47 protein-coding genes (1 of these 47 running past the window's edge) are annotated in these 57,671 nt (G+C 65.7%); 36 read left to right on the top strand and 11 right to left on the bottom strand.

The window, feature by feature from the left end; translation table 11 throughout:
- Together nadC and ACK4S9_RS01595 are read left to right on the top strand one after the other, a co-directional pair.
- On the top strand, positions 1–570 hold the 3' portion of the coding sequence (gene nadC, locus ACK4S9_RS01600) for a carboxylating nicotinate-nucleotide diphosphorylase (RefSeq protein ID WP_409720616.1). The gene continues 330 nt to the left of window position 1, outside the view; the window shows 570 of its 900 coding nt (coding positions 331–900); its start codon lies beyond the left edge, outside the window; it ends in the stop codon at positions 568–570.
- Positions 571–580: 10 nt separating this feature from the next.
- Positions 581–1,720 (top strand): MFS transporter, encoded by a 1,140-nt coding sequence (locus ACK4S9_RS01595; protein WP_409720614.1) that lies wholly within the window; start codon positions 581–583, stop codon positions 1,718–1,720.
- Here ACK4S9_RS01595 and ACK4S9_RS01590 read toward each other — a convergent pair.
- Positions 1,717–1,917, bottom strand: coding sequence for a hypothetical protein (locus tag ACK4S9_RS01590; RefSeq protein ID WP_409720612.1), 201 nt, complete (start codon positions 1,915–1,917; stop codon positions 1,717–1,719). The genes ACK4S9_RS01595 and ACK4S9_RS01590 overlap by 4 nt on opposite strands.
- A gap of 28 nt (positions 1,918–1,945) precedes the next feature.
- Complete coding sequence (locus tag ACK4S9_RS01585; RefSeq protein ID WP_409720610.1) at positions 1,946–2,380, bottom strand: hypothetical protein; 435 nt, start codon at positions 2,378–2,380, stop codon at positions 1,946–1,948.
- Positions 2,381–2,779: 399 nt separating this feature from the next.
- On the opposite strand from ACK4S9_RS01585, the gene ACK4S9_RS01580 reads away from it, so the two are divergent.
- Positions 2,780–3,361: a hypothetical protein gene (locus tag ACK4S9_RS01580; RefSeq protein WP_409720608.1), complete on the top strand. Its 582-nt coding sequence runs from the start codon at positions 2,780–2,782 to the stop codon at positions 3,359–3,361.
- Between the two features lie 22 nt (positions 3,362–3,383).
- On the opposite strand, the gene ACK4S9_RS01575 is transcribed toward ACK4S9_RS01580, so the two are convergent.
- Positions 3,384–4,040 carry a VTT domain-containing protein gene (locus ACK4S9_RS01575; protein ID WP_409720606.1) on the bottom strand — a complete coding sequence of 219 codons (657 nt, stop codon included), beginning with the start codon at positions 4,038–4,040 and terminating at the stop codon, positions 3,384–3,386.
- An 11-nt stretch (positions 4,041–4,051) separates the two neighbouring features.
- The gene (locus ACK4S9_RS01570; protein WP_409720603.1) at positions 4,052–4,927 is read right to left on the bottom strand and encodes a hypothetical protein; all 876 of its coding nucleotides are present in this window, start codon (positions 4,925–4,927) and stop codon (positions 4,052–4,054) included.
- Positions 4,928–5,054: 127 nt separating this feature from the next.
- Between ACK4S9_RS01570 and ACK4S9_RS01565 the strand changes: the two genes are divergently transcribed.
- Both ACK4S9_RS01565 and ACK4S9_RS01560 read left to right on the top strand, forming a co-directional pair.
- Positions 5,055–6,173, top strand: a complete 1,119-nt coding sequence (locus tag ACK4S9_RS01565) for a 6-phosphofructokinase (RefSeq protein ID WP_409720601.1) — start codon at positions 5,055–5,057, stop codon at positions 6,171–6,173.
- Positions 6,174–6,276: 103 nt separating this feature from the next.
- Complete coding sequence (locus ACK4S9_RS01560) at positions 6,277–6,735, top strand: universal stress protein (RefSeq protein WP_409720599.1); 459 nt, start codon at positions 6,277–6,279, stop codon at positions 6,733–6,735.
- 48 nt (positions 6,736–6,783) lie between these two features.
- Here the strand turns inward: ACK4S9_RS01560 and ACK4S9_RS01555 are convergent, their stop codons facing one another.
- From ACK4S9_RS01555 to ACK4S9_RS01545, 3 genes are all read right to left on the bottom strand, one after another.
- Positions 6,784–7,278 (bottom strand): universal stress protein, encoded by a 495-nt coding sequence (locus ACK4S9_RS01555; protein ID WP_409720597.1) that lies wholly within the window; start codon positions 7,276–7,278, stop codon positions 6,784–6,786.
- Between the two features lie 107 nt (positions 7,279–7,385).
- A complete protein-coding gene (locus ACK4S9_RS01550) occupies positions 7,386–7,661 on the bottom strand; it encodes a DUF1971 domain-containing protein (RefSeq protein WP_409720595.1) in 276 nt (91 codons plus the stop codon).
- A gap of 10 nt (positions 7,662–7,671) precedes the next feature.
- Entirely contained in the window at positions 7,672–8,046 is a 375-nt protein-coding gene (locus ACK4S9_RS01545; RefSeq protein WP_409720593.1) for a group III truncated hemoglobin, read from the bottom strand.
- 101 nt (positions 8,047–8,147) lie between these two features.
- Here ACK4S9_RS01545 and ACK4S9_RS01540 point away from each other — a divergent pair, with 101 nt between their 5' ends.
- The 4 genes from ACK4S9_RS01540 (at position 8,148) to ACK4S9_RS01525 (ending at position 11,534) form a co-directional block, all read left to right on the top strand.
- Positions 8,148–9,074 carry a LysR family transcriptional regulator gene (locus ACK4S9_RS01540; protein ID WP_409720591.1) on the top strand — a complete coding sequence of 309 codons (927 nt, stop codon included), beginning with the start codon at positions 8,148–8,150 and terminating at the stop codon, positions 9,072–9,074.
- A gap of 75 nt (positions 9,075–9,149) precedes the next feature.
- A complete protein-coding gene (locus ACK4S9_RS01535) occupies positions 9,150–9,935 on the top strand; it encodes a dioxygenase (protein WP_409720589.1) in 786 nt (261 codons plus the stop codon).
- Positions 9,936–10,006: 71 nt separating this feature from the next.
- Positions 10,007–10,432, top strand: coding sequence for a DoxX family protein (locus ACK4S9_RS01530; protein WP_409720588.1), 426 nt, complete (start codon positions 10,007–10,009; stop codon positions 10,430–10,432).
- Between the two features lie 7 nt (positions 10,433–10,439).
- Positions 10,440–11,534, top strand: coding sequence for an FUSC family protein (locus tag ACK4S9_RS01525; protein WP_409720586.1), 1,095 nt, complete (start codon positions 10,440–10,442; stop codon positions 11,532–11,534).
- A 2-nt stretch (positions 11,535–11,536) separates the two neighbouring features.
- On the opposite strand, the gene ACK4S9_RS01520 is transcribed toward ACK4S9_RS01525, so the two are convergent.
- Together ACK4S9_RS01520 and ACK4S9_RS01515 are read right to left on the bottom strand one after the other, a co-directional pair.
- Positions 11,537–11,929, bottom strand: a complete 393-nt coding sequence (locus ACK4S9_RS01520; RefSeq protein ID WP_409720584.1) for a hypothetical protein — start codon at positions 11,927–11,929, stop codon at positions 11,537–11,539.
- 25 nt (positions 11,930–11,954) lie between these two features.
- Positions 11,955–12,842: a LysR family transcriptional regulator gene (locus ACK4S9_RS01515; protein WP_409720582.1), complete on the bottom strand. Its 888-nt coding sequence runs from the start codon at positions 12,840–12,842 to the stop codon at positions 11,955–11,957.
- Positions 12,843–12,963: 121 nt separating this feature from the next.
- Between ACK4S9_RS01515 and ACK4S9_RS01510 the strand changes: the two genes are divergently transcribed.
- The 15 genes from ACK4S9_RS01510 (at position 12,964) to ACK4S9_RS01440 (ending at position 35,453) form a co-directional block, all read left to right on the top strand.
- Entirely contained in the window at positions 12,964–13,605 is a 642-nt protein-coding gene (locus tag ACK4S9_RS01510) for a trimeric intracellular cation channel family protein (RefSeq protein ID WP_409720580.1), read from the top strand.
- Positions 13,606–15,393, top strand: a complete 1,788-nt coding sequence (locus tag ACK4S9_RS01505) for a peptidoglycan D,D-transpeptidase FtsI family protein (protein ID WP_409720578.1) — start codon at positions 13,606–13,608, stop codon at positions 15,391–15,393.
- Between the two features lie 133 nt (positions 15,394–15,526).
- Positions 15,527–18,424, top strand: coding sequence for a TonB-dependent receptor (locus ACK4S9_RS01500; protein ID WP_409720576.1), 2,898 nt, complete (start codon positions 15,527–15,529; stop codon positions 18,422–18,424).
- An 81-nt stretch (positions 18,425–18,505) separates the two neighbouring features.
- Entirely contained in the window at positions 18,506–19,858 is a 1,353-nt protein-coding gene (locus tag ACK4S9_RS01495; protein ID WP_409720574.1) for an MFS transporter, read from the top strand.
- Positions 19,859–19,996: 138 nt separating this feature from the next.
- A complete protein-coding gene (locus ACK4S9_RS01490) occupies positions 19,997–20,959 on the top strand; it encodes a family 43 glycosylhydrolase (RefSeq protein WP_409720572.1) in 963 nt (320 codons plus the stop codon).
- 11 nt (positions 20,960–20,970) lie between these two features.
- A complete protein-coding gene (locus ACK4S9_RS01485; RefSeq protein WP_409720570.1) occupies positions 20,971–22,041 on the top strand; it encodes an aldose epimerase family protein in 1,071 nt (356 codons plus the stop codon).
- A complete protein-coding gene (locus ACK4S9_RS01480; RefSeq protein WP_409720963.1) occupies positions 22,041–22,925 on the top strand; it encodes an SMP-30/gluconolactonase/LRE family protein in 885 nt (294 codons plus the stop codon). Before ACK4S9_RS01485 ends, ACK4S9_RS01480 begins: the two co-directional genes overlap by 1 nt.
- Before the next feature lie 135 nt (positions 22,926–23,060).
- A complete protein-coding gene (locus ACK4S9_RS01475) occupies positions 23,061–24,803 on the top strand; it encodes an IlvD/Edd family dehydratase (RefSeq protein WP_409720568.1) in 1,743 nt (580 codons plus the stop codon).
- Between the two features lie 143 nt (positions 24,804–24,946).
- Positions 24,947–25,939 (top strand): AraD1 family protein, encoded by a 993-nt coding sequence (gene araD1, locus ACK4S9_RS01470; RefSeq protein WP_409720566.1) that lies wholly within the window; start codon positions 24,947–24,949, stop codon positions 25,937–25,939.
- On the top strand, positions 25,936–27,507 hold the full coding sequence (locus ACK4S9_RS01465; protein ID WP_409720564.1) for an aldehyde dehydrogenase (NADP(+)): 1,572 nt from the start codon (positions 25,936–25,938) through the stop codon (positions 27,505–27,507). The genes araD1 and ACK4S9_RS01465 overlap by 4 nt, the downstream gene beginning before the upstream one ends.
- A 34-nt stretch (positions 27,508–27,541) precedes the next feature.
- Positions 27,542–28,309 carry an SDR family NAD(P)-dependent oxidoreductase gene (locus ACK4S9_RS01460; RefSeq protein ID WP_409720562.1) on the top strand — a complete coding sequence of 256 codons (768 nt, stop codon included), beginning with the start codon at positions 27,542–27,544 and terminating at the stop codon, positions 28,307–28,309.
- 147 nt (positions 28,310–28,456) lie between these two features.
- Positions 28,457–30,376 (top strand): glycoside hydrolase family 97 catalytic domain-containing protein, encoded by a 1,920-nt coding sequence (locus tag ACK4S9_RS01455; RefSeq protein ID WP_409720560.1) that lies wholly within the window; start codon positions 28,457–28,459, stop codon positions 30,374–30,376.
- 25 nt (positions 30,377–30,401) lie between these two features.
- Complete coding sequence (locus tag ACK4S9_RS01450; RefSeq protein WP_409720558.1) at positions 30,402–31,946, top strand: alpha-N-arabinofuranosidase; 1,545 nt, start codon at positions 30,402–30,404, stop codon at positions 31,944–31,946.
- 151 nt (positions 31,947–32,097) lie between these two features.
- A complete protein-coding gene (locus ACK4S9_RS01445; protein WP_409720556.1) occupies positions 32,098–33,114 on the top strand; it encodes an arabinan endo-1,5-alpha-L-arabinosidase in 1,017 nt (338 codons plus the stop codon).
- The gene (locus ACK4S9_RS01440; RefSeq protein ID WP_409720554.1) at positions 33,111–35,453 is read left to right on the top strand and encodes a beta-L-arabinofuranosidase domain-containing protein; all 2,343 of its coding nucleotides are present in this window, start codon (positions 33,111–33,113) and stop codon (positions 35,451–35,453) included. Before ACK4S9_RS01445 ends, ACK4S9_RS01440 begins: the two co-directional genes overlap by 4 nt.
- A 91-nt stretch (positions 35,454–35,544) precedes the next feature.
- On the opposite strand, the gene ACK4S9_RS01435 is transcribed toward ACK4S9_RS01440, so the two are convergent.
- A complete protein-coding gene (locus ACK4S9_RS01435; protein ID WP_409720552.1) occupies positions 35,545–38,703 on the bottom strand; it encodes an RNA-directed DNA polymerase in 3,159 nt (1,052 codons plus the stop codon).
- A gap of 195 nt (positions 38,704–38,898) precedes the next feature.
- Between ACK4S9_RS01435 and ACK4S9_RS01430 the strand changes: the two genes are divergently transcribed.
- The 11 genes from ACK4S9_RS01430 to ACK4S9_RS01380 all read left to right on the top strand — a co-directional run bounded on the left by ACK4S9_RS01430 (position 38,899) and on the right by ACK4S9_RS01380 (position 54,768).
- Positions 38,899–39,861: an ABC transporter substrate-binding protein gene (locus ACK4S9_RS01430; RefSeq protein WP_409720550.1), complete on the top strand. Its 963-nt coding sequence runs from the start codon at positions 38,899–38,901 to the stop codon at positions 39,859–39,861.
- A gap of 7 nt (positions 39,862–39,868) precedes the next feature.
- The gene (locus tag ACK4S9_RS01425) at positions 39,869–41,392 is read left to right on the top strand and encodes a sugar ABC transporter ATP-binding protein (protein ID WP_409720548.1); all 1,524 of its coding nucleotides are present in this window, start codon (positions 39,869–39,871) and stop codon (positions 41,390–41,392) included.
- A complete protein-coding gene (locus tag ACK4S9_RS01420) occupies positions 41,389–42,453 on the top strand; it encodes an ABC transporter permease (RefSeq protein WP_409720546.1) in 1,065 nt (354 codons plus the stop codon). Before ACK4S9_RS01425 ends, ACK4S9_RS01420 begins: the two co-directional genes overlap by 4 nt.
- A complete protein-coding gene (gene yjfF, locus ACK4S9_RS01415; protein WP_409720544.1) occupies positions 42,450–43,427 on the top strand; it encodes a galactofuranose ABC transporter, permease protein YjfF in 978 nt (325 codons plus the stop codon). Before ACK4S9_RS01420 ends, yjfF begins: the two co-directional genes overlap by 4 nt.
- A 29-nt stretch (positions 43,428–43,456) precedes the next feature.
- Positions 43,457–44,428: a glycoside hydrolase family 43 protein gene (locus ACK4S9_RS01410; RefSeq protein WP_409720542.1), complete on the top strand. Its 972-nt coding sequence runs from the start codon at positions 43,457–43,459 to the stop codon at positions 44,426–44,428.
- Between the two features lie 55 nt (positions 44,429–44,483).
- Positions 44,484–45,425, top strand: coding sequence for a LysR family transcriptional regulator (locus tag ACK4S9_RS01405; protein WP_409720540.1), 942 nt, complete (start codon positions 44,484–44,486; stop codon positions 45,423–45,425).
- A 15-nt stretch (positions 45,426–45,440) separates the two neighbouring features.
- On the top strand, positions 45,441–46,472 hold the full coding sequence (locus tag ACK4S9_RS01400; RefSeq protein ID WP_409720538.1) for a family 43 glycosylhydrolase: 1,032 nt from the start codon (positions 45,441–45,443) through the stop codon (positions 46,470–46,472).
- Positions 46,473–46,569: 97 nt separating this feature from the next.
- Positions 46,570–48,789, top strand: coding sequence for an NADP-dependent malic enzyme (locus tag ACK4S9_RS01395; protein WP_409720536.1), 2,220 nt, complete (start codon positions 46,570–46,572; stop codon positions 48,787–48,789).
- Between the two features lie 121 nt (positions 48,790–48,910).
- On the top strand, positions 48,911–50,500 hold the full coding sequence (locus tag ACK4S9_RS01390; protein WP_409720534.1) for a glycoside hydrolase family 43 protein: 1,590 nt from the start codon (positions 48,911–48,913) through the stop codon (positions 50,498–50,500).
- Between the two features lie 65 nt (positions 50,501–50,565).
- Entirely contained in the window at positions 50,566–52,830 is a 2,265-nt protein-coding gene (locus ACK4S9_RS01385; protein ID WP_409720532.1) for a glycoside hydrolase family 3 C-terminal domain-containing protein, read from the top strand.
- Positions 52,831–52,845: 15 nt separating this feature from the next.
- A complete protein-coding gene (locus ACK4S9_RS01380) occupies positions 52,846–54,768 on the top strand; it encodes a sialate O-acetylesterase (protein WP_409720530.1) in 1,923 nt (640 codons plus the stop codon).
- Between the two features lie 67 nt (positions 54,769–54,835).
- Here ACK4S9_RS01380 and ACK4S9_RS01375 read toward each other — a convergent pair whose 3' ends face one another.
- Positions 54,836–55,612, bottom strand: a complete 777-nt coding sequence (locus ACK4S9_RS01375) for a class I SAM-dependent methyltransferase (RefSeq protein ID WP_409720528.1) — start codon at positions 55,610–55,612, stop codon at positions 54,836–54,838.
- Between the two features lie 278 nt (positions 55,613–55,890).
- On the opposite strand from ACK4S9_RS01375, the gene ACK4S9_RS01370 reads away from it, so the two are divergent.
- Positions 55,891–56,298 (top strand): hypothetical protein, encoded by a 408-nt coding sequence (locus ACK4S9_RS01370; RefSeq protein WP_409720526.1) that lies wholly within the window; start codon positions 55,891–55,893, stop codon positions 56,296–56,298.
- The last annotated feature ends 1,373 nt before the right edge of the window (positions 56,299–57,671 follow it).

Here is a 57,671-nt window from a genome sequence, read left to right as displayed (position 1 = left end):
CAGACCCTGAGCGCGGTGGCGACCAGCACCGCCCTGCACGTGGGGGCCGTGGCCGGCACGGGGGCGGCGATCCTCGACACCCGCAAGACCATTCCGGGCCTGCGGGTGGCGCAGAAGTACGCGGTGCGCTGCGGCGGCGGGCGCAACCATCGCATGGGCCTGTACGACGCCATCCTGATCAAGGAAAACCATATCGCCGCCGCCGGCGGCCTGGGCGCGGCCTTCGCCGCCGCCCAGCACCTCGGGGCGCGAGCGAACTTCATCCAGGTCGAAGTCGAGACCCTGGACCAGCTCGAGGAAGCCCTGCAGGCCGGGGTGTCCATGGTCCTGCTCGACAATATGCCGACGGAGCAGATCCGCCGCGCGGTGGCGCTGGCGGCCGGGCGCTGCAGCCTGGAAGTGTCCGGCGGCGTCACGCTGGCGCGCTTGCGCGAGCTGGCCGAGACCGGGGTCGACCGCATTTCGGTCGGCGCCCTGATCAAGGACATCCGCGCGATCGACTTCTCGATGCGCTTCCAGGCCACGCCGGTCGAGCGTGCCGCCGCCAGGCAGGCTGCGCTGTCGGCCTGAGCTGGTCCGCATGAAGCTGCCCGCACTGGTCGCGCTCATGGTGCTGGCGCATACCGCCTTCGCGGGCGGGCGGGTCGCGCTGAGCCTGTCGGCGCTCCGGCTCGGCGCCTCGCCATTCGAGGTGGGTGTGGTGATCGGCCTGCTGGCGCTGGTGCCGATGCTGCTGTCGGTGCATGCGGGGCGCTGGACCGACCGGCGCGGCACGTTCAGGCCGACCCTGCTCGCGCTGCTGCTGCTGGAAGCGGGCCTGCTGCTGGCGCTGCTGCCCTCGCTGGGCGGCCTGGGCGCGAGCGCGGTGCTGCTCGGCAGCGGATTCATGCTGGTGCACGTGGCGCTGCACAATGCGATCCTGCACGGCGGCCCCCAGGAGCAGCACACGCGCGCCTATTCGATGCTGGCGCTCGGCAATTCCACTTCCAGCATCGCCGGCCCGGTATTGGCCGGCTTCCTGCTCGACCTGGCGGGCGGCGCCTGGACCTTCGTCGCGCTGGCCGCCTTGCCCCTGCTGGCCCTGTTCGCCCTGGCGCAGGCGGGCGCCGGCATGGACGGCGCGCCCGCGCCGGCGCGGCCGCAGGGCAGGGCGCGGGTGATCGACCTGCTGCGCCATGCGCCGCTGCGCGCGGTGCTGGTCGTCAGCGCGCTGCTGTCGATGGGCTGGGACATGTTCAGCTTCATGCTGCCGCTGCACGGCAGCGCGATCGGGCTGTCGGCCTCGCGCATCGGCCTGGTGATGGGGGCCTTCGGCGCCGGCACCTTCGTGGTGCGCATGTTTGTGCCGGCGCTTGCCCGCAGGTGGTCGGCGTGGCAGGTGCTGGGCGGCGCGCTGGCCCTGGCCGCGGCGGTCTACCTGGCCCTGCCGCTGGCGCACGGCCTGGCGGCGCTGCTGGCCTGCGCCTTCGTGCTGGGCCTGGCGCTGGGCTGCGCGCTGCCGATGATCATGAGCGCCATCGGCGAGGCCGCGCCGCCGGGACGTGGCGGCGAGGCGATCGGCATCCGCTCGATGCTGGCCAACGTCAGCCAGACCATCCTGCCCATTAGTGTCGGGGCGCTCGGGTCGGCCGCCGGCGCCCAGCTGGCGTTCTGGGTGCTGGGCGCCATGCTGGCGGCCGGCACGCTGTTCGCAAGAGCGCAGCGGCCGGCGCGCGGCTAGCGCGGCTTGCCCTCCGTGCGCCGGTCCTTGAGCATCACCAGCAGGGTCAGGATGCAGGCGAACACCGGCGGGCCCCAGTCGTAGATACGCAGCGGGCGCGAGCCCATGGTGGTGGAGAAGACCATGACGACGAGGGTCCAGATCGATGCCGTGGCGATCAACACGACGACGTCCTTGAGTCTTGCGGCTTGGTGCATGAGTGCTCCTTGAGGGGAAGAGGGTGGCTTAGTGCGACCAGGGGAAGGCCGGCTTCGCTTTCACGCGGAACAGTTCGGCATAGCTTTTACCGTAGGCCAGAATGAGCAGGCCGCACAGCAGGAGTTCCTGGGTGCCCGTGAACAGCTGTCGCGGATGCGGCGAGACGAACAGGTTCAGGTAGGCGATCTGGAAGGCGATGCCGGCCATGACCGCGAGCGCCAGCGGGGTCAGTACGTTAAACAGCAACATCGATCCCAGCACGATTTCCAGGTATTTGATGAAGGGGTAAAAGCCGATGTCGTTCATCGCGGCGAGGTAGGGGCCGACCGCGCCGGCCTTGCTGAAATCGGGGATGACGCCGAACACGGCGTAGTTGATTCCGGATTTCAGGAAATGGATCGCGTAATAGAAGCGCAGCCACATCACCAGGTATTTCCAGGGGCCTTTATCGGCATCGATCATCTTGTCTCCTATGGTTTGTTCGTTGTGAAACGGAAAGGCCAATGTAGAGTGCCGGTATGGACGGAGCAATCGCCATTCCTGCAATCCTGATATGCGGGAACTTGCTGGCCCGGATGCGGTGGGCGCACGCTGCGATCTCAAAAAATGTAACTAACCCACTGGTACATCCCGCGGACCACGCTTCCTCGACGCCTACGACTACGACCAAGCCGACCCTACGCCACCAAGCCACCAGGAAAGGGGGGGGAATTCGCACCCTGGCTGAAGGCAAGCCCGCCGGACGGAGAGCTGGTTCGCGGCCTGCCGCCTTGGGAATTTGTTAAGATGCCGCATCAACACATTGAAGAACGTCCCGGTGACGGCCGCGCTGTTTCGCACCGCATTGGACGCCATACCCGCATGATTCCATTCACCTTCAACGACATCGACGTGGGCGTTCGTCTGGCCGAGGCCCTGGCACGGCAGGCGACTTCGCTGCGCGGCATGCCGATCACCTACGCCGACCTGCTCACGCTGGCGCGCTCACTGCATCCGAAGGACGAGGTGCTCGGCCGCGCGGTGCCGGTCGGAATCGGCCCCAAGCTCTTGTTCGTGGAAGGTTTTTGCGCCGCGCACGGCTATCCCAACCTGGCATGCCTTGCGGTGAACAGGGAGAGCATGCGGCCGGGTGCCGCCTACCGGGGCGACTGGGAGGCCGACCGGCGCGCCGTCGCCGGCTTCGACTGGCGGGTCGCCGATGCGCCGCTGGCAGCCCATGCCGACGCGCTGCGCGCCAAGGTACCGGCACGCTTCAAGCCGCGCAAGGAGCGCCCGGCGGACGTGGCCTGGTATGCCTATTTCTGTTCGCACCGCGCGGCCTGCGAGACGCTCACGGCGCAAGACAAGCAGGAAATCATCAACCAGATGATGGCCGGACTGGACCCCGAGACCGCGCTCGGGCGCGTGCTGGCCGCGAAGCGCGACTTCGGCGGCCTGTCCTGAAAGTCAGGCGCGCGTCCGCCGCTCAGGCCCGCGGACCGGCCGTGCCCTTGCTGCGATAGCGTTCCTGGAGCCAGGCGGCGATACCCGGCACCAGCGACAGCACGATGATGCCGAGGATGACCGCGGTCAGGTTGTCGTTGACCCACTTGATGTTGCCGAAGGCGTAGCCGGCCACCGCCAGCGACACGACCCACAGGGTGCCGCCGGCCACGTTGTACGACAGGAAGGTGCGATAGCGCATGCTGCCCAGCGCGGCGACGAAGGGCGCCAGGGTGCGCACGATCGGCACGTAGCGCGCCAGCACGATCGTCTTGGGCCCGTGGCGCTCGAAGAAGCGTTCGGTATGGGCGATGTGCTCCGGCTTGATGAAGCGCAGCCGGTAGCCATTTTTCACGCGCTCGCGAAACGCGCTGCCGATCGCGAAATTGACGATGTCGCCGACCACCGCGGCGACGATCAGGAGCGGAATCAGGACCGGCAGCGACAGCAAGCCTTTCGCCGCCAGGGCGCCGGTGACGAACAGGAGCGAGTCGCCCGGCAGGAAGGGCATCACGACCACGCCGGTTTCGATGAAGATCACCGCGAACAGCATCACATAGACGAGGATCTGGTATTCGGCCGCGATGACGGCGAGGTGGCGGTCGAGGTGGAGGAACCAGTCGAGCAGGGTAGTGAGCATGGCGTTTGTTCTTAACGGTCGGCAAAATTCTGCGGGGCGCGTATTGTACCGCGAGGCATGCTTGCGCCTTGCAAGGACGGCCGCTCGCCCGGCGGCCTCGGTGGCGGCGTCCTGCGACCGCGCCTCTGGGCGGCCAGGCCGTTGACGAGGTAGATGCCGATCGCGCCGCGGTTAGCGCTCGGGCTCTGGCCTGGAGGGGGCGCGACCCGGTTCCCGCGCAGCACCAGGCCGGTGAGCGGGAACTCGTGGCGGTAGCTTTCGCAGCGGATGCCGTAGGAGACGGGCGAGCCGCCGCCGCGGTGGACGACGGTGTTGCCGAGGATGCGGATGGCGTCGATCGGGGTGTCGCCCGCCACCAGGATGCCGTGGTTCGCGTATGCCGCAGAGCAGCTGACCACGTCGAGCACGCAGCCGCTGAGCGTGACCTCGCGCTTTTCGTAGACGTAGACACCGGCGCAATTCGAGGTCAGCCGGATGTTCTCGAACACGCAGCCATTGCCCAGCCAGATGATCGCCACGTCGCTCGCTTCCGGCAAGGCCGGGTTGCGGATGTCGAGGTTGCGGTAGGTGATGAAATCGCGCTCCTGGCCGTGGACCGCGATCGCGCCGCCCTCCTGCGGCGTGACCGGGCCGCCCGGCAGCAGGATGACCGGCCGGGGCAGGGACGGGTCGTCCGAGCCGTCCGGCCTGGCGTAGGCGGCGACGAAGATGCCTTGCTCGCGGGTGCCGCTGGCCGCCGGCCTGAACACGCCGGCGTAAGTGGTGCCGCGCTTTTGCAGGTAGGTATTGCCCGGTAACCAGGTGACGCTGGTCCAGGCGCTGAAGGGATTCGACAGGGAGCCGTCGCCGGGGCCGGCGGCGCTGGGATCGACGTAGATGTTTGCCATGCTGTTCTCGCCTGTGAGGGTGGGTCCGGCACCCCTCAGCTTAGCCATGGCAGCGCTCTGGGCTGTTATGGGGGACCAATCCGGCGCGCCCGCATGTTATAGTCGGCCGCACCACTAGGAGGCGCCCATGGGAACCCGCATCCAGCGCATTGCCATCGTCACCGGAGGCGGCGACGCCCCCGGCCTGAACGCCGTGATCCGCGCGGTCGTGCTGGCGTCCAGCAGGCAGGGCTGGGAGTGCTGGGGCATCCGCGACGGCTTCAACGGCCTGCTCGCGCCCGATACCTGCCTGGGCGAACCGGTCATGCGCCTTTCTCCGGATGCCGTGCACGGCATCGCCCACCTCGGCGGCACCATCCTCGGCAGCACCAACCGCGGCAACCCGCTGCGCTACCCCGTCCAGGGCGCGGCCGGCCTGGTGGAACAGGACCGCAGCGCCGAGCTGGTCGGCCTGTGCCGGCAGCACGGCTTCGACGCCCTGGTGATGGTAGGCGGCGACAGTTCGATGGAGATCGCCGACTGCCTGCAGCGCCAGGGCTTGCCCGTGGTCGGCGTGCCCAAGACCATCGACAACGACCTGGACGCTACCAACCAGACCTTCGGCTTCGACACGGCGGCCGCCTTCGCCACCGAATGCATCGACCGCCTGCACACCACCGCCGACAGCCAGCACCGCGTGATGGTGGTCGAGGTGATGGGGCGCTACGCCGGCTGGATCGCCCTGCATGCCGGGATGGCCGGCGGCGCCCACGCGATCCTGCTGCCCGAGATTCCCTTCGACCTGGACGTGGTGGCCGAGGCCATCGGACGGCGCGACGCGGCCGGCCGGCGCCATGCGCTCGTCGTGGCCGCCGAAGGCGCGCAGCCGCTCGGCGGCGAACGCGCGCGGCTGGCGGCAGCGGGCGGCGGGCACGCCGAGCGCCTGGGCGGCATCGGCGCCTGGGTCGAGGCGCAACTGGCGAGCCTCACCGGCAAGGAATGCCGCAGCGTGGTGCTGGGCCACCTGCTGCGCGGCGGCAGCCCGTCCGCTGTCGACCGGGTGGTGGCCGCGCGCTTCGGCGCCTGCGCGGTGCGCGCGCTGCCGCGCGGCGAATCCGGCGTGATGGTGGCGCTGGGCGGCCAGGACATCGGCACCGTGCCTCTGGGCGAGGTGGCGGGCCGCAGCAAGCGAGTGCCGCTCGATGGCGACATGCTGCGCACGGCGCGCGAGCTCGGCATCTGCTTCGGCGACCGTGTGCGTCCCTGAGCGTCATGACACCGGTTCGATTTTGATCTAGGTCAAAGATTTTTAGCATCTGCAAGGACAGACTGGACCTCTACCGTTCCACCAACCCTATCAGGAGCTTGCCATGTACCGACGTATCCTGGTCCCCACCGACGGGTCGCCCGTTTCCGAAGCGGCGGTCGATGCCGCCATCGAGTTCGTCCACGGCCGCGAGGGCAGCGAAATCGTGGCGCTGTCCGTCGCCGTTCCCGAACCCACCTTCCAATCGCTCGAAGGCGCCATGGCCTACGATCCGGGCCTGCAGATGGACGTGCTGCTCGAACACGCCCAGCGCTACGTCGACGCCATCGCCGCGCGCTGCGCCAGGGCCGGCGTGGCCTGCACGGCGCTCACCTGCAGCGCGCTCGACCCCGCCGAGGCGATCGCCGATACCGTGCGCGAGCAGCAATGCGACCTGATCGTCATGGGTTCGCACGGCCGGCGCGGCCTGAGCCGGCTGCTGGCCGGCAGCGTGACCCAGGCCGTGCTGGCCGGCGCGCCGGTTCCGGTCATGGTGTTGCGGCCGGCCGCCGGCGCCGGCTGAGGACGGCCGCGCCAGCGAACGAACGCGATTTGGCCTTGCGCTCGGCGTTCAGGACGCGACGCCCTCGATGAAGTCCGGCTGCGAGGCTTCGCGCGGGTCGCGCAGCAGCAGCACGGGAATGGGGGAATTGGCCAGCACATACTGCGCCACGCTGCCGACGAACAGGTGGTTGGCGTCGTTCGGCCCATGCGTTCCCATCACGATGAGGTCGCAATCATGTTCTTCGGCCACCCGGATGATGTCGGGTCCGGGCGCCGACGCCAGGGGCGTCTCGGCATCGCAGCTGACGCCGCCCTGCCGGGCAATCGCCAGCACGGTGTCGACGTGGGCCCGGGCCGCATGGCGGGCGCGCGCGAATTCGGCTTGCGTGGCCTGGCTGTCGGGCGCGGCCATGCCGCCGTCCGGCAGATGAAAGCGCGGTTGCGCCACCGAGACCGCGACCATGCGCCCGGCGCCCGAGCGGGCCAGCAGGGCGCCCATCTGGGCGGCGCGCACGGCGAGATCGGACCCATCGGTGGCGATGCGGACGCGTTCGAGGAACATGATGTGCGGCCTTCGGTCTGGGAGCGGACAGGATCGACCATACCCGATGTTTGCGCCCCGGGGCAAATCCAACGTCGCCACGGGCGCCCGCGCCCGCGCCGCCCCGCCTAGCGGTGGAACTCGACGCAGAAGCGCACCGGAGCGTCGATCGCGACATGGTGCGGCACCCCGGGTTCGACGATGCCGGGCGTTCCGGGCGCGAGCAGGTATTCCTCCACGGCCGGCGCCTCGATGACATAGCGCAGGCTGCCTTCGAGGACGACGATGCGGCCCCAGACCCCGGCCGCGGTGCTGTGCGCGCGCCGCAGTCCGGCCGGGACCGAGTCCTGGTCGAACACGGGCGTGCTCTTGTAGTGGACGAGCGTGGCGGGCAGGTTTCTCACGAGGCTCCCTTCAGGCCACTTCGACGCGGCCGAAATAACCGTATTGCAGGCTGGCGGCGATGCGCCGGGCCGCCGCCAGGAAGGCCTCGGCGAGGTCCGGCGCGAACATCCGCCGCGCGTGCGCCTCGAACAGGCCCAGCCAGCGCCGGAAGTGTTCGGCCTGGATGCCCCGCAATTGCATGTGCTTGCCGTACACATTGCCCTTGAACTCGCCGCTGGACAGCATGACCGACGACCAGAAGTCGACCATGCGTTCGAGGTGGACCTCCCAGTCGGCGCCGATGGCGCCGTCGAACACCGGCTGCAGCACGCCGTCGCGCCGGACGTCGGCGTAGAAATCCCTGACCAGGGTGTCGATCGATTGGCGGTTCAGTTCGTGATGCATGGCGTGCGGCTCCTGGGTACGCCGACATTGTGGCAGAAGCCGCCGGCCCAGGCGAGCAGTGCGGGTAGAATCTGCGCATCGATGCCAGGCAGGATAGGGAGATGACGGACAGGTTCGAGGAAATGCGGGTGTTCGCGGCGGTGGTCGAGGCGGGCGGCTTCACGGCGGCGGCCGGGCGGCTCGGGATGTCGAAGGCGGCCGTGTCGCGCCACGTGGCCGAACTCGAGGCGCGCCTCGGGGTGCGCCTGCTGCACCGGACCACGCGCCGCTTGTCCAGCACCGCGGAAGGCGAGCTGTTTTACGCGCGCTGCCGCGAGTTGCTGGCCCGGCTCGACGAGGCCGAAGCAGAACTCGGCTCGGGCAGCACGGCCGCGCAGGGCGTGGCCAGGGTCAACGTGCCGCTCAGTTTCGGCCTGATGCACCTGGCGCCGCTCTGGCCGGGCCTGCTGGCGCGCCACCCCGGGCTCGAGCTCGACGTCACCCTTTCTGACCGGGTGGTCGACCTGGTGGACGAGGGCTACGACCTGGCGCTGCGGATCGGACAACTGCCCGCATCCTCGCTGGTGAGCCGGCGCCTGGCCGCGACCCGGCTGGTGGCCTGCGCGGCGCCCGCCTACCTGGCCGCGCATGGCGCACCGGCCCGGCCGGCCGAACTGGCGCGCCATGCCGTGATCGGCTACAGCCTGTTCGCGGCCGGCGACTACTGGAGCTTTACCGGCGCCCTTGGGGAGGAAACGGTCAAGGTGCAGCCGCGCATGCGCACCAACAACGGCGACACCTGCCGCGCCGCCGCCCTGGCGGCCCAGGGCATCATCCTCCAGCCCAGCTTCATGATCGGCGCCGACCTGGCCGAGGGCCGGCTGGTGGAACTGATGCCGGGCTGGCGCGCGATCACGCTGGGCATCTATGCGGTTTATCCTTCCCGCAAGTTCCTGGCGCCGAAGGTGCGGGCGATCATCGATTTCCTGGTCGAGGCCTTCGCGGACCCGCCCTGGAACGAGGAGTCAGGATTGTTCCATAAAACGTAACAGTCATCTCCGGTTCAGCGTCTTTATCGGTCCGGTTAAAAACAATACCATGGTGTCTTCCATGAGGAGAACACCATGACCCGACTTCCCGCACTATTCATTTCCCACGGCTCGCCCATGCTGGCCCTGCAGGACAGCCCGGCGCGCCGCTTCCTCGAACAACTGGGCGCGTCGCTGCCGCGCCCGCGCGCGGTGCTGGCCGTCTCGGCGCACTGGGAGACCATCGGGGCCCCGGCCGTGAGCCTGGCGCGGCAACCCGCCACCATCCACGACTTCGGCGGCTTTCCGCGCGCCCTGTTCGAGATCCAGTATCCGGCCCCGGGTGCGCCGGACCTGGCCGAACGCGCGGGCAGGCTGCTGGGCCGGGCCGGCATCGGGGCGGGGCACAGCGCCACGCGCGGTCTCGACCACGGCGCCTGGGTGCCGCTGCGCCTGATGTACCCGGATGCCGACGTTCCGGTCACCCAACTGTCGATCCTGCGCGGCGGCGATCCGGCCGCCCACCTGCGCATCGGCCAGGCCCTGGCCGCGCTGCGCGAAGAAGGCGTCCTGGTGCTGGCCTCGGGTTCGCTGACCCACAACCTGCACGAGTACCGCGGCCAGGACGTCGCCGCGCCAGCGCCCGCCTGGGTGGAAGACTTCGCCCGCTGGATGCAGGCCTCGCTGGAGAACGGCGACCAGGCCGAGCTGCTGGACTACCGCTTGCGCGCCCCGTCCGCGGTGCGCAACCACCCGACCGACGAGCACCTGCTGCCCCTGTTCGTCGCCATGGGCGCCGGTGGCCCGCAGGCGCGCGCCACCCGCCTGCACGCCAGCGTCGAGCACGGGGTGCTGGCGATGGACGCCTACGCCTTCGATTGAGGCCGAACGGTGCGCCCGTGAACCTGGGGACGCGCGATGATGTCAAGACAACTCATCCGAAAGGAGTGATCATGCAAACCGCAAATGTTGTACCCCGCGGCATGGACGACGAAGGCAAGCTGCTGCTGCGCGCGGCGCTGGCGATCATCCTGCTGTTCCACGGCGTGTCCAAGCTGGCCGGCGGCATCGGCCCGATCGTCGGGATGGTGCAGGGCGCCGGCCTGCCGGCGGTATTCGCCTATGGCGTGTACATCGGCGAAGTGGTGGCGCCGCTCCTGATCCTGGTGGGGCTGTTCACGCGGGCTAGCGCCCTGGTGGTGGTGGTCAACATGATCGTGGCGATCCTGCTGGCCCATAGCGCGCAGTTCTTCACCCTCAACGAGACCGGCGGCTGGGCGCTCGAGCTGCAGGGCATGTTCATCGCGGCGGCGCTGGCCGTGGCACTGCTGGGCGCCGGCCGCTACAGCCTGGGCGGCACGGCGGGACGCTTCAACTGAGCGGCCCATGGGCGATGCGCGCCGGCGCCGGGTGCGGGCCTTCCTGTCCGACGAGCTGCGCCAGCTGACCACCATCCAGGCCAGCGACCGCGCCTGGCAGATGCCCTTGGGCGCGGCGCTGTCCTCCGGGCTGCCGCTGGTGGCCGGGGCCGCGCTCGGCCGCATCGGCGACGGCCTGGTAGCCTCGCTCGGCGGCCTGGTATTCCTGTACCTGCCCGCCACCTCGCTGGCGCGGCGCATGGTGGCGCTGCTGGCCTGCGCCTTCGGCATGCTGGCCTGCCATACGCTGGGGATGCTTGGCGGCTTGTGGCCGCCCGCCATCGTGCCGGCCCTGGTCGCGATCACCATCCTGGTGACTATGACCTGCCGCATCTACGCGCTCGGGCCGCCCGGCAGCCTGTTCTTCGTGATGGCCGCCGCGATCGGCGCCTACAGCCCGGTCACGGCGGCCGAACTGCCGCGCATGGCCAGCCTGATCGGCTTCGGCAGCCTGCTGGCCTGCGCGGTCGGCTTCGTCCACAGCGTCTTCATGCTGCGGCGCCATGCCCCGCAGCCGCAGGCGCCGCTGCCGGCCGTTGCTTTCGACGACGTGGTGCTGGACGCGGTCGTGATCGGCGCCGCGGTCGGGGTCTCGCTCCTGGCCGCCCAGGCCATGGCGCTTCCCAAGCCCTACTGGGTGCCGGTCAGCTGCCTGGCGGTGATCCAGGGAGTCTCGCTGCGCGCGGTCTGGCACCGCCAGCTGCAGCGCGTGCTCGGCACCGCCGCCGGCGTGACCTTGTCCTGGGGCCTGCTGTCGCTGCCGCTGGGCGGCTGGTCGGTGGCGGCGCTGGTGATGCTGCTGACCTTCCTGATCGAAATGCTGGTGGTGCGCCACTACGCGCTGGCCGTGGTGCTGATCACGCCGCTGACCATCCTGCTGGCCGAGGCCGCGACGCTGGGCCAGGCGGCCCCAAGCGCGCTGGTCCAGGCGCGCTTCGTCGACACCCTGCTCGGCTGCGCGATCGGCCTGTCCGGCGGCTGGTGCCTGCACGATCCGCGCCTGCGCGCCACCGCCGGGGCCTGGCTACGCCGCCTGGCGCCGGGGCGGGCGCGGGAGCGCTGAACTCAGGCGGGAATGTCGGGCGGCTCGTCGAGCCAGCGCAGCGCGGCCGCCAGGTCGTTGTAGAACACCCGGTAGCTGCCTTCGCCCAGTTCGCCAAAGGCGATCCGGGCGCGGTAGGCGATGCGCGTATTGCTGACCAGGATCGCCCGGCGCAAGGGCAGGGGGCCGTAGCGCTCCCAGGCGCGCGACTCCAGGCCCTGCTGCACCAGGGCGATGTCGACCGAAGGCACGTCCATCTCGAGCGAGTCGTACAGGACCTTCACCTGGCGCGTGTCCTGCACCAGCGCGATGACGCGCCGCTGGCATTCCTCGAGCAAGTCCGCGGTGCAGGCGCCGCGGATGCGCGCGATGATGATGTCGCCGACCGGCTCGACCCACAGTTGTTGGGTATCCATTCGTTTTTCCTTGTTCTCGATTTTCTCAATCCTGCAGCAAGCCCGCCGCGAAGGCCCGGAAGGCCGGCAGCAGGGGCGCTTCGGTGCGGCCCGCCAGGGTGACGCAGGCAAAGCGCGCCCTGGCGTCCAGCCGCGGACGCAGCGGCAGCTCGAGCAGGCCGCCGGCGCGCGCCGCCGCGGCCAGGCCCAGGAACAGCGCATGCGAGCGGCCCACCGCATCGACCAGGCTGGCCACGTCCTCGCACTGCAAGGTAACCATCCGCTCCGGCAGGGCGGCCGGCCCGTACGCGGCCACCAGCAGGCGCGCCACTTCGTCCGACAGCGGCGTGGAGGCGACCGGATAGGCCAGCAGCTGCTCCAGGGTCAAGCTTTCGTGCGCCAGCAGCGGGTGGCCCGGGCGGCAGGCGAAACAGGTGCGCAGCTCGCCGAGCGCCGTGACCACCAGGTCCTCGGCGGGGGCGATGCTGCGCGCGTCCGCGACCAGGGCGTCGAGCTGGCCGGCGCGCAGCTGCACCAGCTGCAGCGGCAGCGCCCCGCGCGTGATGGCGAGCCGGACGCCCGGATGCTGCTCTGCAATGTGGCGGATCAGCGGCGCCATCAGCATGGCGGCCGGCCCCGATCCCATCCCGATGCGCAGCGCGCCGCTCCCGCCCTGGCGGAAGATCTCGGCGCTGCGCGCCAGCTCGCCCGCATCGCGCACCAGGCGGCCGGCGCGCGCCAGGACGTGGCTGCCCAGCGGGGTGAGCTCGATGCGCTTGCCGATGCGGTCGAACAGCGGCGCCCCCAGGTCTTCCTCGAGCGCCTGGATGCTGCGGCTCAGGGCCGGCTGGGTGATGAACAGGCGTTCGGCCGCGCGGCTGAAGGAGCGGGCTTCGGCGACGGCGATCAGGTGTTCGAGCTGCTTGATGTTCACGTTCTTCCTATGCGTAACATGCATCGATATGGCCAATATTATGCATTGGACACATCGACAACGCCAGCTTACCATGCCCCGCAACGATCCCGTCCGCCCTCCTGTCGCCCGTCCCACGAGAATGAGCCTGCTCCACACGATCTACCTGGTCGCCATCGCGGCCGAAGCCGCATCCGGCGCCCTGATGGGCATGCGGCGCCGCATGGACCTGTTCGGGCTGTGCGTGGTGGGCACCGTGACCGCGCTGGGCGGCGGCACCATTCGCGACCTGTTGATCGGCCACTATCCGCTCGGCTGGGTCGCGCACCCCGAATACCTGGCCTTCACCGTCGGCGCCGCGATCGCGGCGGCGCTGCTGGCGCGCCGCATGCACCGCCTCAAGACCGCCTTCCTGTGGCTCGATGCGCTCGGCCTGGTGGCCTTCACCGTGATCGGCTGCGACGTCGCCGCCGCCACCGGCGCGCATCCGGTGGTAGTGATCCTGATGGGCATGGCCACCGGCGTGTTCGGCGGCCTGCTGCGCGACGTCCTGTGCAACCAGGTGCCGCTGGTGCTGCAGCGCGACCTGTACGCCACCGTGTCCCTGGCCACCGGCGTGCTCTACCTGGGCCTGCTCGAGCTGGACGTGGCCGCCGGCATCGCCACCACCGCCGCGATCGCGACAGGCTTCGCCCTGCGCCTGCTGGCGCTGCGCTACGGCCTGGCCCTGCCGGTGCTGGAAGCCGACACCAGCAGCTTCGACGAGCCGCGGGAGCAGCACTAGATGGGCGATCCGGCGCGCGTCGCCACCGGCCGCGGCCACGCTTTCAGTCCCAATCCGGTGCTCGACAGCAGCCTGCCGGCCTGGCGTTCGCGCCTGGTGCTCCTGGTGATGTTCGCCGCCTTCGCGACCCTGGCCGGGCGCGCGGTCTGGCTGCAGCTGTGGTCGGACGAGTTCCTGCAGAAGCAGGGCGCGGCCCGCTATGCGCGCACGCTCGAGCTGCCGGCCACGCGCGGGCGCATCCTCGACCGCAACGGCGAGGTGCTGGCCCTGTCGCTGCCGGCGCGCGCGGTATGGGCGATTCCGGCGGAAGCGCGCGCGGCTCCCGCCGGGCGGCTCGATGCGCTGGCGCGCCTGCTCGGCTTGAGCCGCGCGGAACTCGACGCCCGGCTCGACTCGCGGCGCGGCTTCGTCTACCTGAAGCGCCAGGTCGACGTGGCGACCGCCGAGCGCGCGCTGGCGCTCGGCGTCGCGGGCGTGCACACCCGCAAGGAAAGCAAGCGCCATTACCCGCACGGCGCCCTCACCGCGCACGTGGTGGGCTTCAACGACGTCGAGGACCGCGGGCAGGAAGGCATCGAGCTGGCCCACCAGGCCAGCCTGGCCGGCACGCCGGGCAGCCGGCGCGTGATCCGCGACCGTCTCGGGCGCATCGCGGAAGACGCGGGCGGGCGCCTGCCGGCGCGCGACGGCAGCGACCTGGCGCTGTCGATCGACGGCCGCATCCAGCACGCGGCGCGCAGCCACCTGAAGGCGGCGGTGGAGCGCCACCGCGCCGCCGCCGGCGCCATCGTGGTGCTCGACGTGGACAGCGGCGAGGTGCTGGCGCTGGCCAACCTGCCGGACTACGACCCCAACGAGCGCAAGGGACTCACCGGCGCCCAGTTGCGCAACCGCGCCCTGACCGACATCTATGAGCCGGGCTCGGTGATCAAGCCCTTGACCATCGCGCTCGCCCTGGAGAAGGGACTGGTCACGCCCGACACCCTGATGGAGACGGCGCCGGGACGCATCAGGATCGGCCGCTCCACGATCCACGACGCCAAGGAACACGGCACCCTGACGGTGGCCGAGGTGCTGCAGAAATCCTCGAACGTCGGCACCGTCAAGCTGGCGCTGCAGATGCCGGCCGAGGAAATGTGGTCGATGCTGACCCGGGCCGGCTTCGGCCAGCCGCCGCAGCTGGGCTTTCCGGGCACGGCCGCCGGCAGCCTGCGCCCGCACCGTTCCTGGAAGCCGGTCGAGCAAGCCACCATCAGCTATGGCCACGGCATGGCGACCTCGCTGATGCAGATGGCGCAGTCCTACCTGGTGTTCGCGCGCGACGGCGACATGGTGCCGCTCAGCCTCCTCAAGCTGGACGAGGCGCCGGTGGCGCGTCCCGTGCTGTCGAGCGCCAGCGCGGCCGCGGTGCGCGCCATGATGGAACGCGCCACCTGGCCCGGCGGCACCGCGCCGCGCGCGCGCGTGCCCGGCTACCGGGTGGCGGGCAAGACCAGCACCGCCCACAAGCCGGTGGGGGGACGCTACACCAACCGCTACATCGCCGGCTTCGTCGGCTTCGCGCCGGTGTCGCGGCCGCGCATCATCGTCGCCGTGATGATCGACGAGCCCACCGAGGAAGGCTATTTCGGCGGACGCGTGGCGGCGCCGGTGTTCGCGGGCGTGGTGCAGGACGCGCTGCGCGCCCTCGACGTCGCGCCCGACGCGCCGGTGGCGGACATCCTGCCGCCCGCCGACGACCCCGCGGACGGGGACACGCTCACGCCTTCCCTTGATCAGGCACGCTGATACGTGTTTTGGTATCGGATTGGCCAAAAATTTGATTGGAACGTTCTCACTGTTACGCCTAACATTCCTTTCGGGAATGTAATAACGGCAAGCCGCGGCACAGCGGCCATCACGATAACGACACAGGAGACGTATGAAACGCACATCATTCGGCCGCGCCGCGGCCGGTACCGGTCACGCCTTCGCACTTCGCGCCACCGTCGCCGCACTGGCCGGAGCAGGCCTGATCAGCGCCGCCACGGTCGGCGCACAGGAAATCTCCCCCGCGGCAAGCGCCGAAACGACCGAGCCGAGTGACACGCAGACCGTGGTCGTCACGGGCGTCAAGGCATCGCTCATCAAGAGCCTGGCGATCAAGCGCATCAGCGACCAGGTCGTGGAATCGGTCGTTGCCGAAGACATCGGCAAGCTCCCCGATAACAACGTTGTCGAAGCGCTGCAGCGCGTGACCGGGATCCAGGTCACCAACCGCGCCGGCGGCGAAGTCGGCGCGCTGTCCATCCGTGGCCTGCCCGATGTCCAGACCACCTGGAACGGCCGCAATATCTTTACCGCCTCGGGCACCCAGGTCGCGCTCCAGGACATTCCCTCGACCCTGGTGCGCCAGATCGACGTGTACAAGACGCGCGACGCCAGCCAGCTGGAAACCGGCATCGCGGGCCAGATCGACGTCAAGTCGCTGCGGCCCTTCGATTTCAAGGGGTCGCAAGTGTCGATCTCGGCGCGCGAGACCTTTCTGGATCCCGCGAAAAAGTGGAACCCGCAGCTCAGCGCCATGTTCAGCAACCGCTGGGAAACCGGCATCGGCGAAGTCGGCGCCCTGGTCAACCTGGCGGCGACCCAGACGAGATACCGCAATGAAAGCGTGACCCCGGGCGCCATGGTGCCGTTCACCAGCCCGAATGCGGCCGAAGTGCCGCCGGGTTACACGCCCTTGCAGCGCATCTTCGACAACGATATCTGGGCGCCCGGTACCCGTACCGGCTTGCCGATGGCCGCGGGGTCGACGCTGAACTTCGACGGCAAGGCTTATCCGTATTACCTGGCGCGCGACGCCGTGTTCCAGAGCGACGTCCAGGGCGAACGCAAGCGTCCTGCCGCGAATATCGCCCTGCAGTGGAAACCGCACGGCGATGCGGTCTACACCTTCGAGTCGATGTACAACGGTTATCGCGACAAGGCCTTCAACCAGCTGCTGTTCAGCTTCGCCGACTGGTGGGGCGATTTGGGCAGCAACCCGGCGGGGACGATCACGACCTTCCCGGGAACGAACGTCATCAAGACCCGCAAGCTCAATAACGTCTATGGCTTCAACAGCGGCGACTACACCACGTCGAAAACCGATTCCTTCGTGTATGCCCTGAACGGCAAGTGGAATATCGGCGAGCGCCTGAAGCTGGACGGCGACCTGTCGTACCAGACCAGCGAGTTCGACACGCAATTCACCGCCACCCGGATCGATCGCGTCGCGCCGTCCATCGACGTCGACTTCAATGCCGGCGGCGATACGGCCTTCCGCTTCAATAACAATGCCGACCTGGCCGACCCGAGCAAGTGGAATGTCGCCGAGTTCTACGATAACGCCAACCGCAACAAGGGCAGCGCCGCCACGGCCACGCTGGCGGGCGTGTTCGATGCCGACTGGGGTGCGCTGCAGACGCTCCAGTTCGGCCTGCGCCACGACGTGCGCAAGGCCTCGGAGGCCAACCGGACACAATCGGCCGCCCTGGGCCGCAACCTCGCCTCGCTGGGGCCAGATTATTCCATTGCCAACTCGAACTTCGGCGCCGACATCTCGGACGTGCCGCGCTCGTGGGTGGTGCCCAATGCCTACACCATTCGCGACAACATCGACGAATGGCGCAAGCTCTATCACTCGGTCAACAGCAGTTTCCTGACCACGGACCAGCTGAGCCTGCAGAAGACCTTCGAGATCGAGGAGAAGACGAGCAATCTCTACCTGATGGGGAATTTCCAAAGCGAGCTGTTCGGCAATCGCCTGCGCGCCAACGTCGGCGTACGCTACACCAAGGTCGATACCGACATGAACTTCTACAAGGTCGACGCCACCACGAAGGCGGTTACGCCGTCCGGCGCCAGCAAGTCGACCAGCAGGTTCCTGCCCAGCCTGACCCTGACCTACGACCCGGCCAAGGATGTCGTAACGCGCTTCAACTTCGGTAAAACCCTGCGCCGCCCCAACTTTGGCGACCTGAATCCGGTCCTGCAACTCGCCGACGACATATCGCGGGTGGGGTATGGTTCGGGCACCGGCGGCAATCCGGACCTGAAACCGACGCTCTCGACCAACTTCGACCTGACCGGCGAGTGGTATTTCCAGAAAGACAGCGCAGTCTACGGCACCCTGTTCAAGCGCAAGATCGACGGCCTGGTCGTGCCCCTGCGCCGCAAGATCCACGTCGACCCGGCGGACGACCCGTTCCGCAACTCGACCTCGGGCGGCGACCATACGAACGGCTATGACTACGTCATCAACTCACCGGTCAACGCTTCCGACGGCACCATCAAGGGCATCGAACTCGGCTTGATCTACTTCCCGAAGTGGCTCCCCGGCCCGCTGGACGGCCTGGGCTTCCAGGGCAGCTTTACCAAGCTGAGCTCGTCGCAGAACGTCCCCGAGGCGAACAGCGCCGGCGAGATCATCGCCCAGCTCGAGACACCGTTCTTCGGGGTGTCCGACCGTTCCTACAACGCGACCCTGGCTTACGAAAAGGGCCCGGTCAGCGCGCGCTTGTCCTATGTCTGGCGCTCCGGCTTCCTGGCCGCCAACGAAGCGGCCCTGTTCGCCAATCCGATCGGTATCTGGCGCCATCCCGAAAAGAGCGTGGACATGCAAATTTCCTACAAGATCACCGACAGGATGTCGGTCGATATCGCCGCCATCAACCTCACCAACGAAATGCAGCGGCAGTACTACCACTTCGGCAATGCGGGCAACCAGACCCTGACCAATTTCGGTACGGTCCAGGTCGGACGTTCGGCCTCGCTCGCCTTGCGCTGGAAGCTGTAAGCGCCAGCCGATGCAGTAGAAGCAGGGGCACTGCAGGGTTGATCCCGGCAGTGCCCCCGGGTCGTTCGGAAGGGAATGCACATGCACACACAAAAACTCTCCACCCTCGAAAAAGCGGGTTTCGGCGCCGGCGACATGGCGCTCAACGTGGTGATCTCGTCGATGATGCTGATCATCACCTTCTTCTACACCGACATCTACGGCATCCACACCGCCGACCTGGCGGCGCTGTTCGTGGCCGTCAAGGTGGTCGGCGCCGTGGCCGACCTGGCGATGGGGCAGGTGACCGACTCGGTGCTCACCCGCTGGGGGCGCTACCGGCCCTGGCTGCTGCTGCTCGCCGTACCCTACGGCCTGAGCGTGTTCCTGGTCTTCACCACGCCCGACTGGAGCTATGACGCCAAGCTGGTCTGGGCCTATTCGACCTACATCCTGATGACCCTGATGACGGCGGGCGTCGGCATCCCCTACATCTCCCTGATCAGCGGACTGACGTCCGATCCGCAGGAACGCCTGTCGGCCAACGGCTACCGCCTGTTCTTCGCCAAGATCGGCGCCTTCATGGTGACCATCATCGTGCCGGTTCTGGCCAGTTGGTGGGACCCCGGCAACCAGGCTGCCGGCTACCAGGCGGCGATGGCGGTGATGGCCGCGATGGGCGTGCTGCTGTTCCTGCTGTGCTTCTTCACCACCACCGAGCGCGTCGTCCACAAGGTCGAGAAACAGCCCTTGATGGACCAGGTGCGCGTGCTGATGAAGAACGACCAGTGGCTGATCCTGTGCGCCGTGTGCGTGACCGGCACGATCGGCTACGTGATCCGCGGCTCGGTGGCGATCTACTATGCCAAGTACTACCTGGGCGGGGACACCGCCACCGTGTCGGCCTTCCTGTCCACCGGCGTGGCTGCGGCCATCCTGGCCATGGTGGTATCCACCTGGACCACCAAGTTCTACTGCAAGGTCAAGCTGTTTCGCAACACGCAGATCCTGGTCGCCGCCATCAGCCTCCTGATCTACTTCCTGGTGCAGCCGGGCGACATCGTGCTGGCCTTTGTCCTGTACTTCATCCTGTCGCTGGTGGTGGACCTGCACGCGCCGGTGTTCTGGTCGGCGATCGCCGAGACCATCGACTACGGCCAGGTCAAGACCGGCAAGCGGGTGTCGGGATTCGCCTTTGGCGGCATCTCGGTGTGCCAGAAGGCCGGCATGGCGATCGCGGGCGGCATGGTCGGCATCCTGCTGGATTATTTCCAGTACCAGCCCAACCAGGCGCAATCGACGCTGGCGCTGCAGGGCATCGCCCTGATGCTGTCGGTGATCCCGGGCTTCTTCCACTTCCTGATGGGCGTGCTGATGTTCAAGTACCGCATCAGCGACCAGTATTACGACACGGTCAAGGCCGACATGCGCACGGCCGGGTACGTCGCCGGCTGACGTGGGTTGACCGCGTGGCCTTCGTAATTGCGAGCACTGCCCGCAATTACCCCGCCCACGCTACAACGGCGCATACCCGTAGGGTGGGCAGGTTTCCTGCCCACGCGGTGATAGGCAAACTTTGAAACGAGATTAACGATGCAAGAAACCATTCTCAAACCCCTGATCGAACAGCGGGCAGACCCCTACATCTACAAGCACACCGACGGCTACTACTACTTCACCGCCTCGGTGCCGCAGTACGACCGCATCGAACTGCGCCGCGCCGCCACCATCGCCGGCCTGGCGCAGGCGCAAACGGTAGACGTATGGACCAAGCCCGACACCGGCCCGTACTGCGAACTGGTGTGGGCACCCGAAATCCATTTCAACGAAGGCGCCTGGTACATCTATTTCGCCGCGGCCCCCAGCCGCGAGATCAAGCACAAGCTGTTCCAGCACCGCATGTACGCGATCCGCAACCGCAATGCGAATCCGCTCGCGGGCGAATGGGAGTTCATGGGCCAGGTCGACACCGGCATCGACAGCTTCTGCCTGGACGCCACCACCTTCACCCACAAGGGCCGCTTGTACTACCTGTGGGCGCAGAAGGACCACGCGATCGAAGGCAATTCCAACCTCTACATCGCGCCCATGAAGACGCCGTGGCAGATCGAGGGCAAGCCGGTCATGCTGAGCAAACCCGAGTTCGACTGGGAGACGCGCGGCTTCCGGGTCAACGAGGGCCCGTCGGTCCTGCGCCGCAACGGCAGGATCTTCATCAGCTACTCGGCCAGCGCCACCGACGAGAACTACGCGATGGGCCTGCTGTGGGCACATGAGGACGCCGACCTGCTGGACCCGGGCTCCTGGACCAAGTCGCCCGAGCCCGTGCTGCGCACCTGCTACGAGCACGGCATCTACGGCCCGGGCCACAACAGCTTCACCTGTGCCGAGGACGGCGAGACCGTGGTGCTGGTCTACCACGCCCGCACCTACACCGAGATCGTCGGCGACCCGCTCTGGAACCCGGACCGCCACACCTTCGTGAAAACCCTGCACTGGGATGCGCAGGGCATGCCGGTGTTCGGCCGCGCATCGACCAACCGAGCCACCGATTGAGGAAGAACACGGTGTCAAACTCGAGAACGCCCAGTATCACGCAGGCGCCCTACGGGCGTCTGGCCAACGGCGAGGCCATCACCGAGTACACGCTGGCCAACGCGAACGGCCTGGTGGCGAAAATCATCGACTTCGGCGGCATCGTCACCGAGCTGCACACGCCCGACCGCGAGGGCCGCCTGGCCGACGTGGTGCTGGGCCTGGACTCGCTCGCCGCCTACGAAGGCGAGCATCCCTACTTCGGCGCCGTGATCGGCCGCTACGGCAACCGCATCGCCAAGGGCCGTTTCACGCTCGACGGCCGCGAGATCGTGCTGCCGGCGAACGACGGCGCGCACCACCTGCACGGCGGGCCAGGGGGCTTTCACAAGGTGAAGTGGCAGGCCAGCGTGGAGGGCGACAGCCTGCGCCTGGCCTACCGCAGCGTCGACGGCGAGCAAGGCTATCCCGGGAACCTGGACGCCGTCGTCTGTTACCAGCTGAACGACGACAACGAACTGGTGGTCCGCTTCGAGGCCGTCACCGACCAACCGACCCCGGTCAACCTGACCCAGCACAGCTACTTCAACCTGGCGGGCGAAGGTGACGTGCTGGACCACCTGCTCAGTATCGACGCCGATACGTTTGTCGGCATCGATGCGGCGGCGATCCCCCTGGGTACGCTCTCTCCGGTGACCGGGACGCCCTTCGACTTCCGCACGCCGCGCCCGATCGGCGAGCGCGTCGGCCAGCCGGACAAGCAGCTGCGCCACGGCCAGGGCTACGACCACAACTTCGTGCTCAACAAACCCAATGGCAGGGAGATGACGCGCGCGGCCCATGTGCTCGAACCGGTGTCGGGACGGGTGCTGGAGCTGTTCACCGAGGAACCGGGCGTGCAGTTCTACAGCGGGAACTTCCTCGACGGTTCTCTCGGCGGCAAGGGCCGCAGCTATGGGCAGCGCAGCGGCTTCTGCCTCGAGCCGCAGCATTTTCCGGATTCGCCGAACCGGCCGCGCTTCCCGAACGTGATCCTGCGTCCGGGCCAGGTGTACCGGAGCGCATCGCGCTTTCGCTTCTCGGTGCAGGCGGCGCAGGCGTGATGGAGCACTTCCTCGACGGGCGCCATGAGCTGGGCGAATGCGTGCTGTGGTGCGAGCGCACCGAACGCCTGCTGTGGACCGATATCCCGCAAGCGACCCTGTGGTCGTATTCGCCGGGGAGCGGGAAGAGCGCCAGCTGGCCGATGCCGGAGCGCTTGTGCTGCTTCGCGCTCACCGGCAGCGACGATTGCTTGTTGCTGGGGCTGGCGTCAAGCCTGGCCTGGTTCCGCTTCTCGACCGGCCGGGTGGAACGCATCTGCGAGGTGGAAGCCGAGATGCCCGCCACGCGCTTGAACGACGGGCGCTGCGACCGCCAGGGACGCTTCGTGTTCGGCATGTTCAACCAGGAAGACGGCGTGAAGCGCGCGCTGGGCGGTTTCTATCGCCTGAACCCGGACCTGCGCCTGGAGCGCTTGCCGCTCGGGAATGCCGCCATTGCCAACAGCATCTGCTTCAGCCCGGACGGACGGCGCATGTACTATGCCGACTCCGTCACGCGCGAGATCCGGTATTGCGATTACGATCCGCACAGCGGCGCGATCGGCGCCTCCCGGGTGTTCGTGGCGGCGGACACGGCGCCGGGCGAGCCGGACGGCTCCTGCATCGACGCCGAAGGCTTCCTCTGGACCACGCGCTGGGGAGCAGGGCAGGTGATGCGCTTCGCGCCGGACGGCCGGCTCGACCGGGTCTTGCCGCTTGCCGCACCCCAGCCCAGCTGCCCGGCCTTTGGCGGGCCGGGCCTGTCCACCCTGTACCTCACCAGCGCCTGGCTCGGCATGAGCGGCGGCGACCGTGCTGCCGCGCCGCTGTCGGGCGCCATGTTCCGCCACGCGCTCGACGTGCGCGGACTGCCGGAATCGCGCTTTCTTGGCCCGCTCCGATAACAAATTCAGTATCGATATTGCGAAATATTTGATTGGAAAGTTATCTGGCCAGCTTTTAGACTTGCCTCATTGCTGAACAACACGACATGAGAGGAGGTCCTTAGCCTCCCGTGGCGGAAACAAGGAGGAGAAGGCATGTCCGAGACTAAGAAGAAAACCACGTTGCGCTCGGCGGCGTGGTTCGGGACCCAGGACAAGAACGGCTTCATGTACCGGAGCTGGATGAAGAACCAGGGCATTCCCGACCATGAATTCCAGGGCAAGCCGATCATCGGCATTTGCAACACCTGGTCCGAACTCACCCCCTGCAACGCCCACTTCCGCAAGCTGGCCGAACACGTCAAGCGCGGCATCCTGGAGGCCGGCGGCTTCCCGGTCGAGTTCCCGGTGTTCTCGAACGGCGAATCGAACCTGCGCCCGACCGCCATGCTGACCCGGAACCTGGCCAGCATGGACGTCGAAGAATCGATCCGCGGCAACCCGATGGACGCGGTGGTGCTGCTGGTGGGCTGCGACAAGACCACCCCGGCCCTCTTGATGGGCGCGGCCAGCGTCGACCTGCCGACCATCGTCGTCACCGGCGGTCCCATGCTCAACGGTAAGCTGAACGGCAAGGACATCGGTTCCGGCACCGCCGTCTGGCAGCTGCACGAGGAGGCCAAGGCCGGGAGAATCACGATGCACGATTTCCTGTCCGCCGAAGCCGGCCACTCGCGCTCGGCCGGCACTTGCAACACCATGGGCACCGCGTCGACCATGGCCTGCATTGCCGAGTCGCTCGGCACCTCGTTGCCGCACAATGCCGCCATTCCCGCGGTCGATGCGCGCCGCTACGTGCTGGCCCACATGTCGGGCATCCGCATCGTCGAGATGGTGCACGAAGACCTGCGCCTGTCGAAAATCCTCAAGCGCGAAAATTTCGAGAACGCGATCCGCGTCAACGCGGCCATCGGCGGCTCGACCAATGCCGTGATCCACCTGAAGGCGATCGCCGGCCGCGTCGGCGTGCCGCTCGAACTGGAGGACTGGTCGACGATCGGCAAGGGCACCCCGACCATCGTCGACTTGCTCCCCTCGGGTAAATACTTGATGGAGGAGTTCTACTATGCCGGCGGCCTGCCGGGCGTGATCCGTCGCCTGGGCGAGGGCGGCCTGCTCAAGCACAAGGACGCGCTCACCGTCAACGGCAAGACCCTGTGGGAGAACTGCCAGGACGCGCCGATCTACAACGACGAGGTGATCCGCAAGCTGGAGACCCCGCTGATCGCGGACGGCGGCATCCGCATCCTGCGTGGCAACCTGGCGCCACGTGGCGCCGTGCTGAAACCCTCCGCGGCTTCGCCGCATTTGATGCAGCACCGCGGCCGCGCCGTCGTGTTCGAGGATTTTGATCATTACAAGCAGCGCATTGTCGATCCCGACCTGGACGTGGACGCGAATTCGATCCTGGTGATGAAGAATTGCGGCCCGAAAGGCTACCCGGGCATGGCGGAAGTGGGCAACATGGGCCTGCCGCCCAAGCTGCTGGCCCAGGGCGTCACCGACATGGTGCGCATCTCGGACGCGCGCATGAGCGGCACCGCCTACGGCACCGTGGTGCTGCACGTGGCGCCGGAAGCGATGGCCGGCGGGCCGCTGGGCATCGTGCGGGACGGCGACTGGATCCAGCTGGATTGCGCCGGCGGTGGCTTGAACATCGAGCTGTCGGACGAAGAGATTCGTAACCGCCTGGCCGACCGCGCCGAGCAGAACAAGCCGGTACAGCACAGCGGCTACCAGCGGCTCTACCTGGACCACGTGATGCAGGCGGACGAGGGGTGCGATTTCGACTTCCTGGTGGGGTGCCGGGGCTCCGCAGTGCCCAAGCATTCTCACTGATCTGGCGTGCGTTGGCCGCGTGGGCAGGGGACCTGCCCACCCTACAAGAGCGGTTCTCGTAGGGTGGGCGGCTTGGCCGCCCACGCGGTCAACCGCCACATGAACACTGCATCGCTATTAATAACTAAACGGGAGACCGGGCCATGCTGCTCGTACAATTCATCACCGAATCCCAGGAACGCCGCATCGGCATCCTGCATGACAACACCGTCCGCGTCGTGGGCGGCTACGCGACGACCCGCGAACTGGCGCGCGCCGCCATCGCCGCCGGCACGGGCCTGGCGCAACTGGCCGACAGCGCCGCCTCCAGCGAGCATCTCCATTACGACGACCTCGCCCGCGCGGGCCGCATCCTGCCCCCGCTCGACCATCCGGACCCCGCCCATTGCTACGTCACCGGCACGGGCCTCACCCACCTGGGCAGCGCCGACACCCGCGACGCCATGCACAAGAAGATCGGCGGCGACGTCGCCGCATTGAGCGACTCGATGAAGATGTTCCGCATGGGCGTCGAAGGCGGCAAGCCGGCGCCAGGCACCCCCGGCGTGCAGCCGGAATGGTTCTACAAGGGCGATGGCTCGACCGTGCGCGCAACGGGTCAGGACATCGACATGCCGGACTTCGCGCTCGACGGCGGCGAGGAGCCGGAGATCGCGGGCCTGTACCTGATCGGGGACGACGGCCAGCCTTGCCGCCTTGGTTTCGCCATCGGCAACGAGTTCTCCGACCACGTCACCGAGCGCCAGAACTACCTCTACCTGGCCCACTCGAAGCTGCGTAACTGCGGCCTGGGCCCGGCCCTGCTGGTGGGCGAGCTGCCGGGCCACGTGTCGGGCACCTCGCGCATCCTCGACAAGGACGGGCGGGTACGCTGGGAAAAGGCCTTCGTCAGCGGCGAGCAGAACATGTCGCACAGCATCGAGAACCTCGAGTACCACCACTTCAAGTACGGCCTGTTCAAGCGCCCGGGCGACGTGCACATCCATTTCTTCGGCACCGCCACGCTGAGCTTCGCCGACGGCATTTCCGTACAAGCCGGCGACACTTTCGAAGTCGAGTCGCCCCAGTTCGGCCCGGCCTTGCGCAACCGCCTCGCGGTGCGCGAGACCGGCTTTGCGAAAGTGAAGGCCTTATGAGCATCAGCGGCGAAGCCATCATCGGCGGCGTCCACGAACGCGGCACCGAGGGGTCGTTCAAGGCCTGGGACCCAAGCAGGCGCGAGCACCTGGAACCGGACTTCCACATGGTGAGCGCCGAGCAGATCGACCGGGCCTGCCGCCTGGCGGGCGAGGCCTTCGACCCCTTCCGCGCCACCACCGACGAAGAGCGCGCACGCTTCCTCGACACCGTGGCGCAGCAGATCATGCTGCTGGGCGACGCGCTGATCGAACGCGCGATGCTCGAGACCGGCCTGCCGCGCGTGCGCCTCGAAGGTGAGCGCGGACGCACCTGCAACCAGCTGCGCATGTTCGCCGACCTGCTGCGCGAAGGCTCCTGGCGCGATGCGCGCCTGGACACGGCGCTGCCGGAGCGCAGCCCGCCGCGTCCGGACCTGCGTTACCACCTGATCGGCGTCGGTCCGGTCGCGGTGTTCGCCGCATCGAACTTCCCGCTGGCCTTTTCGGTCGCCGGCGGCGACACCGCATCCGCGTTTGCTGCCGGCTGCCCGGTGGTCCTGAAAGCGCATTCCTCGCATCCGGGCACCTCGGAGCTGGTGGCGCGCGCCGTCGCCAGGGCCGTGCAGCAGTGCGAACTGCCGGCCGGCGTATTCTCGCTGTTGACCGGCACCGGCAGCCGCATCGGCCAGGCCCTGGTCGGTCATCCAGCCATCCAGGCCGTCGGCTTCACCGGTTCGCGTGGGGGCGGCACGGCGCTGATGGCGGTCGCCGCGGCGCGCAAGCAGCCGATTCCCGTCTATGCCGAGATGAGCAGCATTAACCCGGTCTTGCTGATGCCGCATGCGCTGGAGCACCGCGCCGAAGAAATCGGCAAGGGCTTCGCCGCCTCGCTGGTGCTGGGCGTGGGCCAGTTCTGCACCAATCCCGGGCTGGTGCTGGCGATCGACGGCCCCGGCCTGGCGACCTTCTGCAAGACGGCGCAGGAAGCCCTGGGCGCCACTGAAGCGGCCGTGATGCTGAACCAGAACATCGCGCAGAGCTACCGCAAGGGTGTCGACGCCCTGGCCGGCCACGCGGCCGTGAGCACGCTGGCGCGTCTCGAACACGGCGAAGGCAAGGGCGCGGCCGCCTTGTTCCGGGTCGGCGCGGACGCATTCCTGACGCGCCACGAGCTGCACGAGGAAGTCTTCGGCCCGGCATCGCTCGTGGTGGTGTGCAGGGATGCGGATCAAATGCGCGCGGTCGTCGATGTGCTGGAAGGGCAACTCACCGCGACCCTGCAGATGGACCCGCACGACCATGCCGATGCCGCGGCCTTGCTGCCGCTGCTGGAGCGCAAGGTCGGCCGCATCCTCGCCAACGGCTTTCCGACCGGCGTCGAGGTCTCGAGCGCCATGGTCCACGGCGGCCCGTTCCCGGCCACGGCGGACGGGCGCAGCACCTCGGTGGGCACCGGTGCGATTGCCCGCTTCCTGCGTCCGGTGTGCTACCAGAACCTGCCCCAGGAATTGCTGCCGGAGCCGCTGCGTGACGGGAACCCGGGCGGGATCTGGCGCCGCAGGGACGGTGCGTTGACCAAAGAGTAAAGCAGAAGGACAATAAGAACGGATGGAGACTAGCATGAACAAGTTGGCGAAGTATCCCAGCCTGCAGGGCAGGCGGGTATTCGTGACGGGCGGCGGCACCGGCATCGGCGAAGCGATCGTGAAGGCTTTCGTGGAGCAGGGCGCGGTGGTCGCCTTCGTCGACATTGCGAAGGAAGCGAGCGAAACGCTGTGTGCGAACCTGGCGAATGCCGGCCACCGCGCGCCGGTATTCCGCTGCTGCGACATCACCGACATCCCCGCGCTGCAGCGCACGATGGCCGAGCTGGCCGAACAGCTGGGCGACTTCGAGGTGCTGGTGAACAATGCCGCCAACGACCAGCGCCACGACATCGAGCAGGTCTCCCTCGACTACTGGAACGAACGCATCGCCATCAACCAGCGCCCGATGTTCTTCACCGCGCAGGCGGTCCTGCCGGGCATGAAGAAGATGGGCGGCGGCTCCATCATCAATTTTTCCTCGATGTCCTGGCATGCCAAGGGCGCCGGCTACCCGGTCTACGCGACCACCAAGGCGGCCGTGATCGGCCTGACGCGCAGCCTGGCGCGCGACCTGGGCCCCTTCGGCGTGCGCGTGAATACCGTCACGCCGGGCTGGGTCATGACCCAGCGCCAGATCGACCTGTGGGTGGACGAGGCGGCCGAACGCGAGATCAAGAAGGCCCAGTGCCTGCCGGGCAAGCTGATGCCGGACGATATCGCCGCGATGGTGCTGTTCCTCGGCGCCGACGACAGCAAGATGTGCACGGCGCAGGATTTCGTCGTCGACGCGGGCTGGACGTGATGCGTCGCGGCTGAGTGCCGCTTCGTCGCCGTTCGCCACTATCCCATGATCCGTCACCCCGGCGAAGGCCGGGATCCAATGTCGTGTGCATGCACGCACACTTGGGTTCCGGCCTGCGCCGGAACGACGTGCCAACGGAGCTTGCCCATGCATGTTATGTCCCGCACGACCCTGGCGCTCGTCGCCATGTTCACCACCCAGGCCCACGCCGCCGCCCTGACCAGCCCGGACGGCCACATCGCCGTGACCGTCACGGCCGCACCTGGCGGCACGCTCAGCTATGCCATCGCCCGCGACGGCAAACCCGTCATCCTCGCGTCGCCGCTCGGCCTGCAACTGGAGGGCGCGGACCTGGCGACCAGGCTGAGGATCGTTTCGACCTCCGCGATCAAGCCGGTCCGCGACAGCTACGAGCTCGCCACCGGCAAGAAGCGGCGCATCAGCTACGCCGCCAACGAACAGGTCTACACCGTCCGCAACGCGCAAGGGCAGGCCATGGACCTCGCCTTGCGCGTCTCGAACGACGGTGTCGCCTTCCGCTATCGGGTAGCCGAGCCTTCGCTGCCGCACAAGAAGTTCGTCTCCGAAGCGACGGGTTTTAACTTCGACAGGTCCGCCAAGGCCTGGCTGCAGCCGATGGCGGTGGCGCAAACCGGTTGGTCGAACACCAACCCATCCTACGAGGAGCACTACCAGCGCGAGATCGCCGTCGGGACCCGCTCGCCGATGCCGGCCGGCTGGGTGTTCCCGGCCCTGTTCCGCACCGGCGACACCTGGGTGGCGCTGACCGAGGCGAACATGGACGGCAGCTTCCACGCCTCGCGCCTGGACGCCGAATCGCCCGAGGGCCGCTACAGGCTCGCTTTTCCAATGGCCGCCGAAGTGTTCACCGAGGGCGCGCTGCTGGCACAAAGCCAGGGTGAGCTGGTGACGCCCTGGCGGATTATCGCGCTCGGTTCCCTGAAAACCCTGGTCGAATCGACGCTCGGCACCGACCTCGCGGCGCCCGCCATCGCCTTTGACAAGGCGCGCGTCCAGCCAGGCCATGCCTCGTGGAGCTGGGCGCTGCTGAAGGACGATGCCACCGTCTTCGACGTCCAGAAGAAGTTCGTCGACTACGCCGCCGAGATGCGCTGGGACTACACCCTGGTGGACGCCGAATGGGACCGCAGGATCGGTGACGCGAAGATGCGCGAGCTGGTCGCGTACGCGGCGAAGAAGAACATCGGCATCCTGGTCTGGTACAACTCCGCCGGCGCCTGGAACAAGGCGCCGCAGACGCCGAGGAACGCGCTCCTGACCCGTGAGGCCCGCACGCGCGAGTTCGCGAAGCTGCGCGACATGGGCGTCAAGGGCGTCAAGATCGACTTCTTCGGCGGCGACGGCCAGTCGATGATCGCCTATTACGTCGACATCCTGGACGATGCCGCCAAGGCCGGCCTCCTGGTGAACTTCCATGGCGCCACGCTGCCGCGCGGCTGGTCGCGTACCTACCCCAACCTGATGACCGTCGAGGCGGTGCGCGGCTTCGAGTTCACCACCTTCGATCAGCGTGACCAGGACCTGGTCGCGCCCCATGCCGCCATGCTGCCGTTCACGCGCAACCTATTCGACCCGATGGACTTCACGCCCACGGTCTTCGGCGACATCCCGAACATCCAGCGCAAGACCCGCAATGGCTTCGAGCTGGCCGAATCGGTGCTGTTCCTGTCCGGCATCCAGCACTTCGCCGAGACGCCGGAAGGCATGGCCAGCGCGCCGGCCTACGTGAAGGGCTTCCTGCGGGAGCTGCCGCGCAGCTGGGACGAGACCCGCTTCGTCGACGGCTACCCCGGCCGCCACGTCGTGATCGCCCGCCGGGCGGGCAAGGCCTGGTACGTCGCCGGCCTCAATGCCATGGATGCGGACAAATCGCTCGAGCTGGACCTTTCCTTCATCGGCAAAGCGCGCGGCATCCTCATCACCGACGGCGAGGGCGAGCGTACGTTCAGCCAGTCGCGCCTGGAGGGCGGCAAGCAAAAGATCAGTATCAAAGCGCACGGCGGCTTCGTCGCCGTATTCCAATAAGAGTTCGATAAACCAGGAGACAGTAGTGAACGTATTCAAACCGACCATCCTCGCGCTCGGCGTCCTCGCATCGGCTTCGGCCTTCGCCCAGGTGAGCGTCAGCATCGACGCCACCAAGCCGGGGCCGGTCATCAACAAGAACGTCTATGGCCAGTTCGCCGAACACCTCGGCACCGGCATCTACGAAGGCCTGTGGGTCGGTCCGGAATCGAAGATCCCGAACACCCGCGGCTGGCGCAACGACGTGGTCGGCGCCCTGAAGGAACTGAAGGTGCCGCTGGTGCGCTGGCCGGGCGGCTGCTTCGCCGACGAATACCACTGGCGCGACGGCATCGGCCCGCGCAACAAGCGTCCGGTGAAGGTCAACACCCACTGGGGCGGCGTGGCGGAAAGCAATGCGGTCGGCACCCACGAGTTCTTCGACCTGGTCGACATCCTGGGAACGGAAGCCTACGTCAACGGCAACCTCGGTTCCGGCACGCCGCAGGAGATGGCCGAGTGGCTCGAGTACATGACCTCGGACACCAAGTCGACCCTGGCCGAGGAGCGCCGCAAGAACGGCCGCAAGGAGCCCTACAAGGTCGCCTTCTTCGGCATCGGCAACGAAGCCTGGGGCTGCGGCGGCAACATGAAGCCGGAATACTACGCCAACCTCTACAACCACTACGCCACCTTCCTGAAAACCCCGCCCAACGCGCGCCCGAAGATGGTCGCCAGCGGCGGCCACGGCGACGACACCAGCTGGACCGACGTGTTGAGCCGCGAGAACGGCAAGTTCACCGACGGCATCAGCTTCCACTTCTACACCCTGCCGACCGGCGACTGGGACAAGAAGGGGGCCGCGACCGGCTTCAACGAATCGGAGTGGTTCAAGACCCTGCAGCAGACCATGCGCATGGATGGCTTCATCCGCCGCAACGTCGCCGTCCTCGACAAGAACGATCCGCAAAAGAAACTCGGCTTCTACGTCGACGAATGGGGCACCTGGTACGACGTCGAGCCGGGCACCAATCCGGGCTTCCTGTTCCAGCGCAACACCCTGCGCGACGCGGTCGTGGCGGCCCTGAACTTCAACATCTTCCATGAGCACGCCGAGCGTGTGCGCATGACGATGATCGCGCAGATGGTCAACGTGCTGCAGGCGATGATCATCACCGACAAGGACAAGATGCTGCTCACCCCGACCTACCACGCTTACAAGATGTACATCCCGTTCCAGGACGCGACCTCGCTGCCGACGGCCGTCAACAACGACGTGGCCTATTCGATCGACAACCAGAGCATTCCGGGCATCAGCGCATCGAGCGCGCGCGGCAAGGACGGCAAGGTCTGGGTGGCCCTGGTGAACACCAATCCGCGCCAGGCCAGCGACGTGAACATCGACCTGAAGGGCCAGGCCGCGCTCGGCGCCACCGGGCAGGTGCTGACCGCCGAAGCGATGGACGCGCACAATACCTTCGACAAGCCGCAAGCCATCAAGCCGGCGCCGTACAGCGCCAAGGCGGTGAACGGCAAGCTGACGCTGAAGGTGCCGGCCAAGTCGGTGGTGGTGGTGTCGGTCGACGTTTAAGGCTGTGTCTTTTGTAGGGTGGGCGGGTCTCCCGCCCACGCGGTGATCGTTAGTGGCTCCGATGTCGTGCCCGTAGATCTCGCAGCAAACTATCACCGCGTGGGCAGGAGACCTGCCCACCCTACGGATCGCGACTATTCAGGAGTCCGCAATGTCTCTACTCTCCCGTCTCTTCGCCGGCGCGCTGCTGCATGCCGCCGCGCTGCCCGCCTTCGCCGCCCAGCTCGAGGTCCACGACCCCGTGATGGCCAAAGAGGGCAGCAAGTATTACCTCTTCAGCACCGGCCCCGGCGTCAGCTTCTACAGTTCGAGCGACATGCGCTCGTGGAAGCCCGAGGGCCGCGTCTTCGCCGGCGAGCCGTCCTGGGCCAGGAAGGCCGCCCCGACTTTCAACGACCACATCTGGGCGCCGGACATCTATCACCACAATGGGAAGTACTACCTGTACTACTCGGTCTCCGGCTTCGGCAAGAACACCTCCGGCATCGGCGTGACCACCAACGCCACGCTCGACCCGCGCTCGCCGAACTACAAGTGGGAAGACCAGGGTATGGTGCTGCAGTCGGTGCCCGGGCGCGACCTGTGGAACGCCATCGACTCGCACGTGATCGACGACGACAACGGCACGCCCTGGATGTCCTTCGGCTCCTTCTGGACGGGCCTCAAGCTCGTGAAACTCGACGCCAGCCGCACCAAGCTGGCCGAACCCCAGGAGTGGCATACCATCGCCCGCCGCGACCGCCCGGCCTACGTACCGGATGAGGAAGCCGGCCCGGCCCAGATCGAGGCGCCCTTCATCTTCAGGAAGAACGGCTGGTACTACCTGTTCGCCTCCTGGGACCTGTGCTGCAAGGGCAAGGACAGCACCTACAAGGTGGTGGTGGGCCGCGCCAAAGCCATCACCGGCCCCTACCTCGACCGCCAGGGCGTGGACATGGCCAAGGGCGGCGGCTCGCTCGTCATCCAGGGCGACCGCTCCTGGCGCGGCCTGGGCCACAACAGCGCGTATACCTTCGATGGCAAGGACTATATGGTGCTGCATGCTTATGAAAGCGCCGACGGCTACAAGCAGAAGCTGAAGGTGCTCGAGATGAAGTGGGACAGGGAGGGTTGGCCGCTCGTCGACCAGGCTGATCTCGACCGCTACCAGAGCGTGCGCCTGCCATGAAGTACAAGCTCGCTGCGCTCACGCTGGCGCTGCTCAGTGCCTGGACCCAGGCGGCCGAGCTCTTCCCCCTGGCCGACGTGCGCCTCAAGCCCGGACCCTTCCTCGACGCCCAGACCACCGACCTGAACTACATGATGGCGATGGAGCCGGATCGCCTGCTGGCGCCCTTCCTGCGCGAGGCCGGCTTGAACCCGCGCCAGCCGAGCTACGGCAACTGGGAATCGACGGGGCTGGATGGCCACATGGGCGGCCACTACCTGTCGGCGCTGGCGTTGATGTACGCCGCGACCGGCGACGCCGAGGTGCTGCGCCGCCTGAATTACTTCGTGGCGGAGCTGGGGCGTGCCCAGGAAGCCAACGGCGACGGCTACCTGGGCGGCATTCCCGGCGGGCGCCAGGCCTGGCGCGACATCGCGGCCGGCAAGCTGGCGGCCGACAACTTCTCGGTCAACGGCAAATGGGTCCCCTGGTACAACCTGCACAAGGTCTACGCGGGCCTGCGCGACGCCTACCGCTACGCCGGCAACCAGCAAGCCCGTGCGATGCTGGTCGCGCTGTCCGACTGGGCGCTGCGCCTGAGCGCGCAGTTGAGCGAAGCGCAGATGCAGCAGATGCTGCGCGCCGAGCATGGCGGCATGAACGAGATTTTCGCCGATGTGGCGCAACTGACGGGCGACGACCGATACCTGGATCTGGCGCTGCGCTTTTCGCACCAGGCGGTCCTGCAGCCGCTGGCGCAAGGGCAGGACAAGCTCACCGGCCTGCATGCCAACACCCAGATCCCGAAGGTGATCGGCTTCAAGCGCATCGCCGACATGACCGGGCGCCAGGACCTGGACCGGGCCGCGCAGTTCTTCTGGAAGACGGTGGTCGAGCGGCGCTCGGTGGCCATCGGCGGCAACAGCGTCAAGGAGCACTTCCACGACGACCGGGACTTCGCTTCCATGATCGGCGAAGTCGAAGGACCGGAGACCTGCAACACCTACAACATGCTCAAGCTGACGGGCATGCTGTTCCAGTCGGAGCAGAAGGGCAGCTACGGCGACTATTACGAGCGCGCGCTGTACAACCACATCCTGTCCTCGCAGCGTCCGGGCGGCGGCTTCGTCTACTTCACGCCGATGCGGCCGAACCACTACCGCGTGTATTCGCAGGTGGACAAGGGCATGTGGTGCTGCGTCGGCTCGGGGATCGAGAGCCACGCGAAGTACGGCGAGTTCATCTATGCGCACGGAGGCGATGCGCTGTTCGTGAACCTGTTCATTCCCTCGACGCTGCACTGGCGCGAGAAGGGCGTGCGCATCACCCAGTCGACGCGCTTCCCGGACGAGGGCAGCACGCGCCTGACGGTGGATGAGCCGGGCAGCTTTACCATGAAGATCCGCTATCCGGGCTGGGTCGCTAGCGGCAAGCTGGCGGTGAAGGTGAACGGCAGGGCGGTGAAGTTTGACGCGGCGCCGGGCGGCTACGTGAGCATCGCGCGCGCGTGGAAGAAAGGCGACCGGGTGGACGTGCGGCTGCCGATGCGCACGCGCCTGGAGCAGATGCCGGACAAGTCGAACTACTACGCCGTGCTGCACGGCCCGATCGTGCTGGCCGCGAAAACCCGGATGTTCGGTGACGAAGAGCTGAATTTCCTGGCGGACGAGTCACGCATGGGCCATATCGCGGGCGGGCCGGTGTGCCCGCTGGAGGCGGCGCCGATGCTGGTGAGCGACTCGCTTGCATTCCTGCGCCGTTTCAAGCCCGTGAAAGGCAAGCCGCTGACCTTCACGGCGCCGGGGCTGGTGCGGGGCGCCGCGGGCAGCGCGACCGAGTTCGTTCCCTTCTTCCGCCTGCACGAATCGCGCTACACGATGTATTGGCAGCATGCGACGCCGGCCAATTTCGAGCGCATGCGCGCCGAGAACGCCGCGCGGGAAGCGGAGCGGCTGGCGCTGGACGCCCGCACCATCGACCAGGTGGCGCCGGGCGAGCAGCAGCCGGAGTCGGACCATTTCTTCAAGGGCGAGGGCATCGAGGCGGGCGTGAACGGCGGGCGCCACTGGCGCCATGCGAGCAAGTGGTTCAGCTATGAGCTCAGTTCTCCGAAGGGCGACGCAAAGGTGCTAAGGCTAACTTTCGCCAGGGCGGACGCGGGAAGACAATTTGACATTGAAATTAACGGTATCCTGCTCGCTAACGTCCTACTTGAGGGTACCGCACCGCAAGATTTCTATTCCGTCGACTACGTTCTACCACAGCAGTTAACACAGGATAAACCAAAAAAGCTGGTTATACGCTTTATAGCCAGAGGCTCTGTAGCCGGAGGACTTTACGGACTTCGCCTCCTTCGATAACGCTCACGAACAGCCGGCCCAAGCAACGAGCACGATAACTGTAGGCTCCATTGCTTGGGAATTGCTATTCGTAGTTTCTGCTTAGAAGAAACTACCTCGGAATAGCCTTTCGACTCGAAAGAATCTGGAAGCCTTCTGGTACAGGCTTGTAGGGATCTTTTTCTCCCGGCCAGCGCGTCGCTCGACTTTGAAAAGCTCGAAGCTGATCAATGTCTATTTCTACCACCACTACATGTTCATTCTCCCCACCGCGGATGCGACAAAGATCTCGTCCGTGATTTGCTTTCGCAGGCGCGCGCACGCGACTATCGCCATAGATTCGGTTATTGACCAACGCAATATGCGCATGCACGTCTAAACTTGAAGACTCAACTAACGCAGAGAAAGTTTCCAAATCCCTGTTCCAAGAAAGAACCATCATACAGTCAACTCGTCCCTGAAAGTTGAGTCGATGATTCACATTTTGAAGCTCGGAGCAAATCAGCAACCCAAAGTGAAATCCATTATGAATATAGATTGGCTTCTCTGCTTCTCTTAATTTCGGTGGCCATTGTTTTCCAAACGTTTTCAGTAAATCGTACTCCTCGCCGGCGGCAGGAAGTGATTTTTGCTGCCGAATCTGTACGCTAGCAGGAAAGCCCAGACGGTCATCAGTTAAAATAAGGACTGCTTCACTGTGTATGAAATCTGGGTAGGTATGGTGATAATCGAGCCCGGCAATCAAGCTAATTCCCGCATCACGCAATAAGCTCGACACAGTCTCGACCCAGCGATCTGGCAGCGAAAGTTCTGGTAAAAGCAAGTGAGTCGGTTTGGGATAGGCTTTTAGAGCTTGGTTGATTAGCCTTTCAATTCTCTCGTATCGTTCCCGAGATACGTCTTGCCGTCCTAATGCGGCGGCACTGTAGCTTCCCTGAACGGTCTTTAAACTGCTTATCCCTAATCGCGGGCTCTCCCGCTTCGTCGTTCCGATGTAAGCACGTTTAAATGATTTTTCCTCATTCTTGATCTTCTTTGCACTAATCTCTTTAGAGACCAACGTCGGCTTCACCCAAACACCACGGATAGCCCTAACATACCTCGCCCAAGCCCGTGCCGGGTTTGTGTCGGCGTTCTCGAAAATGCACTCCGAGGGCAAAAATAAGGAAATCTCCTGAGTTGAATACGGTCGTGTCGGCGCTAAGTATGGGATCAGTGAAGGAGGTAGGGCTTCAGAATTCGTCTTAGCACATCGGTAGTTAACTCGGGTGGCGCCGGAACCCTCACCGGTACTTCTCGACTTGTCCAAGAATGCCTTCAAATCTTCGCTATGGATGTATAGACTATGAAGCGATTCTTCATTGCTGCTTTGTTGACGTTCTCGTTGTGCGTCACGACGAAGGTGATCCTTGTATGAGGTTTTTGCCCAGTCGCACTCCCTAAGTAAGAGCGAGATGGCACTTAGTCCATCATAATCGGATGTCAGGCCAACTGATTCGCAAAGTTCCTTCCCAATGTCATTTATAGGGCTCATACAGCCGTCGCGCTGAGACCACCGTAGTGACCGAGAAATCGCATCTGCTGCTAATTCGATTACGGTCTGCCTTAAAGTCTCCCAAACCTTCGAATGGTTACCTTTTAGCGGAACTCCATTCAATACAAGCGCCGAGATATCGGCGCCGCTCAACGTCTTCAACGAAGAGAATGTCGTCGTTAGCATGCGTTTCGCATTTGCCCAGTCACCAAGCGATACTGCGATAGAAAGGAGTCGAGGCAAATAATCCATATGATCGAGTATCTTGTCAGGCCTCAAGATATGCGCCTTCGCGAACTCATAGAACTTTTCCCGTTCAGGTTCCCAGTCGCCTTTTCGCAAATCTCGTGCAAGTATTTCGACTGCCCGCAACTGAATCGCCCAGCCGAGCCTTCGCACTACTAGTCCATCGGCTTTTCGAAGAGTGTCTGCCTCATCTGCAGGGTGACCTGCCGCTGTCAGGATTTTTGCAGATGCCATCGATGCAAGCCGCTTCGGTGAGGGCATTAATCGCCGCTCGCTCGATACGCTTCGAATCTGATTTTCGATGTTATCGAGTAAGTCCAAGCCACCATTCCCTTTCAAGAAAAATATTTTTTGCTTATCCTGTTTAAGGATAAGTCTAGTTTTTCCTTGGATGCCACCCGGTAAGGTCAGCTCTATTGAGCTGCTTTGACTCGATTCAATCTTTTCGGGAAAGCATGAACTCCGTTTCGCAATGTAGCTCAGAAGCTCCGGGGCATCATGGACGTTTCCTGGGTCACGCAAAACCAAAAAAATATCGTCAACATATCGCCCATAATAAATTGGAGCTAAGTTGCTTTCGATGCTTTTATCGAGGCTCGCGAGTAGGGCGTTTGCTGCAACGCGCGCCATGGCCAGACCAATTGGAACTCCGCCTTTGACTGATGATTTCGGCGCACCTTCTTGCTCAAGCCAGGTCGAAGCCTTCTTTGCCCAAGCTTTCAATGCGAGAACAAAAGACGATGTAAAGCTAAGTTCCCAGTCGTTTAGCTGAATGTCATTTAGCTTTAGAAACTCATCCTTGTTGAGAAAAGATGGGTCAATATTGTGATAATAGCTCGTTAAATCCATGGAAACAGCAATTACCGAGCCGTCCGCTTCTAACTCGCGTCGTATTGCACGTAACCCGTTCTCGCGCCATCGTTTGTAAGGATTGAAGTAGGGTTGAAATGAGCCCATTGCTTCGATATGGTAGTCCCCGCTTCCAACCTTCGCTACTTGATCCGTATGTCTATAGCGCCGTAAGCGTGATCCATATGCGGAACCAGATAAGATGGCATCGTACTTGTGTCCGACCGTATTAATCCACAGTGCGGAGAGCACGTGCATTACAATTGGGAAGTCTCCGACAAGCCTGAACTCCGGAATCAAATTGTTGCGTGATCGTAGGTTAGAGAAAGCACGATTTGGGTCGGAGAAATATCCGTGAGGGCCTACTTCCACTCCCTTTTTCTTCGGTTCCACACTGAGTTTCTTCGCAACCAGACGGCATTTGCCGAGATTATCTAGCAATAGCTGATCAATTTCGCCTTGGCGAACTTTTCCTAAAATTTCGCTCAGATTAGCAGGAAGGTTACCCTCGAATGCTGCAAAACTCTTAGCCACGCACTTTACGTCGGTGAATTTGAAGCAATCGACTTTTGCCTTTCTGTAAGCATAGAAAAGATCACCGATTTTAATGTCTTGCCATGAGGAGATAGAGTTTGTTTTCATAGTGCGTATAGGAAAGAGATCCTAGGAGAGTAGCATACTGTTGCCGCCCCGGCACTTATTGTATTTCTGATAACTACATCTGATGCTGGACATCCGTTGATACAAGAATTGGCATCTCAACGATCGAAAAAGTGATTGGAACGTTATCAGAAGATTGTTTAGTATTGCGAAACAACAATACCGGAGACTAAGGTAATGACCCTCACCCGCAGAACCCTCCTGGGTAGCGCCGCCGCCTGCGCCATCGCCGTCGCGATGCCGGCCCGCGCCGCCAAACCGCTCACCATCGGCTTCTCCCAGGTCGGCGCCGAATCCGAATGGCGCACCGCCAACACCGCCTCGATCAAAAGCGCCGCCAAGGCGGCCGGCGTCAACCTGAAGTTCGCCGACGCCCAGCAGCGCCAGGAAAACCAGGTCAAGGCGATCCGCTCCTTCATCGCCCAGCGCGTCGACGTGATCGCTTTTTCGCCGGTCGTGGAATCGGGCTGGGACACCGTGCTGCGCGAAGCCAAGGCCGCCAAGATCCCCGTCATCCTCACCGACCGCGCCGTCAAAGTCAGCGACCCCTCGCTGTACATCAGCTTCATCGGTTCCGACTTCGTGGAAGAGGGCCGCCGCGCCGCGCGCTGGCTGGTCGAGCACCAGAAGAAGAACCCGAACCGCAGCTACAACATCGTCGAGCTGCAGGGCACCGTCGGCTCGGCGCCGGCGATCGACCGCAAGGCGGGTTTTGCGGAAGTCATCAAGGACCATCCGAAGCTGAAGATCATCCGCTCGCAGACCGGCGACTTCACCCGCGCCAAGGGCAAGGAAGTGATGGAAGCCTTCCTCAAGTCCGACCGCAAGAACATCAACGTGCTGTACGCCCACAACGACGACATGGCGATCGGTGCGATCCAGGCCATCGAGGAAGCGGGCCTGAAGCCGGGCAAGGACATCCTGGTGGTGTCGATCGACGGCGTGCGCGGCGCGTTCGAGGCCATGTTGCAGGGTAAGCTCAACGTCACCGTCGAGTGCAATCCGCTGCTCGGGCCGCAGCTGATCCAGACCGCCCAGATGGTCAAGGCGGGCAAGCCGGTGCCGAAGCGTATTACCGTGAACGAGGGTGTGTTCCCAGCTGAAGTCGCGGCCAAGGAATTCCCGAACCGTAAATACTGAGGCGGCCATGCTCGCCTCGACCACCGTGGCGCCGGTCCTGGAAGTGACCGGCATCCACAAGCAATTCCCGGGCGTGAAGGCGCGGTCGGACGCAGGCCTGCGCCGGTTCCCCGGCGAAGTCCACACGCTGATGGGCCAGAACGGCGCCGGCAAGTCGACCCTCATCAAGGTCCTCACCGGCGTCTACCAGCCCGAGCGCGGCAGCATCCAACTGGATGGCCGGGAGATCGCACCAAGCTCCACGCAGGACGCCCAGCAGCTGGGCATCAGCACGGTCTACCAGGAAGTGAACCTGTGCCCGAACCTGTCGGTCGCGGAAAACATCTTCATTGGACGCTATCCGCGCCGCTTCGGCATGATAGCTTGGGCCGGCATGCGCCGCCAGGCTGCCGAACTATTAAAGCGCCTGCAGATCGATGTCGACGTCTCCCAACCCTTGTCGAGCTATCCGCTGGCCATCCAGCAGATGGTGGCGATCGCGCGCGCCCTGAATATATCGAGCAAGGTCCTGATCCTCGATGAACCCACCTCCAGCCTGGACGAGAACGAAGTCCAGCTGCTGTTCTCGGTGCTGCGCGGCTTGCGCGAGCAGGGCATGGCGATCCTGTTCGTCACCCACTTCCTCGACCAGACCTACGCGATCTCCGACCGCATCACCGTGATGCGCAACGGCGAGCGCGAAGGCGAGTACCTGTGCAGCGAGCTGTCGCGCCTGGCCCTGGTCAACAAGATGATCGGCGCACCGGCCGAGGCGCAAGAAGAAACCGGCAGTGCCTGCGCCGCAGCTGGCCAAGCCACCGAGACCTTCCTGCGCACCAAAGCGCTGGCGCGCAAGGGGGTGCTGAATCCGATCGACCTCGAGATCCGCAAGGGCGAGCTGCTCGGCCTGGCCGGCCTGCTCGGCTCCGGCCGCACCGAGACCGCGCGCCTGCTGTTCGGCGCGGACAAGGCGGACGGCGGCGCGATCGAGATCGATGGCCGCAGCCAGGTGTTCTCGACGCCGCGCGACGCCATTCAACAGGGCATCGGCTTCTGCTCCGAAGACCGCAAGCACGAAGGCGCGATCCTGGCCCTGTCGGTGCGCGAGAACCTGATCCTGGCATTGCAGGCGCGCCAGGGACTGCTGCGCGCCATTCCGATGCGGCGCCAGCAGGAACTGGCCGCCCACTATGTGAAACAACTGGGGATCAAGACGGCCGGCATCGAGACGCCGATCGGCCTTCTGTCTGGCGGCAACCAGCAGAAGGTCCTGCTGGCCCGCTGGCTGGCCACCGAGCCGAAGCTGATGATCCTCGACGAACCGACGCGCGGCATCGACGTGCGCGCCAAGCAGGAAATCATGGATTACGTTACCACCCTGTGCCGCAAGGGCATGTCGATTCTGTTCATCTCGTCCGAGCTGCCCGAGGTGCTGCGCGTGAGCGACCGCATCGTGGTCATGCGCGACCGCAAGGCCTGCGGCGAGTACGGCCGCGGCGAGCTGGACGACAGTTCGGTGCTGCACGTGATCGCCGGGGAGGGCAGCGCATGAACGTCGCCGTCAAGGAAACCGCGCTGGCGCCCGCGCAGGCAGCAAAATCCTCGGTGTTCCAGCATTCGCTGTTCCGCCCCCTGGCGGCACTCGGCCTGCTGCTCCTGATCGACTTCCTCTTGATTCCGGGCTTCTTCCACCTCGAGATCAAGGACGGCCACCTGTACGGCAGCCTGGTCGACATCGTCAACCGCGCAGCGCCCCTGATGCTGGCCGCGATCGGCATGACCCTGGTCATCGCCACGCGGGGCATCGATATCTCGGTGGGCGCCGTGGTGGCCCTGTCCGGCACCGTGGCCTCGATGCTGATCGGCGGCACCATGGTGATCAACAACGGCGTGCCCGAGTACGTGGCGCAGACGCCGATGGCGCTGGCGCTGCTGGCCGCCATGGGCGCGGCCGTGCTGTGTGGCTTGTGGAACGGCGCCCTGGTCGCGGGCCTGGGGTTGCAGCCGATCGTCGCGACCCTGATCCTGATGGTGGCCGGGCGCGGCCTGGCCCAGCTGCTGACCGACGGCCAGATCGTCACGGTGTACTACCAGCCCTTCTTCTTCCTGGGTAGCGGCTACTTGCTCGGGCTGCCGTTCGCGCTGTTCGTGGTGATCGCGGTGTTTGCCGCTACCAGCCTGCTGCTGCGGCACACGGCGCTGGGCCTGTTCATCCAGGCGGTCGGCATCAATCCGGTGGCGGCGCGCCTGGCCGGCATCCGCACCGCGGCCCTGGTCGTCTTCGTGTACGTGTTCAGCGCCGCCTGCGCCGGCATGGCCGGGCTCATGATCAGCTCGAATGTGAAGAGCGCCGATGCCAACAACGCCGGCCTGATGCTGGAACTGGACGCGATCCTGGCGGTGACCCTGGGCGGCACCTCGCTCGCGGGCGGCAAGTTCTCGCTGATGGGCAGCATCATCGGCGCGCTGATCATCCAGACGCTCACCTACACCATCTATTCGCTGGGCGTCCCGCCCGAGGTCAACATGGTCGTGAAAGCAAGCGTGGTGTTCCTGGTCTGCATCTCGCAGTCCGACCAGTTCAAGAATCTGTGGAAGAGGAGGGCGGCATGAACGCATTGACCACGCGCGTGTCGAGCGCGCCCTGGTTCACCTCGGCCGCCACCGTGGTCCTGCTGGTCGCCATGCTGCTGGCGGGGGGGCAGGCCTACGATGGCTTCCTGTCGCTGCAGGTGATGCTCAATCTCCTGATCGACAACGCTTTCCTGCTGGTGCTGGCGATCGGCATGGGCGTCGTCATCCTTTCCGGCGGCATCGACCTGTCGGTGGGCGCGGTGCTGGCCCTTGGCACCATGGTGGCGGCGTGGCTGCTGCAGGTGGCAGGCTGGCCGCCGCTGGCGGTGATCGCGGTCGTGCTGCTGGGCGGCGCGGCCTTTGGCGGCGCCATGGGCGCGATCATCCACGTCTTCCGCCTGCAGCCCTTCATCGTCACCCTGGCCGGCATGTTCCTGGCGCGCGGCCTGTGCTACCTGATCAGCATCGAGTCGATCACCATCGAGGATCCGCTGTTCGTGGCCATGTCGCAGACCCAGCTGCCCTTCCTGGGCGGCTTCCTGTCCCCTGGGGCGCTGATCGCCATCGCCATGCTGCTGTTCGCGGTGTGGATGGCGCATTACTCCTCCTTCGGGCGCGCGGTGTACGCCATCGGCGGCAACGAGCAATCCGCCGCGATGATGGGGCTGGCCGTGGGGCGCACCAAGGTCGCGGTGTATGCCTTCAGCGGCTTCTGCGCGGCGCTGGGCGGCCTGCTGTTCTCGTTCTACATGTTGTCGGGCTACGGCCTGCATGCGCAGGGGACGGAACTGGATGCCATCGCGGCCGTGGTCATCGGCGGTACCCTGCTCACCGGCGGCTACGGCTACATCCTCGGTGCGCTGTCGGGCGTGCTGGTGCTCGGCACCATCCAGACCCTGATCGCCTTCGACGGCACCCTCAGTTCCTGGTGGACCAAGATCGTGATCGGCGCGCTCTTGTTCGTGTTCTGCGTGGTGCAACGCCTGATGGGCTTCGGTCAGAAGCAAAGCTAATAAATACAAGCTATATATAAGGAGACGTGATGAATAAGATGTCCGTACGCGCGGCCGGACTGGCCGCCGCATTGGCCGCCGCCTTTGCCGCACCGACCGTCCTGGCTTCCAACCCCATCGTGAAGGACATCTTCACGGCCGATCCGGCCGCGCTGGTCGACAACGGCCGCGTCTACGTCTACGTCGGCCGGGACGAGGCACCGGAGGGCGGCAAGGAATACGTGATGAACGAGTGGCGGGTCTACTCCAGTTGCGACATGAAGCGCTGGACCGATCACGGCTCGCCCCTGCGCTACAGCACCTTCAAGTGGGCTGGGCGCGACGCCTGGGCCTCGGACATCGTCAAGCGCGGCGGCAAGTACTACTTCTATTCGACCGTGGACCACGCCACCCTCAAGAGCAAGGCGATCGGCGTCGCCGTTTCCGATAGCCCGACCGGGCCTTTCGTGGACGCGCGCGGCAGCGCCCTCATCACCAACGACATGACCAGGGAAACCCCGATCCCCTGGGACGACATCGACCCCGCCGTGTTCATCGACGACGACGGCCAGGCCTATCTGTACTGGGGCAACACGGTGATGAAGTACGCGAAGCTCAAGCCCAACATGATCGAGCTCGACGGCCCGATCCACACGGTGGGCCTGGACAACTTCGTGGAAGCGGCCTACCTGCACAAGCGCAAGGGCACCTACTACCTCTCGTATTCGCAGAAGTTCCCGGAACAAACCGTGGTCATGAGCGGCCCGACGGCCACCGGCCCCTGGTCCTGGGGTGGCGTGATCATGGAGAAGAACAGCAACGTCAACACGATCCACCAGGCCATCGTCGAGTTCAACGGCAAGTCCTACATCTTCTACCACAACGGCAAGCTGCCGACCGGGGGCGAGTTCCGCCGCTCGGTCGCCGTCGAGGAACTGCACTACGGACCGGACGGCAAGATGCTGCCGGTGGCGCAAACGGCGGAAGGACCCGCCGCCAATCCCTCGCCGGGCTGCAAGTGATAATCGCCCGGCAGTGGTTCCGTGGAACTGATATCAGAAATGATATGATTTCCTGATGGATACGACGAACCCCAACTGGTTTCTGAAGGCGCGCCTGAAGACGCGCCAGCTGCTTCTTTTGATCGCGCTGGACGACTACCGCAACATCCACCGCGCGGCCGAGGAGCTCCACATGACGCAGCCCGCGGCGTCCAAGCAGATCAAGGACCTGGAGGAGATGCTGGACGTGCGCCTGTTCGAGCGCCTGCCGCGCGGGATGGAACCGACCATCTACGGCGAGACCATGATCCGGCATGCGCGCATGGCGCTCACCAGCCTGGCGCTGGCGCACGACGACCTGGTGTCCCTGAGGGCCGGCCTGTCCGGGCAGGTGGAAGTCGGGGTCATCATGTCGCCCGCGATGGCCCTGCTGCCGCGGGCGATCGCGCGCATCAAGGAACAGGCGCCCTTGCTGCGCATCGGCGTGCACCTGGAGTCCAGCAACGTCCTGCTCGACAAGCTCCAGCGCGGCACGCTCGACTTCATGATCGGCCGCATCCTGGAGAAGGACGATTCGAGCGGCCTGGTATACGAGGAGCTGACCGAGGAAGCCGTCTGCGCCGTGGTGCGTCCCGGCCACGCGCTGCTCGATGCCAGGGACCTGCGCCTGGAAGACATCACCGACAGGCCCTGGATCCTGCCGCCACCCGGCAGCATCCTGCGCCACCGCTTCGACATGATGTTCCGCCGCGCCGGCCTGCAGCCTCCCAGGAACGTGGTCGACACCACGGCGCTCCTGCTCATTACCGCGCTGCTGCAACAGACCGATTCGCTGCACGTGATGCCGCAGGAGGTGGCGCAGTACTACGCCTCGCTGAACGTGATGCGCATCCTGCCGATCGAGCTGCCCTGCAAGATGGACGCCTTCGGCATCATCCGCCAGCAGGACCATTTGCTGTCGCCGGGCGCGGACCTGCTGCTCAAGCAGGTGCGGCTGGCGGCATCCGAGATCTACTGAACAAAGGACCCGAACATGCGCGACGCCCGCCGCCTCCCCCTCGTGTTGACGCTTGCCCTGGCATTGCCCGCCGCAGGCGCGGCAGCCGCCGAGTTCGCCAATCCCCTGGTGCTGCAGCGCGCCGACCCGCACGTTACCCTGCACGGCGACGGCTATTACTATTACACGGCCACGGTCCCCGAGTACGACCGGATCGAGCTGCGCCGCACCCGCTCGCTGAACGACCTGGGCAAGGCCGAGGCCAGGGTGGTCTGGCGCAAGCATGCCGGCGGCCCGATGAGCCGTCACATTTGGGCGCCGGAGCTGCACCACATCGACGGCAAGTGGTATCTGTACTTCACGGCCGGCCGCGAGGACGCGCCTTTCGACATCCGCCTCTACGTGCTCGAGAACGCGTCACCCAATCCCCTGGAGGGGCAGTGGATCGAGCGCGGCCAGCTCAAGACGGGCTGGGAATCCTTCGCCCTGGACGCCACCACCTTCGTGGTGAAAGGGCAGCGCTACCTGGCATGGACCCAGAAGCCGCCCACGGCGGACCGGCACATGACGGCCGTCTACATCGCCCGCATGGACACCCCGCTGTCGATCCAGGGTCCCGCCAGGCTCTTGACCGCTCCCGAACATGCGTGGGAGAAGATGACCCATCACGTCAACGAGGCCCCGGCCGTGCTGGTGAAGAATGGCCGCGTCTTCATGACGTATTCCGCGAGCGCCACCGACGCCAGCTACAGCCTGGGCTTGCTCACCGCGTCGGCTTCCGCCGACCTGCTCGATCCGGCCTCGTGGAAAAAGTCGCCGCTGCCGATGTTCCGGAGCAGCGCGGCGACCGGGCAGTATGGGCCGGGCCATAACTCCTTCACCACGACGCCCGACGGCAAGCAGGACGTCCTGGTCTACCACGCGCGCAACTACGAAAAGATCGAGGGCGACTCCCTGTTCGACCCGAATCGCAACACGCGCGCGCAAGTCATTACATGGCGAGCCGACGGCACGCCGGACTTCGGCGTCCCGGTGCCGGACCGGCGGGCGGGCGCGCAGCGGCGCTGAAGGCGCACGGGGCTGCGCGATTGGCAGCCGGGCACGCCGCCATTCGCAGGGTGCAGTATGCTATCCCTTTTCGGCATCACTCAAGAAAGAGGACACCATGAGCACTGAGAGCAGCCTGGGCGCAAACGTCGACAGCCAACTGCGTACCGACGCGCTGGAATACCACCGCAAGCCCGTGCGGGGCAAGATCGAGGTGGTGGCCACCAAGCCGCTGTCGAACCAGCGCGACCTGTCGCTGGCCTATTCGCCGGGGGTGGCCTACGCCTGCCAGGAAATCGCCGCCGACCCGGCCACGGCCGCCGACTACACCTCGCGCGCCAACCTGGTGGCCGTGATCAGCAACGGCACCGCCGTGCTCGGCCTGGGCAATATCGGCCCGCTGGCCTCGAAGCCGGTCATGGAGGGCAAGGGCTGCCTGTTCAAGAAATTCGCCGGCGTCGACGTATTCGACCTGGAGCTGGCGGAGAACGATCCGGACAAGCTGGTCGACGCCATCGCCATGCTCGAGCCGACCGTCGGCGGCATCAACCTCGAGGACATCAAGGCGCCGGAATGCTTCTACATCGAGAAGAAGCTGCGCGAGCGCATGAACATCCCGGTCTTCCATGACGACCAGCACGGCACCGCGATCATCTCCAGCGCGGCCCTGCTCAACGCCCTCAAGGTGGTCGGCAAGGACATCGGCCAGGTCAAGCTGGCCGCCTCCGGCGCCGGCGCCGCGGCGATCGCCTGCCTCGACATGATGGTGAGCCTGGGTGTGAAGCAGGAGAACATTTTTGTGGCCGACTCGAAGGGCGTGATCTGGCAGGGGCGCGAAGCGAACATGGAAGCCAACAAGGCGCGCTACGCGCAGGCAACCGACGCGCGCGTCCTGGCCGACATCGTGCAAGGCGCAGACGTGTTCCTGGGCTGCTCGACCGCCGGCGTATTGACCGCCGAGATGGTCAAGACCATGGCCGACCGGCCCGTGATCCTGGCGCTGGCCAACCCGGAACCGGAAATCCGCCCGGAAGTGGCCAAGGCGGCCCGTCCCGACTGCATCGTCGCCACCGGCCGTTCGGACTACCCGAACCAGGTCAACAACGTCCTCTGTTTCCCCTACATCTTCCGCGGCGCGCTCGATTGCGGCGCCACCCGCATCACCGACGAGATGAAGCTGGCCTGCGTGGGCGCGATCGCGCGGCTGGCCGAGGCCGAAGCCAACGACGCGGTGGCCGAAGCCTATGCCGGCCAGGACCTGAGCTTCGGTCCCGACTACATCATCCCGAAGCCTTTCGATCCGCGCCTGATGGCCGCCATCGCCCCGGCCGTCGCCGCCGCCGCGGAAAGCTCGGGCGTGGCCACCCGCCCGATCGCCGACATGGACGCCTACCGCGCACGCCTGGCCGAGATGATCTATCACACCGGCTTCTTCATGAAGCCGGTGTTCGCCAAGGCCAAGGCGGCCCCGCGCCGGGTCGCCTATGCCGACGGCAGCGACCAGCGCGTGCTGCGCGCGGTGCAGACCGTGGTGGACGAGGGCCTGGCCAAGCCGGTGCTGATCGGCGCCGCCCAGGAGGTGGAGCAGGCCGTGCAGCAATCCGGCCTGCGCCTGCAGCGCGGCGTCGACTACGAGCTGGCCGAGCCCGACGGCAGCGGTGACGTGAGCTTGCAGGGCGCCCGCCTGCTGCAATCCGGCGCGGTCGATGCGCTCATCTGCGGCATGGCCGGCAGCTACGACAGCCACCTGGCCCACGTGCGCGACGTGATCGGCACCGCGCCCGGCACCAGTGTGCTGGCGGCGATGAACGCGCTGGTGCTCGACAAGATGACCCTGTTCATCACCGACACCTACGTCAACGACAGCCCGTCCGCCCAGGAACTGGCCGACATCACCCGCCTGGCCGCCACCGAGCTGCGCCACTTCGGCCTGGAGCCCAAGGTCGCGCTGCTGTCGCACTCGACCTTCGGATCCTCCGAGCGTCCGTCGGCGCGCAAGATGCGCGAAGCGCGCGAACTGTTAGCCGGCAGCGCGCCGGAACTGGCCCTGATCGGCGAGGTGCATGGCGACGCCGCGCTGTCGGAAGACATCCGGCGCCTGTACCAGCCGGCCGGCGAGGGGGCAGGCGGCTTTGCCGGCAGCGCCAACCTCCTGGTGATGCCTTCGCTCGACGCCGCCAACATCCTGTTCAACGTGCTGAAGGTCGCGGCAGGCAAGGGCGTCACCGTCGGGCCGATCCTGCTGGGCGCGGCCAAGCCCGTGCACATCCTCAGCCCGAGCGCGACCGTGCGCCGGGTCGTCAACATGACGGCGCTCGCCGTGGCCGCAGTGCGCTAAGCCTTCGGCCATCGACGCGCCGGTCTCCGCCGGCGCGTGTTCTCCATGTTCTTTTCGTTGCTCGTAACCATTTTGTAACCTATACTGGTTGCGCTAACATTTCGGCACGAAAGGAACTCGGATGCGCTTCGGTATCGCAGCGTGGGCAGCCCTCGGCTTGTCCTGCGCCATCACCGCCTCGGCAGGCGAATACAGGAACCCGGTCATCCCGGGCTTCAACCCCGACCCCAGCATCTGCCGGGATGGCGAGGACTACTACCTCGCCACCAGCACCTTCGAGTACTTCCCCGGGGTGCCGATCTATCACAGCAAGGACCTGGTCAACTGGCGCCTGGCGGGCCACGCGCTCGAGCGCCCGAGCCAGCTGCCGCTCGCGGGACAGAAAAGCTCGATGGGCATCTTCGCCCCGACCCTGCGCTGCGGGAACGGGCGCTTCACCATGATCACCACCAACGTCGGGGGCGGCGGCAACTTCATCGTCCAGGCGAGCAATCCGGCCGGACCCTGGTCGGAGCCGGTCTGGATCAAGGACGTGCAGGGGATCGATCCTTCGCTGTTCTTCGACGACGACGGCAAGGTCTACCTCACTTACCAGGACGGCGGCGAGCGCGGCGGCATCGGCCAGGTCGAGATCGACGTCGCCACAGGGCAACTCAAGGGCAAGCCGCGCCGCATCTGGAACGGCCTGGGGGGCGTCTGGCCCGAAGGGCCGCACCTGTACAAGATCAACGGCTGGTACTACCTGCTGCATGCGGAAGGCGGCACCTCGTATGGCCACGTGGTGGTCCTGGCGCGCGCACGCTCGCCCTGGGGGCCGTTCGAGGGCGCACCGGATAATCCGATCCTGACCCACCGCGACCGCCCCGACCTGCTGCTGCAGGCGCTCGGGCACGCCGACTTGGTGCAGACGCCGGAAGGCAAGTGGTTCATGGTGATGCTGGGCGTGCGGCACCTGAAGCACAAGCACCACCTGGGCCGCGAAACCCTGCTGGCGCCGGTCGAATGGACCCAGGACGGCTGGCTCAAGGTCAATGGCGGCGCGCCGCTGCTCGAGAAGGTGCGGGCGCCCGGATTGCCGGCGCCGCATCCGTGGCCGGCGCCCGCGCCGCGCGACGAATTCGCCGCAGCCACGCTGGGCGGCGAGTGGGTCTTCCTGCGCGGGCCGGCCACGGACCTGTGGTCGCTGTCCGAGCGTCCCGGCTTCCTGCGCCTGAAGGGCAGCAAGCTGTCGCTGCTTGATGTCGGCACGCCGGCCTTCGTGGGCAGGCGCCAGGCGCACCTGGACCTGCGCGCCTCCACGCTGCTCGACTTCACGCCGCGCTCCGCCGGCCAGCAGGCCGGCCTGGCGCTGCGCATGAACGAGGACAACCACTACCAGCTGCTCGTCGCCGGAACCGGCAAGGGGCGCGTGCTCCGGCTGGCGACGCGGGTGAAAGGCGTGAGCACCGTCGTGCGCGAAGCGCCACTCGGCGCGGGCCAGGTGGAGCTGATCGTGCGCGCGACCCCGGAACGTTACGTGTTCGGCTACCGCATCGGCGGCCGGGAAGTCGCGCAGTTCGGCAGCGCGCCGACCGCCCCGCTCAGTTCGGAGGAGGCGGGCGGCTTCACCGGCGTGGTGCTCGGGATGGTCGCGCACAGCGCCGACGGCGCCCCCATGCCGGCGGCTGACTTCGACTGGTTCGATTACCGGCCGGCCGGCGGCAAGAAATAAGTATCACGCTGCCGGCCGACGAGCCGGCGGCGGCAGCACACAACAAAAATCACTCTGGAGACAACATGCATCGCAAGAACCACGCCGCCGCCGCGGCGCGCACGGCACTCGTCGCGGCCATTGCCGCCGCCTTCCCGCTGTTGACTTCCGGCGCCTTCGCCGCGCCGGAGCCGGCCGAGCCAGCCCAGAAGCCCTGGCTGGACCCTTCACTGGACGCCGACCAGCGCGCCCGCCTGGCGGTGCAGGCCATGACCCAGCAGGAGAAGCTGCGCTGGGTATTGGGCTATTTCGGCAACGACTTCGGCACCAAGAGCAAGAAGCATCCCGACGCGCTGCATCAATCGGCAGGCTACATCCCGGGGACGCCGCGCCTCGGCCTGCCGGCCCTGTTCGAGACCGATGCCGCCCAGGGCGTGGCCTCGCAAGCCGGCCCGAACGTGCGCGAGCGCACCGCCTTGCCGTCCGGCCTGGCGACCGCATCGACCTGGGACCCGCAGGTGGCCCATGCGGGCGGCGCCATGATCGGCGCGGAGGCGCGCGCTTCCGGCTTCAACGTGATGCTGGCCGGCGGCGTAAACCTGCAGCGCGAGCCGCGCAACGGCCGCAACTTCGAGTACATGGGCGAGGACCCGCTGCTGGCCGGTATCATGGCCGGCGAAGCGATCAAGGGCGTCGAATCGAACAAGCTCATCTCCACGCTCAAGCATTTCGTGCTGAACGACCAGGAAACGGGGCGCTTCGAACTGGACGCGCGCATCGACAAGGCGGCGCTGCGCATGTCCGACCTGCTGGCGATGGAACTGGCGCTGGAGCGCTCCGACGCCGGTTCGGTGATGTGCTCCTACAACCGCCTGAACGGCCCGTATGCCTGCGAACACCCCTGGCTGCTCAATGAGGTGCTCAAGCGCGACTGGGGTTTCCGCGGCTTCGTGATGTCCGACTGGGGCGCGACCCACAGCACCGTGGCCGCCGCCAACGGCGGCCTGGACCAGCAGTCCGGCCACGAATTCGACAAGTCGCCGTACTTCGGCGGCGCGCTGGAAGAAGCCGTCAAGACCGGGGCGGTACCGCAGAAGCGCCTGGACGACATGGTCACCCGCATCGTGCGCACCATGTTCGCCAAGGGCGTGGTCGACAATCCGGTCAAGCCGGGCGGCGCGATCGACTTCGCCGCCAACGGCGCGGTCAGCCGCCAGACGGCGGAAGAGGGCATGGTCCTGCTCAAGAACGAAGGCCGCATCCTGCCGCTCGCGAACACCGTGCGCACCATCGCCGTCATCGGCGGGCATGCGGACGCCGGCGTGCTCTCGGGCGGCGGTTCGTCCCAGGTGTATCCACGGGGCGGCATCGCGGTCAAGGGCTTGTTGCCCGCCACCTGGCCGGGGCCGGTGGTGTACTACCCGTCCTCGCCGCTGCGCGCGATCCAGGCCCAGGCCCCGAATGCGAAGGTGGTGTTCGACGACGGCCGCGACCCGGCCCGCGCCGCGCGCGTGGCCGCAGGGGCCGACGCGGCCCTGGTGTTCGCCAACCAGTGGATCGGCGAGGCCAACGACGCCCAGACGCTGGCGCTTCCCGACGGCCAGGAGGAACTGATCGCGTCGGTGGCGGGCGCCAACGCGCGCACCGTGGTCGTGCTGCAGACCGGCGGACCGGTCACCATGCCCTGGCTGGCGCGGGTTCCGGCCGTGCTGCAAGCCTGGTACCCGGGCACCAGCGGCGGCGAGGCGATCGCCAACGTGCTGTTTGGCTCGGTCAACCCGTCCGGCCACCTGCCGGCCACCTTCCCGCAATCCGAGCAGCAGCTGCCGCGCCCGAAACTGGACGGCGATCCGAAGAACCCGGAACTGCAGTTCACGGTGGACTACCACGAAGGCGCGGCGGTCGGCTACAAGTGGTTCGACCTGAAGGGCCACAAGCCGCTGTTCCCGTTCGGGCACGGCCTGTCCTACACGACATTCGCTTACTCCGGCTTGTCCGGCCAGGTCAAGGACGGCCGCCTGCACCTGCGCTTCAAGGTGACCAACACCGGCAACCTGGCCGGCAAGGACGTGGCGCAGGTGTACGCGTCGCCGCTTGCGACCAAGTGGGAGGCGCCGAAGCGCCTGGCCGCGTGGAGCAAGGTGGCCCTGCAGCCGGGCGAGACGAAGGAAGTCGAGGTCGCGGTGGAGCCGCGCGTGCTGGCCATGTTCGATGAGAAGTCGCGCACCTGGCGCCGCCCGAAAGGCAAGATCCGCTTGACGCTGGCCGAAGACGCCGCCGGCACGGGCGCCACCAGCGTGACCGTCGAGCTGCCTGCCGCCACGCTGGACGCGCGCGGCCGCGCCCGCTGATAGTCAAGGATACGCATGCGACAACTCATCATCTCGGCCGCCTTGCTGGCGTGCGCCGCTCCAGGCGCGGCAGCGCAAGCGCCGCAGCTGCAACTGGACAGCCTGTTCCAGGACCACATGGTGCTGCCGCGCCAGGGGGCGGTCGTGTCCGGCCGCGCCGGGGCGCGCGAGTCCATCACGGTGAGCGGCTTCGGCGGTAGCTGGAAGACCACCGCCGACGCCGCCGGACGCTTCTCTGTCACCTTGCCGAACCTGCCCGCGGGACGCACCGATACCCTCGCGGTCGGGAGCAGCAGCGGCCAGCGGGTGAATCTGGGCGACGTCGTCACCGGTGATGTCTTCCTGTGCTCGGGCCAGTCGAACATGCAGCTCACGGTCAACCGCGCCCTGAATGCGGACACGGTGATCGGCACGTCGACCAATCCGGACCTGCGCATGGCGACGGTCGCCGTCGATCCGCAGCCGGCGCCCCTCGCGCACCTGGCCAAGCCGGTCGCGTGGCAGGCGGCATCGCCGAAGACCGTCGCCGACTGGTCGGCCACCTGTTACTTCTTCGGCAAGGAACTGCAGCGCAAGATCCGGGTGCCGGTCGGCCTGGTCCATGCCTCGCTGGGCGGCTCGAACCTGACGGCCTGGCTCTCGCCGGCGGCCTCGCTGCCGGACTATGCGCGCCAGCAGGAACTGCTGGCGCGGTACGCGAAGGACCCGGCCATGGCCAGCATCGCCTTCGGCAAGGAGGTCGAAGCCTGGTGGCAGGCTTCCGGCGGCCCGGGGCGGCCCTGGACTTCCTCTGCCGCGGACCTGGCGGCGTGGAAGGCGGCGCCGGATGTCGCCAAGAACTGGGAAAACTGGGGCGTGCCCGAGCTGTCGGGGTATGACGGCAGCATCTGGTACGGCGCGACCGCCAGCTTGACGCCGGCGCAGGCGGGGCAGGCCGCGACGCTCGAACTCGGCCTGATCGACGAAGTCGATACCACCTGGGTCAACGGCAAGCCGGTCGGCTTCACGGCGGGCGCCGGCACCGCGCGCGCCTATCCGCTGGCCGCCGGTACGCTCAAGGCGGGCGACAACACGATCGTGCTGAACGTGCTCGACCTGTGGAGCTACGGCGGCATGTACGGCGACCAGCCGCGCCAGTTGCGCCTTGCCGACGGCAGTGTGCTGCCCTTGACGGGCTGGCGCTGGCGGATGCCGCCGAGCGCAAACCGCTATCCGCCGCGCGCTCCCTGGGATGCGATGGCCGGGGTTAGCGTGCTCCATAACGGCATGATCGCGCCGCTGGGGCGCTTTCCCTTCAAGGGCGCGCTCTGGTACCAGGGCGAGAGCAACGTCGGCTCGCCTTACCAGGGCCTGCTGGCGCGCCTGTTCAAGGATTGGCGCGGCCAGTTCGGCAATGGCATGGCCTTCGGCGTGGTCCAGCTGGCGAACTTCGGCGCCCGTCCGACGCAGCCGGTCGAATCGGGCTGGGCGCGGCTGCGCGAGGAGCAGCGCCGCGCGGTGCTGGCCGATTCGAACGCCGTGCTGGCAACCGCGATCGACCTGGGCGACCCGACCGACATCCATCCCGCCAACAAGCAGGGCGTCGGCGAACGGCTGGCGCGCGGGTTCGGGGTCAAGCTGTATGGCCAGCCGGGCAGCGCCAATGGGCCGATGGTGAAGTCGGCCGTCGCGCAAGGAGACGGGGTAGCAGTGGATTTCGATGGGGTCGAAGCTGCGCTGGTCGCTTATGGCGCCGCCGGGCCGATCGGTTTCGAGGTCTGCACGGATACCGGTTGCCGCTGGACCGAAGCCCGTGTCGCGGGAAGCCGGGTCATGCTGCCCGCAGCTGCCGATGCGAAAAAAATCCGCTATTGCTGGGGCGACGCGCCCACCTGTACGCTCTACGACAGCAAGTCCGGCCTGCCGGCGGTGCCCTTCGAGATGGATATCAAACGCTGAGGAGGCCTCTTGTGGCGAACCGATGAAGTTCGCCATCAAGCACCCGATCTCGCAAGAAGATCTGTGCTCAGGGCTTCCGAAACACGATCGCATGCTGGATCGGCAGCGATGTGATGCTGCGTTCCCACTTCAGGCCATGCGCCGTGGCTTCACGCCGTATCTGCCGCTCGCTCATCTTATGCAGCGGCTTGATCGCGACCGACGAATCCTCGGCCCGATATTCGACGAAGACGACGCGCCCGCCCGGCTTCAGGGCGTCGACAATGCTGTCGAGGACCTCGGCAGGATAAGCGAGCTCGTGATAGACATCGACCATGATCGCCAGGTCGACGCTGGTCCGAGGCAGTTTGACGGTGGTTTCGCTGCCTAGCACCGAGACCACATTGCGCACGCCGCGCTTTGCCATCTGGCTGTCGAGCATGCTGATCATTTCCGGCTGCACGTCGACTGCGTAGACGCGCCCGCCGGGGCCAAGCTGTTTCGCCAGCTGCCAGGTGTAGTAGCCGGTGCCGGCGCCGATGTCGGCCACCGTCATTCCCGGCGCCAGCGCCAATTCTCGCAGAAGCAATTCCGGCCGCTCCTCACGCGCCCGACTTTCGCGCTCGAGCCATTGGGCGCCCTCCCATCCCATCACGCCAGCGATCTCGCGGCCCATGTAGCGCTTGCCGATGCCATCCGGGCTCCGTGCGACGTGTTCATAGCGGCCATCGGCGCCCGCTGCCTGTGCCGCAGCATCGCTAGGCGCGGATGGCAGCAGCGTTAGCGCCGACAGGCAAGCCAGCAGGATGGGTAGGGTACGATGAGTGTGCAAGGTGCGGCAGTTGTGCAAGGAAATGCGGAGCATGATCGGTTCCGTAATGAGGCGCTGCCTGCGATGATGCCTCCAGGTTTGCCATGAATGGACAGGATTAGTGTAGTAGCCTTGGCTGCGAAGGCGCGTTCGCTACATCGGACTTTCCTGGTGATGTCGCGTTGACTGGGCAGGTGCCGCGGATCGGATAAACCTTTCCGATGCCTTTTATGCGCTGGATAGCTTTTACCGTTTGCCACCGGTCATGCTGAATCTACCGGCTGAAATAACGTGCATCTTGAGGGGCTGCTCCGGGTCGACTGTAGTCGTTCGTGACAGTCTGCGATTTTTCTGTGCCGGCTCCCTGCTATGCTCAGGTCAACGGCCGCCTTCGGCCAATGGCGGACGTTAAACAAGTTACTTTCTTTTCATACCCTATGCTTGTGAGCATAACACTTGCTGAAGTTCTGGACTCGTTAGAAGCGCTTAACGAGGACAACTGCATTTTCGCGCGCAAGCCGTGGCGCACAGATGCTCTAGCCATTGTCGCGTTACTCACTGACGACTTCAGGATCCCAGCCGAGATGACGGACGAGGGGTTTGAATACTTTCTTGAAGTCCACGTCGCGAAAGACGTTTTAAAGGTGTTTGAAAACCGCCAACCAACTCCTCAAGAGTGTAGAGATTTGCTTTTGTACTATGCCGAAAACGACGCCTATCCCGATTGGGTCTACGGCTAGGTGCCCATGGAGAGAAGCACTTCTGTAATGGCTCCGATTTCGGAGTATGTCCGCTGTTGGTGGGAAGCTGCGTCCAGGTACTTCAGCGATCGGCCAGAAACTACGCACAGTCATATAGCTAACTCGCGGTAATCAACGGAAGGGACTTCATGAATAAATTGCCGCTCTGGATTGTCCTAGTTGTATTGGCTGTTGGACTAGTACTATCAGCAATCTTCAACGCTTCTGTCTGCATGTGGGGCTGTCCTAGGACTATTGAGGTGTATTCGATGCAGGCCTCTTTCTTCGTCTTGGTCGGCTTGATCGTGTGCGTGGTGTACAAGTTGTTCAGGAAACATCCTTAGAATTCGCAGACGACTGCCCATCCATTACCGGGCCGCTTTGGCTGGATGCAGTCCGTCGTGACAGTCTGCGATTTTTCCGCCATAGCTACCTGCTATGCTGAGCTAAACGGCCCGCCTTCGGTCGAAACCGGAAGTTCGTGAGCTTGGCACTTCACGGTGGTAGGCCCAGGAGCCGGCTACAAAATGGATAGGAACAGGATGAGAAACCATACTATCGCAGCGCTACTATTAGTGGCCACTTTAGCAGGATGCAACCGTTCGCCTGGTCCTCTTGAAGGAACTTGGAAGGCAGACGGACCCGTACCGATGACAATTACTTTCCGCCTTGGGGAGACCGAGGCAATGGGTGTGATCGAAAAGGTCGACTACACTACGAACGGGAACGTGGTCAAGGTGACCTATAAGGATGGGTTGATGGAAGGTTCCGCTATCGCATTCACAATCGTGAACCGGAACACAGCGACCAATCCTATGTACACTCTGCGCCGCATTCGATAACGGAAAAGCTCGATGAAGCGCCCGGCCAAAATCGGTTCAAGCTCCGTTGGCCAAGTGCTAACTGCTATTTCCTCAAACGGGGTGCAATTGAACTCGCCAGGCAACGTGCAAAGGATCATCGACACAGGCATAGCACCCCTAAGAAGCAACCTAGCGGTGCACTGATGGCCTTACGATTAAGGAGTAGGTCGTCTGGTTTGCCGAAAAGTTTATCTTGACCGCTGCATGACCGCTATAGGTTGAGGGCGTATGACCTGGGTTCATTTTCGCTGCAAAAGATTTGGGAGAAATGATTGGAATGATGAATCTGATTGACGGCCGCGATCGCTTCCAACACCTAGCCACCGTATTCTACTAAAGAAATAATCTTGAAATCGCATCCCTTATCCTTCCTGTCCTGCGCCCTTGTCTCGTTAGCTACATCAAGTAAAGTGGACCCATCGGTCAAGACAGTTTTTCAGCGAGTTTAAGCTGTGTCGTTTACTCTCACTGCAGCTGGTCGGCGCTGCCCCGTGATACCCCTTCCTCGCC

It is taken from the genome of Massilia sp. (assembly GCF_046293535.1).
In the GTDB taxonomy this organism is placed as follows: Bacteria; Pseudomonadota; Gammaproteobacteria; order Burkholderiales; family Burkholderiaceae_D; genus Telluria.
This window is presented reverse-complemented; position numbering and strand designations above follow the sequence as displayed.

What these genes read in the sequence shown, in the direction of transcription:
- ACK4S9_RS01595 (WP_409720614.1), top strand. Translation starts at nt 581, where the DNA reads ATGAAGCTGCCCGCACTGGTCGCGCTCATGGTGCTGGCGCATACCGCC.
- ACK4S9_RS01590 (WP_409720612.1), bottom strand. Translation starts at nt 1,917, where the DNA reads ATGCACCAAGCCGCAAGACTCAAGGACGTCGTCGTGTTGATCGCCACG.
- ACK4S9_RS01585 (WP_409720610.1), bottom strand. Translation starts at nt 2,380, where the DNA reads ATGATCGATGCCGATAAAGGCCCCTGGAAATACCTGGTGATGTGGCTG.
- ACK4S9_RS01580 (WP_409720608.1), top strand. Translation starts at nt 2,780, where the DNA reads ATGATTCCATTCACCTTCAACGACATCGACGTGGGCGTTCGTCTGGCC.
- ACK4S9_RS01575 (WP_409720606.1), bottom strand. Translation starts at nt 4,040, where the DNA reads ATGCTCACTACCCTGCTCGACTGGTTCCTCCACCTCGACCGCCACCTC.
- ACK4S9_RS01570 (WP_409720603.1), bottom strand. Translation starts at nt 4,927, where the DNA reads ATGGCAAACATCTACGTCGATCCCAGCGCCGCCGGCCCCGGCGACGGC.
- ACK4S9_RS01565 (WP_409720601.1), top strand. Translation starts at nt 5,055, where the DNA reads ATGGGAACCCGCATCCAGCGCATTGCCATCGTCACCGGAGGCGGCGAC.
- ACK4S9_RS01560 (WP_409720599.1), top strand. Translation starts at nt 6,277, where the DNA reads ATGTACCGACGTATCCTGGTCCCCACCGACGGGTCGCCCGTTTCCGAA.
- ACK4S9_RS01555 (WP_409720597.1), bottom strand. Translation starts at nt 7,278, where the DNA reads ATGTTCCTCGAACGCGTCCGCATCGCCACCGATGGGTCCGATCTCGCC.
- ACK4S9_RS01545 (WP_409720593.1), bottom strand. Translation starts at nt 8,046, where the DNA reads ATGCATCACGAACTGAACCGCCAATCGATCGACACCCTGGTCAGGGAT.
- ACK4S9_RS01540 (WP_409720591.1), top strand. Translation starts at nt 8,148, where the DNA reads ATGACGGACAGGTTCGAGGAAATGCGGGTGTTCGCGGCGGTGGTCGAG.
- ACK4S9_RS01535 (WP_409720589.1), top strand. Translation starts at nt 9,150, where the DNA reads ATGACCCGACTTCCCGCACTATTCATTTCCCACGGCTCGCCCATGCTG.
- ACK4S9_RS01530 (WP_409720588.1), top strand. Translation starts at nt 10,007, where the DNA reads ATGCAAACCGCAAATGTTGTACCCCGCGGCATGGACGACGAAGGCAAG.
- ACK4S9_RS01525 (WP_409720586.1), top strand. Translation starts at nt 10,440, where the DNA reads ATGGGCGATGCGCGCCGGCGCCGGGTGCGGGCCTTCCTGTCCGACGAG.
- ACK4S9_RS01520 (WP_409720584.1), bottom strand. Translation starts at nt 11,929, where the DNA reads ATGGATACCCAACAACTGTGGGTCGAGCCGGTCGGCGACATCATCATC.
- ACK4S9_RS01510 (WP_409720580.1), top strand. Translation starts at nt 12,964, where the DNA reads ATGAGCCTGCTCCACACGATCTACCTGGTCGCCATCGCGGCCGAAGCC.
- ACK4S9_RS01505 (WP_409720578.1), top strand. Translation starts at nt 13,606, where the DNA reads ATGGGCGATCCGGCGCGCGTCGCCACCGGCCGCGGCCACGCTTTCAGT.
- ACK4S9_RS01500 (WP_409720576.1), top strand. Translation starts at nt 15,527, where the DNA reads ATGAAACGCACATCATTCGGCCGCGCCGCGGCCGGTACCGGTCACGCC.
- ACK4S9_RS01495 (WP_409720574.1), top strand. Translation starts at nt 18,506, where the DNA reads ATGCACACACAAAAACTCTCCACCCTCGAAAAAGCGGGTTTCGGCGCC.
- ACK4S9_RS01490 (WP_409720572.1), top strand. Translation starts at nt 19,997, where the DNA reads ATGCAAGAAACCATTCTCAAACCCCTGATCGAACAGCGGGCAGACCCC.
- ACK4S9_RS01480 (WP_409720963.1), top strand. Translation starts at nt 22,041, where the DNA reads ATGGAGCACTTCCTCGACGGGCGCCATGAGCTGGGCGAATGCGTGCTG.
- ACK4S9_RS01475 (WP_409720568.1), top strand. Translation starts at nt 23,061, where the DNA reads ATGTCCGAGACTAAGAAGAAAACCACGTTGCGCTCGGCGGCGTGGTTC.
- araD1 (WP_409720566.1), top strand. Translation starts at nt 24,947, where the DNA reads ATGCTGCTCGTACAATTCATCACCGAATCCCAGGAACGCCGCATCGGC.
- ACK4S9_RS01465 (WP_409720564.1), top strand. Translation starts at nt 25,936, where the DNA reads ATGAGCATCAGCGGCGAAGCCATCATCGGCGGCGTCCACGAACGCGGC.
- ACK4S9_RS01460 (WP_409720562.1), top strand. Translation starts at nt 27,542, where the DNA reads ATGAACAAGTTGGCGAAGTATCCCAGCCTGCAGGGCAGGCGGGTATTC.
- ACK4S9_RS01455 (WP_409720560.1), top strand. Translation starts at nt 28,457, where the DNA reads ATGCATGTTATGTCCCGCACGACCCTGGCGCTCGTCGCCATGTTCACC.
- ACK4S9_RS01445 (WP_409720556.1), top strand. Translation starts at nt 32,098, where the DNA reads ATGTCTCTACTCTCCCGTCTCTTCGCCGGCGCGCTGCTGCATGCCGCC.
- ACK4S9_RS01440 (WP_409720554.1), top strand. Translation starts at nt 33,111, where the DNA reads ATGAAGTACAAGCTCGCTGCGCTCACGCTGGCGCTGCTCAGTGCCTGG.
- ACK4S9_RS01435 (WP_409720552.1), bottom strand. Translation starts at nt 38,703, where the DNA reads ATGAAAACAAACTCTATCTCCTCATGGCAAGACATTAAAATCGGTGAT.
- ACK4S9_RS01430 (WP_409720550.1), top strand. Translation starts at nt 38,899, where the DNA reads ATGACCCTCACCCGCAGAACCCTCCTGGGTAGCGCCGCCGCCTGCGCC.
- ACK4S9_RS01425 (WP_409720548.1), top strand. Translation starts at nt 39,869, where the DNA reads ATGCTCGCCTCGACCACCGTGGCGCCGGTCCTGGAAGTGACCGGCATC.
- ACK4S9_RS01420 (WP_409720546.1), top strand. Translation starts at nt 41,389, where the DNA reads ATGAACGTCGCCGTCAAGGAAACCGCGCTGGCGCCCGCGCAGGCAGCA.
- yjfF (WP_409720544.1), top strand. Translation starts at nt 42,450, where the DNA reads ATGAACGCATTGACCACGCGCGTGTCGAGCGCGCCCTGGTTCACCTCG.
- ACK4S9_RS01410 (WP_409720542.1), top strand. Translation starts at nt 43,457, where the DNA reads ATGAATAAGATGTCCGTACGCGCGGCCGGACTGGCCGCCGCATTGGCC.
- ACK4S9_RS01405 (WP_409720540.1), top strand. Translation starts at nt 44,484, where the DNA reads ATGGATACGACGAACCCCAACTGGTTTCTGAAGGCGCGCCTGAAGACG.
- ACK4S9_RS01400 (WP_409720538.1), top strand. Translation starts at nt 45,441, where the DNA reads ATGCGCGACGCCCGCCGCCTCCCCCTCGTGTTGACGCTTGCCCTGGCA.
- ACK4S9_RS01395 (WP_409720536.1), top strand. Translation starts at nt 46,570, where the DNA reads ATGAGCACTGAGAGCAGCCTGGGCGCAAACGTCGACAGCCAACTGCGT.
- ACK4S9_RS01390 (WP_409720534.1), top strand. Translation starts at nt 48,911, where the DNA reads ATGCGCTTCGGTATCGCAGCGTGGGCAGCCCTCGGCTTGTCCTGCGCC.
- ACK4S9_RS01385 (WP_409720532.1), top strand. Translation starts at nt 50,566, where the DNA reads ATGCATCGCAAGAACCACGCCGCCGCCGCGGCGCGCACGGCACTCGTC.
- ACK4S9_RS01380 (WP_409720530.1), top strand. Translation starts at nt 52,846, where the DNA reads ATGCGACAACTCATCATCTCGGCCGCCTTGCTGGCGTGCGCCGCTCCA.
- ACK4S9_RS01375 (WP_409720528.1), bottom strand. Translation starts at nt 55,612, where the DNA reads ATGCTCCGCATTTCCTTGCACAACTGCCGCACCTTGCACACTCATCGT.